Origin of the sequence: Mycobacterium sp., assembly GCF_046330795.1 — a bacterium.
Taxonomy (GTDB): Bacteria; Actinomycetota; Actinomycetes; order Mycobacteriales; family Mycobacteriaceae; genus Mycobacterium.
Genome location: NZ_JAXLSA010000009.1, coordinates 1 through 57,671 on the forward strand (window position 1 = coordinate 1; position 57,671 = coordinate 57,671).

General features: G+C 67.8%; 46 protein-coding genes and 1 tRNA gene (1 of these 47 running past the window's edge). 23 read left to right on the forward strand and 24 right to left on the reverse strand.

The genetic code is table 11. The features are described from left to right. Nucleotides 1-455 precede the first annotated feature (455 nt). Genes U0R18_RS20320 through U0R18_RS20330 form a run of 3 tightly spaced genes read right to left on the reverse strand, consistent with a single transcriptional unit; the run spans nucleotide 456 to nucleotide 12,544 of the window. On the reverse strand, nucleotides 456-5,759 hold the full coding sequence (locus U0R18_RS20320) for a DEAD/DEAH box helicase (protein WP_526371848.1): 5,304 nt from the start codon (nucleotides 5,757-5,759) through the stop codon (nucleotides 456-458). Next, a complete protein-coding gene (locus tag U0R18_RS20325; protein ID WP_526371851.1) occupies nucleotides 5,760-9,686 on the reverse strand; it encodes an Eco57I restriction-modification methylase domain-containing protein in 3,927 nt (1,308 codons plus the stop codon). It abuts the gene before it with no gap. Next, a complete protein-coding gene (locus U0R18_RS20330) occupies nucleotides 9,683-12,544 on the reverse strand; it encodes an SNF2-related protein (RefSeq protein WP_526371853.1) in 2,862 nt (953 codons plus the stop codon). The genes U0R18_RS20325 and U0R18_RS20330 overlap by 4 nt, the downstream gene beginning before the upstream one ends. A gap of 707 nt (nucleotides 12,545-13,251) precedes the next feature. Between U0R18_RS20330 and U0R18_RS20335 the strand changes: the two genes are divergently transcribed. Next, a complete protein-coding gene (locus U0R18_RS20335) occupies nucleotides 13,252-13,671 on the forward strand; it encodes a hypothetical protein (protein ID WP_526371855.1) in 420 nt (139 codons plus the stop codon). Between the two features lie 24 nt (nucleotides 13,672-13,695). Here the strand turns inward: U0R18_RS20335 and U0R18_RS20340 are convergent, their stop codons facing one another. After that, nucleotides 13,696-14,019, reverse strand: coding sequence for a helix-turn-helix domain-containing protein (locus U0R18_RS20340; RefSeq protein WP_526371857.1), 324 nt, complete (start codon nucleotides 14,017-14,019; stop codon nucleotides 13,696-13,698). A 405-nt stretch (nucleotides 14,020-14,424) separates the two neighbouring features. Between U0R18_RS20340 and U0R18_RS20345 the strand changes: the two genes are divergently transcribed. The 6 genes from U0R18_RS20345 to U0R18_RS20370 all read left to right on the forward strand — a co-directional run bounded on the left by U0R18_RS20345 (nucleotide 14,425) and on the right by U0R18_RS20370 (nucleotide 18,967). Continuing rightward, nucleotides 14,425-14,607: a helix-turn-helix transcriptional regulator gene (locus U0R18_RS20345; RefSeq protein WP_526371859.1), complete on the forward strand. Its 183-nt coding sequence runs from the start codon at nucleotides 14,425-14,427 to the stop codon at nucleotides 14,605-14,607. Beyond that, complete coding sequence (locus U0R18_RS20350; RefSeq protein ID WP_526371861.1) at nucleotides 14,604-15,938, forward strand: site-specific integrase; 1,335 nt, start codon at nucleotides 14,604-14,606, stop codon at nucleotides 15,936-15,938. Before U0R18_RS20345 ends, U0R18_RS20350 begins: the two co-directional genes overlap by 4 nt. 54 nt (nucleotides 15,939-15,992) lie before the next feature. Then, nucleotides 15,993-16,316: a type II toxin-antitoxin system RelB family anti-toxin gene (relB, locus tag U0R18_RS20355; RefSeq protein WP_526371863.1), complete on the forward strand. Its 324-nt coding sequence runs from the start codon at nucleotides 15,993-15,995 to the stop codon at nucleotides 16,314-16,316. A 38-nt stretch (nucleotides 16,317-16,354) separates the two neighbouring features. Continuing rightward, nucleotides 16,355-17,032, forward strand: coding sequence for a helix-turn-helix domain-containing protein (locus U0R18_RS20360; protein ID WP_526371865.1), 678 nt, complete (start codon nucleotides 16,355-16,357; stop codon nucleotides 17,030-17,032). Nucleotides 17,033-17,114: 82 nt separating this feature from the next. Further along, nucleotides 17,115-18,131 carry a hypothetical protein gene (locus U0R18_RS20365; protein WP_526371867.1) on the forward strand — a complete coding sequence of 339 codons (1,017 nt, stop codon included), beginning with the start codon at nucleotides 17,115-17,117 and terminating at the stop codon, nucleotides 18,129-18,131. Next, complete coding sequence (locus U0R18_RS20370) at nucleotides 18,128-18,967, forward strand: nucleotidyl transferase AbiEii/AbiGii toxin family protein (RefSeq protein ID WP_526371869.1); 840 nt, start codon at nucleotides 18,128-18,130, stop codon at nucleotides 18,965-18,967. The genes U0R18_RS20365 and U0R18_RS20370 overlap by 4 nt, the downstream gene beginning before the upstream one ends. Before the next feature lie 62 nt (nucleotides 18,968-19,029). Here the strand turns inward: U0R18_RS20370 and U0R18_RS20375 are convergent, their stop codons facing one another. Then, nucleotides 19,030-19,563, reverse strand: a complete 534-nt coding sequence (locus U0R18_RS20375; protein ID WP_526371871.1) for a hypothetical protein — start codon at nucleotides 19,561-19,563, stop codon at nucleotides 19,030-19,032. 681 nt (nucleotides 19,564-20,244) lie between these two features. Between U0R18_RS20375 and U0R18_RS20380 the strand changes: the two genes are divergently transcribed. Together U0R18_RS20380 and U0R18_RS20385 are read left to right on the forward strand one after the other, a co-directional pair. Then, on the forward strand, nucleotides 20,245-21,570 hold the full coding sequence (locus U0R18_RS20380; RefSeq protein WP_526371873.1) for a hypothetical protein: 1,326 nt from the start codon (nucleotides 20,245-20,247) through the stop codon (nucleotides 21,568-21,570). Between the two features lie 205 nt (nucleotides 21,571-21,775). Beyond that, nucleotides 21,776-22,594, forward strand: coding sequence for a hypothetical protein (locus U0R18_RS20385; protein ID WP_526371875.1), 819 nt, complete (start codon nucleotides 21,776-21,778; stop codon nucleotides 22,592-22,594). Nucleotides 22,595-22,670: 76 nt separating this feature from the next. On the opposite strand, the gene U0R18_RS20390 is transcribed toward U0R18_RS20385, so the two are convergent. From U0R18_RS20390 to U0R18_RS20400, 3 genes are all read right to left on the reverse strand, one after another. Beyond that, nucleotides 22,671-22,747: transfer RNA gene (locus U0R18_RS20390), tRNA-Met, on the reverse strand. A gap of 147 nt (nucleotides 22,748-22,894) precedes the next feature. Then, the gene (locus U0R18_RS20395) at nucleotides 22,895-25,870 is read right to left on the reverse strand and encodes a UPF0182 family membrane protein (RefSeq protein WP_526371877.1); all 2,976 of its coding nucleotides are present in this window, start codon (nucleotides 25,868-25,870) and stop codon (nucleotides 22,895-22,897) included. Between the two features lie 56 nt (nucleotides 25,871-25,926). Further along, on the reverse strand, nucleotides 25,927-26,949 hold the full coding sequence (locus U0R18_RS20400) for a YlbL family protein (RefSeq protein WP_526371879.1): 1,023 nt from the start codon (nucleotides 26,947-26,949) through the stop codon (nucleotides 25,927-25,929). A gap of 84 nt (nucleotides 26,950-27,033) precedes the next feature. Here U0R18_RS20400 and U0R18_RS20405 point away from each other — a divergent pair, with 84 nt between their 5' ends. From U0R18_RS20405 to U0R18_RS20415, 3 genes are read left to right on the forward strand one after another with little or no spacing between them, the layout of a single operon-like run. Continuing rightward, complete coding sequence (locus U0R18_RS20405) at nucleotides 27,034-28,410, forward strand: zinc-dependent metalloprotease (protein ID WP_526371881.1); 1,377 nt, start codon at nucleotides 27,034-27,036, stop codon at nucleotides 28,408-28,410. A 37-nt stretch (nucleotides 28,411-28,447) separates the two neighbouring features. After that, entirely contained in the window at nucleotides 28,448-29,287 is an 840-nt protein-coding gene (locus U0R18_RS20410) for a cyclodehydratase (protein WP_526371883.1), read from the forward strand. Nucleotides 29,288-29,330: 43 nt separating this feature from the next. Beyond that, complete coding sequence (locus tag U0R18_RS20415; RefSeq protein WP_526371885.1) at nucleotides 29,331-30,662, forward strand: macrolide-binding ATPase MABP-1; 1,332 nt, start codon at nucleotides 29,331-29,333, stop codon at nucleotides 30,660-30,662. Nucleotides 30,663-30,760: 98 nt separating this feature from the next. Here the strand turns inward: U0R18_RS20415 and U0R18_RS20420 are convergent, their stop codons facing one another. The 3 genes from U0R18_RS20420 to U0R18_RS20430 form a co-directional block, all read right to left on the reverse strand. Then, the gene (locus tag U0R18_RS20420; protein WP_526371887.1) at nucleotides 30,761-31,015 is read right to left on the reverse strand and encodes a WhiB family transcriptional regulator; all 255 of its coding nucleotides are present in this window, start codon (nucleotides 31,013-31,015) and stop codon (nucleotides 30,761-30,763) included. 146 nt (nucleotides 31,016-31,161) lie between these two features. Then, nucleotides 31,162-31,311, reverse strand: a complete 150-nt coding sequence (locus tag U0R18_RS20425; protein ID WP_526371889.1) for a hypothetical protein — start codon at nucleotides 31,309-31,311, stop codon at nucleotides 31,162-31,164. 94 nt (nucleotides 31,312-31,405) lie between these two features. Beyond that, nucleotides 31,406-33,499: a UvrD-helicase domain-containing protein gene (locus tag U0R18_RS20430; RefSeq protein ID WP_526371891.1), complete on the reverse strand. Its 2,094-nt coding sequence runs from the start codon at nucleotides 33,497-33,499 to the stop codon at nucleotides 31,406-31,408. A 39-nt stretch (nucleotides 33,500-33,538) separates the two neighbouring features. On the opposite strand from U0R18_RS20430, the gene U0R18_RS20435 reads away from it, so the two are divergent. Then, nucleotides 33,539-33,781 (forward strand): mycoredoxin, encoded by a 243-nt coding sequence (locus U0R18_RS20435; RefSeq protein WP_526371893.1) that lies wholly within the window; start codon nucleotides 33,539-33,541, stop codon nucleotides 33,779-33,781. 75 nt (nucleotides 33,782-33,856) lie between these two features. Here the strand turns inward: U0R18_RS20435 and nudC are convergent, their stop codons facing one another. After that, the gene (nudC, locus tag U0R18_RS20440; RefSeq protein WP_526371895.1) at nucleotides 33,857-34,807 is read right to left on the reverse strand and encodes an NAD(+) diphosphatase; all 951 of its coding nucleotides are present in this window, start codon (nucleotides 34,805-34,807) and stop codon (nucleotides 33,857-33,859) included. After that, complete coding sequence (locus U0R18_RS20445) at nucleotides 34,807-35,892, reverse strand: potassium channel family protein (RefSeq protein ID WP_526371897.1); 1,086 nt, start codon at nucleotides 35,890-35,892, stop codon at nucleotides 34,807-34,809. The genes nudC and U0R18_RS20445 overlap by 1 nt, the downstream gene beginning before the upstream one ends. An 83-nt stretch (nucleotides 35,893-35,975) precedes the next feature. Here U0R18_RS20445 and U0R18_RS20450 point away from each other — a divergent pair, with 83 nt between their 5' ends. Next, a complete protein-coding gene (locus U0R18_RS20450) occupies nucleotides 35,976-36,359 on the forward strand; it encodes a DoxX-related protein (RefSeq protein ID WP_526371899.1) in 384 nt (127 codons plus the stop codon). 4 nt (nucleotides 36,360-36,363) lie between these two features. Here the strand turns inward: U0R18_RS20450 and U0R18_RS20455 are convergent, their stop codons facing one another. Beyond that, on the reverse strand, nucleotides 36,364-39,606 hold the full coding sequence (locus tag U0R18_RS20455; protein WP_526371901.1) for an ATP-dependent helicase: 3,243 nt from the start codon (nucleotides 39,604-39,606) through the stop codon (nucleotides 36,364-36,366). Continuing rightward, a complete protein-coding gene (locus U0R18_RS20460; protein ID WP_526371903.1) occupies nucleotides 39,603-42,710 on the reverse strand; it encodes an ATP-dependent helicase in 3,108 nt (1,035 codons plus the stop codon). The genes U0R18_RS20455 and U0R18_RS20460 overlap by 4 nt, the downstream gene beginning before the upstream one ends. A 7-nt stretch (nucleotides 42,711-42,717) precedes the next feature. Between U0R18_RS20460 and U0R18_RS20465 the strand changes: the two genes are divergently transcribed. Together U0R18_RS20465 and U0R18_RS20470 are read left to right on the forward strand one after the other, a co-directional pair. Further along, nucleotides 42,718-43,506, forward strand: a complete 789-nt coding sequence (locus tag U0R18_RS20465) for an alpha/beta fold hydrolase (protein ID WP_526371905.1) — start codon at nucleotides 42,718-42,720, stop codon at nucleotides 43,504-43,506. 1 nt (nucleotide 43,507) lies between these two features. Beyond that, a complete protein-coding gene (locus U0R18_RS20470) occupies nucleotides 43,508-43,804 on the forward strand; it encodes an MGMT family protein (RefSeq protein WP_526371907.1) in 297 nt (98 codons plus the stop codon). On the opposite strand, the gene U0R18_RS20475 is transcribed toward U0R18_RS20470, so the two are convergent. The 3 genes from U0R18_RS20475 to U0R18_RS20485 all read right to left on the reverse strand — a co-directional run bounded on the left by U0R18_RS20475 (nucleotide 43,799) and on the right by U0R18_RS20485 (nucleotide 47,017). After that, a complete protein-coding gene (locus tag U0R18_RS20475; protein ID WP_526371909.1) occupies nucleotides 43,799-44,653 on the reverse strand; it encodes a TIGR02569 family protein in 855 nt (284 codons plus the stop codon). The two genes, U0R18_RS20470 and U0R18_RS20475, sit on opposite strands and share 6 nt — an antisense overlap. A gap of 59 nt (nucleotides 44,654-44,712) precedes the next feature. Next, nucleotides 44,713-45,882, reverse strand: coding sequence for an adenylyltransferase/sulfurtransferase MoeZ (moeZ, locus tag U0R18_RS20480; RefSeq protein ID WP_526371911.1), 1,170 nt, complete (start codon nucleotides 45,880-45,882; stop codon nucleotides 44,713-44,715). An 85-nt stretch (nucleotides 45,883-45,967) separates the two neighbouring features. After that, the gene (locus U0R18_RS20485) at nucleotides 45,968-47,017 is read right to left on the reverse strand and encodes a DUF3152 domain-containing protein (protein ID WP_526371913.1); all 1,050 of its coding nucleotides are present in this window, start codon (nucleotides 47,015-47,017) and stop codon (nucleotides 45,968-45,970) included. A gap of 169 nt (nucleotides 47,018-47,186) precedes the next feature. On the opposite strand from U0R18_RS20485, the gene fasR reads away from it, so the two are divergent. Beyond that, a complete protein-coding gene (fasR, locus tag U0R18_RS20490) occupies nucleotides 47,187-47,864 on the forward strand; it encodes an HTH-type transcriptional activator FasR (RefSeq protein WP_526371915.1) in 678 nt (225 codons plus the stop codon). Between the two features lie 24 nt (nucleotides 47,865-47,888). Here the strand turns inward: fasR and U0R18_RS20495 are convergent, their stop codons facing one another. Further along, complete coding sequence (locus U0R18_RS20495; protein WP_526371917.1) at nucleotides 47,889-48,149, reverse strand: DUF3107 family protein; 261 nt, start codon at nucleotides 48,147-48,149, stop codon at nucleotides 47,889-47,891. A gap of 265 nt (nucleotides 48,150-48,414) precedes the next feature. On the opposite strand from U0R18_RS20495, the gene U0R18_RS20500 reads away from it, so the two are divergent. Beyond that, nucleotides 48,415-49,197: an MmpS family transport accessory protein gene (locus U0R18_RS20500; RefSeq protein WP_526371919.1), complete on the forward strand. Its 783-nt coding sequence runs from the start codon at nucleotides 48,415-48,417 to the stop codon at nucleotides 49,195-49,197. A gap of 18 nt (nucleotides 49,198-49,215) precedes the next feature. Here U0R18_RS20500 and U0R18_RS20505 read toward each other — a convergent pair whose 3' ends face one another. Then, on the reverse strand, nucleotides 49,216-49,914 hold the full coding sequence (locus U0R18_RS20505; protein ID WP_526371921.1) for a ferritin-like fold-containing protein: 699 nt from the start codon (nucleotides 49,912-49,914) through the stop codon (nucleotides 49,216-49,218). Between the two features lie 280 nt (nucleotides 49,915-50,194). Between U0R18_RS20505 and U0R18_RS20510 the strand changes: the two genes are divergently transcribed. Both U0R18_RS20510 and U0R18_RS20515 read left to right on the forward strand, forming a co-directional pair. Then, a complete protein-coding gene (locus U0R18_RS20510; RefSeq protein ID WP_526371923.1) occupies nucleotides 50,195-51,697 on the forward strand; it encodes a DEAD/DEAH box helicase in 1,503 nt (500 codons plus the stop codon). Nucleotides 51,698-51,699: 2 nt separating this feature from the next. Further along, complete coding sequence (locus U0R18_RS20515) at nucleotides 51,700-52,923, forward strand: Rv3212 family protein (protein WP_526371925.1); 1,224 nt, start codon at nucleotides 51,700-51,702, stop codon at nucleotides 52,921-52,923. A 78-nt stretch (nucleotides 52,924-53,001) separates the two neighbouring features. Here the strand turns inward: U0R18_RS20515 and U0R18_RS20520 are convergent, their stop codons facing one another. Beyond that, nucleotides 53,002-53,799, reverse strand: a complete 798-nt coding sequence (locus U0R18_RS20520) for a ParA family protein (RefSeq protein ID WP_526371927.1) — start codon at nucleotides 53,797-53,799, stop codon at nucleotides 53,002-53,004. A 67-nt stretch (nucleotides 53,800-53,866) separates the two neighbouring features. Between U0R18_RS20520 and U0R18_RS20525 the strand changes: the two genes are divergently transcribed. From U0R18_RS20525 to U0R18_RS20535, 3 genes are read left to right on the forward strand one after another with little or no spacing between them, the layout of a single operon-like run. Next, a complete protein-coding gene (locus tag U0R18_RS20525) occupies nucleotides 53,867-54,475 on the forward strand; it encodes an acid phosphatase (RefSeq protein WP_526371929.1) in 609 nt (202 codons plus the stop codon). Further along, nucleotides 54,472-55,566, forward strand: a complete 1,095-nt coding sequence (locus U0R18_RS20530; RefSeq protein ID WP_526371931.1) for an isochorismate synthase — start codon at nucleotides 54,472-54,474, stop codon at nucleotides 55,564-55,566. The genes U0R18_RS20525 and U0R18_RS20530 overlap by 4 nt, the downstream gene beginning before the upstream one ends. Beyond that, nucleotides 55,563-56,042 carry a GNAT family N-acetyltransferase gene (locus U0R18_RS20535; protein ID WP_526371933.1) on the forward strand — a complete coding sequence of 160 codons (480 nt, stop codon included), beginning with the start codon at nucleotides 55,563-55,565 and terminating at the stop codon, nucleotides 56,040-56,042. Before U0R18_RS20530 ends, U0R18_RS20535 begins: the two co-directional genes overlap by 4 nt. Before the next feature lie 77 nt (nucleotides 56,043-56,119). Here U0R18_RS20535 and U0R18_RS20540 read toward each other — a convergent pair whose 3' ends face one another. The 3 genes in view from U0R18_RS20540 to U0R18_RS20550 are tightly spaced (each overlapping or abutting the next) and all read right to left on the reverse strand, a layout consistent with a single transcriptional unit that may run on beyond the window. Beyond that, nucleotides 56,120-56,521: a hypothetical protein gene (locus tag U0R18_RS20540; protein ID WP_526371935.1), complete on the reverse strand. Its 402-nt coding sequence runs from the start codon at nucleotides 56,519-56,521 to the stop codon at nucleotides 56,120-56,122. After that, nucleotides 56,518-56,958 carry a type II 3-dehydroquinate dehydratase gene (gene aroQ / locus U0R18_RS20545; RefSeq protein WP_526371937.1) on the reverse strand — a complete coding sequence of 147 codons (441 nt, stop codon included), beginning with the start codon at nucleotides 56,956-56,958 and terminating at the stop codon, nucleotides 56,518-56,520. The genes U0R18_RS20540 and aroQ overlap by 4 nt, the downstream gene beginning before the upstream one ends. Further along, nucleotides 56,955-57,671, reverse strand: the final stretch of a protein-coding gene (locus tag U0R18_RS20550) for a sugar phosphate isomerase/epimerase and 4-hydroxyphenylpyruvate domain-containing protein (protein WP_526371939.1). Its footprint extends 1,113 nt past the window's final position; only the last 717 of its 1,830 coding nucleotides appear in the window; its start codon lies off the right edge, out of view; its stop codon occupies nucleotides 56,955-56,957. The genes aroQ and U0R18_RS20550 overlap by 4 nt, the downstream gene beginning before the upstream one ends.

A 57,671-nucleotide genomic window follows, 5' to 3' on the forward strand; every position in this document is an offset into this window, starting at 1 on the left:
TTCGGTTCCCGTGCACCGCACGCCACGAATCGAGCACCTTGGTGTGGGTGTCCCAACACACCACCCCCAGCTCGAACAACGCGCGGGCCGAAACTGCGCTTGGTTGAAGGCTTCCCTGGACCAAGGCAGCCAATGCCGCGGCGGCGAGCTCCGCGGCCTGAACCACCGTTCAGCGCGATGCGCCACGAGGGCAGAGAGAAACGCTAGACGTGTGACGTCGCGACGGTCCGGAGCGGTGTAGATGACGAACTCCGGAAGCCGATGCCGCTTCAGCTCGTCGACCAGTTGCGAGATAAGGCTGTCGATCAGGTGGAGTCGGAGCCCTGACTTTTCCACGCCATGGGTGTCCCGCAGTATTGGCTCGAGCAGGGCCGACCACGCGCGCCCGTCAGCGCGGTCGAGGGTCCCATAGCTCGGAAGCGCAGTCACGTCCATTCAACCGTGGCCCTCGTTACTTAGGCGTCGAGTCGTGATCTGAGGGCTGTGACCCCCGCGTCCAGATCATCGTGGCGAATCACTACGACGGAGTAACCGCAGTCCTTGAGCTTCTCGCGGCGAGCGACGTCGATCTTCTGCTGAAATGCCTTGTCGTGGACCCCGCCGTCGAGGAACACCGCGATGTGCATCCCCTCACCCACATAGTAGAGATCAGCAGAAGCGACGGGTTTCTCCGGCGGAAGTCCCTGATGGGCACTGGTCGGTGCGGGCAGCCCCGCAGCACGCAGTGCCGCCACCATGGCTTCCTCGGTGGCGGAGTCGAACGATGTAACGACCGCATCCCAGGACTCGGGCGCATGGTCGATCGCGATGGCCAACCCGGCGAGAAGGTCGACAAAGAAGTCGACGACCAACGTCCGGTCCAGGGTGTCGTGGTGCCATTGGTTGTAGAAACTGCGTAGACACTCGTAGCAAGAGGCTTGGCACGCATCGCCCTGGTCGTTGCCCTGCGGGTCGACGTGGAGGATATCTAGAGCCCTTGCGGCAACGGCCTCCCACGCTGCTTGGTCGGTCATTCGGTCAAGCACACCGATTCCGCCTTCATCCATTTCGTAGATCAGGATGCGACGTTCCTGCGGGCCTCCGCGACCGGGATAGACCTGTCCGGCGAGCTCGTCCTCGTTGATGCCAAAGTGCGTTCCCATGGCGGCCTGCAGCGCGTACATAAGTGTGTAGGCGTACATGTCGGCGTCGCTGTAGTCAGGTGCAGTGACATCGAGGACCATCATGTCGTGCCGCCCGTCGTTGAACAGCACGATGTTCTCGATCAGGTTCTCGCTCTGCGGGAGGCAGTCGCTGCCCTGGCTGTAGTGATCGGCATCGGGGTTCCACTGCCGGCATCGTGCGCACAGGCTGAAGTTGCTGTCGGAGCGGACGAGGCCGGTATTGGCCTGCACGATGTACCCGAGGTGCGCGGTGGTCAAACCGATTGTCGTTCCCGAAGCTGTTGTGAGAGAGCTATTTCGGGTGGAAACGTTCGGCAGTCGGTAGGCGGCTTCGACCCTATAGCCTTGGCGCAGTCGTTCTTCGAGGTCAGCGCCGACCGTGTCGCGTTGAATGGCGTACTGATCCATGACGGGCATGGCGTTGCGGAAAACCGTCTGGGTGTCGAGCGGCCGATCGCAGGACGGGCACTTGCTCGTCGTGTCGACGGCGTCACCCCCCAAGTAGTACCCGCATTCGCACAGCGCGAGTTTGGACGTGATGTCCTCGGCGTTGCGTCCCGACGACGCCCGGGTGACCTGATAACGCTTGCCCAAGTGGTAAATCGAGTTGCCGGGCGCAAATTCGCGAAGCGCGATAGACCGCGATCTGACCCGTGCGCGTTCGCGGTCGCTGAACCGCAGCAGTGCCGCAGCTCGGGGGAAAGCGTAGCTGGGTAAGAAGCCCCGTTGAGCCAGCCAGGACAGCGGATGGTAGTCGCCGCGGCCGTTGTAGATATGGCCACGGATCGCTTCAACGGAGGACCGGCGGCGATCACCGCTGCGATCCAGTTTTCCCTTGTCTCCCTTGGCATTGAGTTCGTCGAGCTCGGCTTTGAGTTCTGCGGCGTAGTCGACGAGCGCCGCCATGGCCGAATCCAAGTCCTGGACGAAGCTGTCGACGATCTCTGCGACGTCCGCAGCCTTGACGGTCACTGCTGAGTTGATGACATCGGCGAAAGTGGTTGTCACAGCGGTGGTCAAGGTGCTGCGGTGGGTCGCGATGAAGGAACTTAGCTCCGTCTGGAAGTCGGCGGCCAGCCCACCCAGCCCGTCGTCGAGGCGGGTCCAGGTGCCCAGTTCGGAGGGCAGGTCGCCGTGAATGTTCACGTACTCACCGAGGACGATGGCGTGGGTGTGTGCTGCCAGCAGTGCCTTGTTGTCCAGCAGGAACCGTGGTGTGGTGATCTTGCCGGCGATGATCCGTTCGGGACGTTTGAAGAAGTACTGGTCGTGGGATGCCGCCCGCCCTTGCGCTGAGCAGAAAGTCACGACGGTGGAGGGTTGCGCGGCGCGACCGGCGCGGCCCTGCCGTTGGGCGTAGTTGGCCGGTGACGGTGGAACGTTTCGCATGTAGACGGCTGAGAGAGTGCCGATGTCTACGCCCAGTTCCATGGTGGGGGTGCAGACCAACACGTTGAGGGAGTCGTCCTGGGCACGGAAGCGGCTCTCGATGAGCTTTCGCTCGTCACCGTCGAGGCTGCCGGTGTGTTCGGCGGCTTCGACTTTGACGTGTTCGTCTAGGGGTGCGGTGTAGGAGGCGCGGAAGTAGTCGTCGCGGTCCTCGCGGTCAGGTTTGACTGCGGCTTTGACGCAGCGAGGACAGGATCGTTCCTTGGTTAGCAGCCAGCGCGCTGCGCAACGCATGCACCGAAACCCTTGGGGCTCTGCGGCAAACCAATACAGCACATTTTCTTCGTTGACGACCCACCCGCCTTTCTCGTCAATCAGGTAGCCGTACTTCACCAGGCAGTGCGCTGCTTCCCGAATGATCTGCTTGGCGGCTTGGGTTCCGTGGGCATCGGGGTCCAGGCCGGCTTCCTTCTTCACCCAGCGGGTCAGCGCGGTAGTTTGAGGCGAGTCGGTGCCATCGGGGAGTATCTTGCCGGCCAGCCGCCGATAGCTAGTGCGGCCCTTGGACTCCCTCTTTTCGTCGTAGAGGGTTCGGCGCATGGGAAGTTCTGGGCCGGCGTGGAAGAACGCTGGATCAGCCAGCTGCTCGAGGACATCGCTGGCAAATCGGTCGTGGTCGGTGAATGCCGCCGCCGGACCGTCGTCGTTAGCGCTGACGATCGCGTGCTGGCGGCGCATGAGATCGAGGATCACCCGCAGCAGATCTTCGGTGAACCCGGGATCGGTTGCAGCGTAGGCCCGGATCATCTTGCCCAGCCCATCGTCTCCGGCGACCGCGGTGGCGACCTTGCCGGGGGTGAACGCCCGGTAGTCGACGACGATCAGGCCGGTGTCCTCCAGGTTGGGTTGGGTCTTGCGTGGACCACCGCTCGTTTCCAGGAGTACCCCGGTTTTCAGGTAGCGCAGATACCGGCCTTTGGTCTTGCTGGAGCTGTCGCCGGGATCGAAGCCACCCTTATCCTGGCCCGCCCGGGCGAATTTGGGCAGCGTCTTGGTGGCCTCCATTTGTTCGAATGCCGCATCGGCGAGGTCGGCGGTGTCGAGCGCCTCCTCACGGCTCAGGGCACCGCGGTTGTGCAGGCCGGTGACAAAGGCGCGACGAACGTGAAAGCGCCGCGACATCGCCCGCAGATGCGCGGCCTGGAACGACGAATCCTGTTGATTGTCAGTGAATGCCATGACCTGGGGTTTGGCCGTGGCCAGCCCGGTGTCCTGTCCGTTGAGCATCCCTTCAACAAGCACGTCTGTGGCCGTCGCCCGGCCCACGGTCCCTACTTGGAAGAATTTGTTGTATTCCGAGTGGTTTCCGTCGTACCGGACACCGCACGACGGGCACAGCAACAGCGGGGCTGAGACGCTGACGACATCGCGTCTGTGCTGATGCCCGCAGTTCGATGCCATGTCCCCGCATTGTCCGCAGACCGTCATCGGCACAGGGACCGCCCCGGCGCGGCCTTTCTTAGGTGTGCCATTCTTGTACACATCGCTGTCCAGGACCGGGGCGACGTCGCGGTCCCATTCGTCGGTCATGACGTAGACGGCGACACCGTCCTCGGCGGCGGCCAGGAAATCCCGGGAACCCAATCGCGTGGTGAGGTCTTCGGCGACATAGAAGTCCTGGCCGCAGGATTGGCAGAACACGACTGGAAACGCCGGCACGTCCTCCAGGCCGCCCTGTGCGCAAGTGCTGCAGGTGGATTCGCCTTGTTCGGATAGGTGCGGTGGGTCTTCAGAGACCAGGCATCGAGTAACGGGCAGTCCCTGGGAGAAGAAGGCGTGGGCCTTGGGCGTGAGCAGGCCGACGTCGGTGCCCTTCGGGCCGGGTGTTTTTACCGCTGCGCCCAGCATGACGGCAGCCTGAATCTCGGCGGCGGCCTGTTCGCGGGTGGCGCCGGGCCGGACATCGTTGAGGTAGCGGGTCTCGAGCTCGGTCATCGACACCGCCCCGGCCCATAGGGCGTGCTCCAACCAGGCGACCGGCAGCGCATGCCGCACGACATCGGGGGTGGCGGGTTGGTCGAGCATCACCTCGCCCAGGATTTCGGCCACCGCAGCATCGGATTCCGCGGCGGTCGCGGCCGCCACAGTCGCAGGTTCGACTGGCTCCGCCGAAAGGTGTAGGTCTGAGCTCGTAGGATCGGCAGTCTCTTTCGGCCCGTAGGTTTCTCCGACCACGCAGTCTGGATCGAACTCTTCCCCGAAGAGCTTGGTGGCGAACGCGGCGATAAGTTGGCGGGCTTCAGCGGGGTCACCCGAGTCGACGGTGGCAGAGGTGCCGATGCAGCGCAGGCCGCCAGCGGTGGCGGTGCGTCCCTTGAATCGGCGAACCAGCAGCGCCATATCGGCGCCCTGGTGCCCGGAATAGGTATGCATCTCGTCGAGCACTAGGTACTGCAGTCGCCCACCTTTGGCCAGGGTTTCGAACAAGGCGGCGTCACTGCGACGCACCAGCGCATATTCGAGCATCTTAAAGTTGGTCAACAAGATGTCGCAGCCGCTACTGTGTAGGGCGTCCCGGTCGATCACTTCACTGTCGAAAGGTTGGTCTCGGCCGGTCAGCTCCTTGAAGTCTTTCATCGCACCCTCATGGGTGGACTTCAGCGTTCCGGTGTAGTTGCACACGGTCAGACCACTACCCGACAACCTGGCGGCGATGTCCTCGTACTGGCTGTTGGCCAGGGCGTTCATCGGGTAGATGATGACCGCGATGGGAGACCGAAATGCTTTGGGTTCACGGGATTTCATGAGGGTCAATGCAGTCGACACTATCGGTATGTAGAAGGTGAACGATTTGCCCGACCCGGTGCCGGTCGTCACGGCGGTGTTGTGGCCCTCCATGACTTGGCGGATGGCTTGCTCTTGGTGGACGAACGGTGAGACCGGGCCACTGCTGGCGTCACCGGGGATACGCGAAAAGACCGACAGCACACCGGGATCAACCACACCCTCGCCGACGAGCGTCTCAAGTGAGACACCCGATGCGAAGGGTTTGGCCAATGTCAGAAACGGCTCCCGGTACAGCAGGCGTCCTTCGCGCCGTTTCTGCTGCACCCAGTCGCGGATGGCCGGGTTCTTGTAGAACTGAAACGAATCCACGTAGCGGGTGTAAGTTTCGCGGAGTCCCGAAATCATTGCCAGCGGATGCATTTAGGGGTTCCCTCCGATTTCTTCGAACGCCTCTAGGCGCAGACGCTTGCTGTAGTACTCACCCCGGGGCGATCGGGTCTCGATCTTCTCCAGCAGTTTGAAGTGATCCAGCACGATCTCGTAATCCGCGGTCGACAGCCCGTAGGCCTGCGCGATCAGCGCATCACACTGAGCGTCCAGGGTGTCCCGTTGCTCTGGCTCCCAGGGATGCAACGGCAGCCCGACAGTTTCGGCCAGCCGCGTCGAGGTCAGACTTAGCTGCGCAGCAAGATCAGCTGCCCGGTTAGGGATTTCAGAGGGCGCCGGTGCCGCGCACTGCGTCAGAACGGGGGTGGTCACGTGTCCTCCTGGCATGTGTACCCGGACAAGAAAGTCGAGAGTCATGGAATTCAGTAGCGCTGCAGCAGCGGTCACCCTGCCCGTGGGGACGACCAATACTGGCAGTGTGTGCGTTGCAGGCAGCGGCTCCATGATTGCGACCCGAAGGGTCCGCCTGTTCGTCCAGACAGCACCAATATCGCGCAGGCCCATCGCCACATGGTCGTCACCAATAAGCGCGGCGCATCGGTCGGTGGCAACCGCTTCGTGCATCCAATAGCGCGGCTCGACCTCGAACCGTGGGTCGCAGTGCTGTTCTTCTGTGACCCAAGGGATATGGGGTTTGCGGCCGTATCGGTCCTTGCCGTTAAAGCCCGCATAGGTCCGGGCGCGGTGATCCCAGCGGTTGGCCATCTGGCCCTCATAGACGGGAACGGCGACCCGACCGTCGGAGTGCTTGTATCGCTTATCTCCGTCGAGGTGGAAACCTTGCTCTTCGAGCTTCGGTCCGCGGACTAGCTCGCCCGACTCCTTTGCATTTGACGAGTTGAACAGGGTCACATACTTCAAGCCCCAAGGGTTAGCACCATCTGGGTCAGCGAAGTCGAGCGTGCGAAAGCGGTCCTGCAACATGAGCGCGAGGTCGATTTCACGCTTATCCCCCGATGACAGCAGGTTGTTCGTGCGCGGCGACGCTGCACGCAGATTGTCGCGGCTCCAACCGCGCAACTCCCCGACAGCGGCTTCTTGGACGCCGAAGTTCAGCATGGATGCTTGGACTGGTACCACCGCGGGCAGGCCGAGATGCAGTATGCAGAAGCGTTCGACGGGGGCGACTGCCGGGAAAACACGCTTTCCAGACGGGTCCTGGTTGACCATGTCCAGGACTTCGCGGACGCGGCCGTCATCGAGGAGTCTCTTCCACACCGGCGATTGCGAGGCGTCAATCGCGATGCCCGACTTCACGATGAGTCCAACGTGACTGCTGGAGTTGGCGGCAAGTTCGGTGAAGAGCACGTATGTGTTCACCTTGCCGGAGGTTCTGGTGAAGCGACCGCAGGACTTGGCGTAGTGCGCCATCCGGCCCTGTAGGGATCGGTATTGGCTCCACCGCGCATAAGTGTCGGGGGCGTCCGATTCAAGTGCGGCGATCGCCTGTTTGCGGGTTTCGCTGGTCATCGCCGCGATTGCCGGCTTGTGCTGTTTGAAGAACGCTTGTTCTCCACTTTCGAACTGTTCCCAGGGCGGATTGCCGAGGACCAGAGCGAAGCCGCCAGCTGCGTGCGCCTCCGGGAAGGCAAGTGGCCAGTGCAGCGGGTTGATGTCAGCGAGCAGATCGGCCGCGGCCGCCGCTAACTGCGGGTTGGGGTTGCCGTCCAGAGCCGCGGCGTATTCCACGCTGGTCGGTGGAGCGACTTCGTGGCCGGTGTCACCGGTCCAGAAGAAGGCCGCGGTCCACAGGTCGGCGGTCTGCTTCCACCGGGCGTAGTCGGGACTGGCAATCCAGTCGCGGTATGCGGCCGCTTTGCGGCGTACTTGTTCGGGACTGTGTTCTTGTTCTTGCAGTTCTGAGGGGAGAGTGAGGGTGAAATCGACGGGGCCCTGTTGGAACAGATCACCACCTGCGATATTGAATGCCTCGTTGCGCTGGGCCGCTTTGTTGAGCACCGATCGGTCCGCACCCTTGGCCGACGACACCTTGTATGCGGCGTCAGGGATCTGTTTGGGGACGTTGAGCAGCGGCCATCCCACCAGACTGTCGCCGCACACGATGTGGTGGTCCAAGAATGTCAGCGGCTGGTCTGGCACCACGCAGTGAATCCAGAGGGCGACTTTGGCGAGTTCAGTGGCAAACGGGTCCTTTTCGGCACCGAAGATGCACCGCTGCAACACATCTCGCCGCGCATGGGCGAGGTCGGCATCCTTCGGCTCATGCGGGTCGCTACGGGCGCGGGCCAGCGCATAGGCCAGGCGGTCAAGTGCGCCGATCAATATCGCCGCTGAGCCGCAGGCCGGATCTATAATCTTCAGATCGAGGATCGCCGCAGCCCGGGCGGCGGACTCGTCACCGGCGGCGGCGAGGGTTTGTTCGATCAGCGGGTCCAGCGTGCGGGTCAGCAGCAGATCGGTCAGTTCGACAGGTGTGTAGTAGGAGGCCAGGTCGGCGCGTTCGATGCTCAATGGCGCCAGGTAGGCCTCCCCGGCACGCACTACACGGCCGTCAACGGATTGAGCCGTGGCGGCAATGGTCAGCGTGTAATCCAGCAGCGACTCATAGACAGCGCCGAGCTCCTCGACGCCGAGGTTGCGGTAGTCGATGTGCAGGCTGATCTTGCCGGTCTGCACGGTAGTCAGCGCTTCGATGGCGGCCGTGAGGTTCCAGTTGGCCATCCGCGCGTTGGTCATCATCGGCGTACGACCGCCATCGAACAGGAACCCGTTGTACGGGTAGACGCCGAGAACAGCGGCATCGGCTTCGTTGCTGAACAACCGGAAGGTGGTTTTGAGGCCTTCCCATAGGTCCATGCGCCGGGGTTCTGCGTGGCCGTCGACGGCGATGCTGCGCAGCCGGGTCAGGCTGTAGCTCTCGCGGTACAGCGCGTCGGCACCTTTGAGCATTCCGCGTTGTTCGGCGAAGAGCAGGAACAGGATTCGGTACAAGACGGTGAGCAGTTCGCGGTAGAGCTCTCGGCCGAGATCGGGGTTGGATTCCAACTGGCCACGCAGTTCAGGGTTAGCGTCGATGACTCCGTTCGCCAGACTGCCAATGGCCGATCGGACCTGCGGTTGCAGGCGGCGCCCGGCAGCCACACCGGCGGAAACCGCTCTGCTGTAAAGCGATTCCAGCAGCGTCGTCGACGCCGTGTCGTCAGTGGCGGCGGTATCACCATCGTCAGCGTCGTCGTCCTCAGACGCAGCAGCGCTAGTGTCGGGCGAATCCACGGCGGCGGTGTCGGCACTGGCGAGGAACCGTGAGACGTGGCAGAGCCGCCACAGCGCCAAGAAGTCCGGCCAGCTGGCGGCTTCGAAGATCGCAACGAGGTCGAACTCGACGTAGCCGCGGGTACGGGTGTGGTGGTAGTCACGTAGCAGGCGGAGTACCCGGCCGTTGGTCAAGATTCCCCAGCGCGCGTTGGCGGCGTTGAGATAGCCCTGCAGTTCTTCATGTGGGCTTCGCTTGCGTTCACCGCGTTGGTCGAGATCCCCGGCGGCTACCGTATGGATCGGAGGGGCATCCTCGCCCCGCCATCCCAGGTGACTGATGTCCCAGCTTTGTCCACCGGCGGAAAGCTTCGCCCGTTGATAGACGGGTAAGAAGCCCAGTAGGTCAAACAGTTTGATGACCAAACGTTCCCGGATCCGGGATATGTCCATGCCGCTTTTGAGTTCGTCGCCGTAGGTCGACCACAGTGCTACCCCGGTGCGGAAGGCGGCTTCCTGATCGCTGAGAAGTTGAGTCTTGGTTGGAACAGAACCGTTGAGGTCGGTGAATGTGCCTGCAGCAGTAAGGAATTTCGCGTCACCATCCACATCGGGGGCGCGCAGGCTGTCGGTGATGACGTCGCCGATGAGGCCGCCGCTGGTATGGATGAGGCTGACATCGGTCATGGTTTCACCTGCGGGTAGAGCAGGGTCACTGCTACGAGGTCGGTTGAGGTGGGTTCGACCTGGGTTAGTCCGTTGGCCCACGTCGCGACCAGGCTGCTATGCCGTTGGGCTAGGGTCGTTGCGCGTTGCGCCGCGACTGCGTGTAATCGGTCGCGCAGCTGGGGGTCCTCAAGGACGTGCGCGGTGTCTTCGAGGACGTCGTCACGGTGCTTGCTGCCTGCGCCGGCTGCGGCGGCCAACAACGGCGCGGCGTCCAGGGTGTCGCCAGTGCTCAGTTGGTAGCCGATCGGAACTAGTTCTTCGAGCAGGACCGGCGGTTCTGCATGGGCGACGTAGCGGATCAGGGCGTGCAAGAGTACTGCGCGGCCGGTGGTGGTATCGATGATGCGGGCGGCGACGCGGCCGCGGCACTCAGGCATGCGGGCTTCCTCAAGCGTCATGTCGATGAGCCGTCGAAGCAGGGGGTGGGCGAGGTCGATCACGTCGATGTCCGGGTCGTCGATACCGATGGTTTGGTCGAAGGTGAACCGGTAACCGGATGGGATCAGGTCCGTGAGGTTCGCGGGAGCGCTGGCGGCGATGAATATCGCGGCGTCCTCGCTGACGGTGGCGTGGCGATCGCGCAGGCTGCGTAACGTGAACTCCCGCACCTGTTCTGGGGTGCCGGCAAGATCACGCGACGTGGACAGGGCTTCCTCGATGGCCTGTAGTGCGATCCCGGTCTGCCCGTAGAAGGATTCGTCGCGCACCCGTTCCAGCGTGTCGGTTTCGTCGACGCTTTGAGCGGTCAGTTCGGCAAGTTCACTGTCGAGGCTGCTCATATCCTCTTCGGCGTCCTGGGCGAACAGGTCGGCCAACGACAGCTGCGAGGCGCTGGAGCGGGCGGTCACCCGGCCGCGAAAGGCTGCCTGTGGGTCTGAGAGGTGCAACAGGATGTCGGTGTTGGCCAGAAACGGCGGCACGAATCCGTAGTCGGCGCGCATCTGTTCGGCCTTGCGGACGATCAGATAGAGCAGGCTGGCATCCAAGGGATCGTCGAGCACCAGTGTGCGGATTCCGACGAACGGTTCGCGCTGCAGGAACCGATCGATGCGTCCGTTGCGTTGCTCGATCCGGTTGGGGTTCCACGGCAGCTCGTAATGCACGAGCTCGGCGCAGGCCCGTTGGAGGTTCACGCCTTCACTGATGCAGTCGGTGGCGATCAGAACGGCAGGGCTGGCTTTTTCGAACCTCGTGAAGACCTCGTTGCGTTGGGCGAGGTTCATCCCGCCGTGGATAGCTAGAACCTCGGTGTCCGCCGGCAGGCCGGCTTTCGGCTTGCCCACCGCCTTTTCCAGGTGAGCGACCAGATAGTCGAGGGTGTCCTTGTATTTGGTGAACACCAGCACTCGGGGTGCATTGGGATGCTGGGCCATCCGTTCGGGCAGCAGTGTAAGCAGGGCCTGCAGTTTCGGGTCTTTGGCTGCGGTGACCTGCTTGGCGAGGTCCCGGATCTCGCCCAGGCGGCGCAGCTCGGTCGCCGCGTCCAGTCCGCTGGTCGCGGTCACGTGCGCAGCGTCTTGTTCGTCGTCTTCATCGAACATCGCATCGGTTGTGGTTTCGGCGGCACGTTCGAGCGCGGTGGCGTTGGTTTCCAGGCTTGTTCCGCGGGTCACTGCCGCGATCCGCTTGTCGATGCTTGAGCGCAGCGCCGCCGGACTGGACAGCAGCCGCTTTTGCAGATGCGCGGCTAGCCAGCGGTCGACGGTGCGGGTGCCGCCGGTGTACAGGTCGCCGGCGTACTCGTTGAGTGCGGCGAGCAGGGCTTGCATCTCCCGCTTGCGGGTGAGGCTTACGAGTTGCTCATCAGCGCGGCGCGCCGGAAAGGGCGATTTGGCACCGCGCAGTCGATACCACTCTTCGATGTCGGCGCGGCGTCGTTGCACGACGTGATGGTCGCGTGCACGTCTGCGATCCAGCCCGGCAAAATCGGTGACCAGGGTGGGATCGAGCATCTGGAACAGCGAATGGAACGAGTCTGTGTACCCGTTGTGGGGGGTGGCGGTGACCAGCAGCAGGTGCCGGCAGCGAGCCGCGGCAGTGGACGCGAAGAGAAAGCGCTCCATGTCCGGGGTCGATCGGCCGGCCTGGGTGTGTGGTTTGGCCGCGATGTGAGCTTCGTCGATGATCAGGCAGTCCCAGCCGTAGGACAGGACCTCCTCGGTGCGGGTCTTGAGATAGTCGATGCTGGCGATCACGATGTCGTGGGCGGCCCACACACTCTGGCCTGGTAGTAGTCGGCGTTCCAAGGCCGGCAGCAGGTGCCCGGCCACGGTGGTGGCGTCGATGTGGAACATCCGGTCCAATGCGTCGCGCCACTGATCTCGCAGGTTGGCGGGCACTGCGATCAGGATTCGGCGGGCACGGCCGCGGGCTAGCAGTTCGGACAGGATTAGTCCCGCTTCCACGGTTTTTCCGGTGCCGACATCATCGGCGATGAGCAGGCGCACGGGATCGCTGTTGAGGGCCATCAACAGCGGCACGAGCTGGTAGTCGGTGGGAATGGCTCGGGAGCGCTGCAAGCCGAGGATCGGCGCGGTGCCGTGCAGCAGGGAGAATTTGTAGGCGTCCAGGAGCAGGCGTTGCTGGCGATCGTCGGCAAGCGCACCGGGTTGGGGGAACGGGAGTTCGCCGGCCTCGACGGTTTCCAGTGCGGTGTGGAACCTCGAGGGTCGGGTGTCGCGGCCGTCGAGTGCTGTCACACCGAAGGTCGTGCCGTCGCAGTAGTCGACCCGCCAAAGCCGTTCACGCAGACGGACCACCTTGCCCGGCGTCAGGAGGTCACCTTCCGTCGGCGTGGCCCCTACCGTGGTCGTCACTGGCGATCCCTTTCGGCTGCGTTGTGGCGTCTTCCCGCGGCGCGGTGTGCTGTTTTCGGCGCTGGACTGCTGTGATACTGATCGCGTCCTTGACGGCTTTTCGGTCTGTCGGGGTTCAAGTGCTGCTGGGCGTTCCACTTCTCCGGCCGCAACGAGTTCCTGCAGGACGATGCGTCGCAAGTTCGCTGAGTTCCTCAGGTTGCGAAGGTAGTCCATCTGATCGTCGCGGCGCGTTAGCGGCTCAGGTTCGTGCCGGATCTGCCTCAGCGTTTCCACCACCCAGTCACGGGACTCTTTGGACACGCGGAGCCAAGATTCACGCAAGATCGGCCACGCGGTCCGAACGAAGTCCTCCCGGGGTCGTGCCCCGTAGTTGCGGGCGAGCGCATCCGCGGGGTTGCTTTGCAGATCCCCGAGAAGGTCGCGGCAGAGGACCTTGAGTAACGCTGGTGAGAGGTTGGCCCACTTGAACCTGTACCGCGGCACTCCACCCCCACTCTCGTTTTCTCCGACTCCAGCACCCGACAGGTCAACCGCTTCTGCGCCTCGTCGCCCTTGCCTCCGACCGTCGTTTGCCTTAGTCCCGCCCGCCCTCGCTAGCTTTACTAACTAAGTTGCATTCTTGCCCCCCGAAACCCATCACACCTAGTGCATTTAGGTCTCGGAACGGTAACGCAATTTCGTCCGTATGAAACTAGGCTGAGTTCATGGAAGCCGGAAAGTGCCCTCGATGTGGCTCAGATATGCCGCCGGTTCCGCCGTCGCCGAGGCCCGGGCGGCCGCCGCGCTGGTGCTCGCAGCAATGCCGGCGCGCCGCCTACGAGGAGCGCCGGGCGGCCGCCAATGGAGCGATCGCCGTGCGCGTGGAGACCGTCGAGAAGCCCGTCGAGCGGATCGTCAACCGAGTCCGCTACGAGACCACGCAGGTTCCTGCGACCCCGGCGGAAGCGGCGAGGATGGTCCTTACATCGCCGCGTGCGTGCCGCCACGTCCTTGAAGGATTGGCTGCCAAGGCTGAGGCTGGAGAGCTCGACCGCGGCGCGCACTCATCGACGCTGCGGGCCGCGGAGAAGCTGTACGCGGCACTGTCCCGTAAGCGCCTTCTTCGAGATCGCTGGCTGTGGTGATCGGATGCCGCCAACGTCGTCATGTCATGGGAAGAGGAGGAACTGATCGTCCTTCATGGCTGGCGGACGGGACTTTCGCAGGTCCGGTTTCCGGTCTCGCTCAGGCCGATGGTTGGCTTCCCGGGCGTCTGATGATCCGTGTGGCAATCGTTGCTGCGGGCCGACTTTGAAGATGTCCAGGCAGGCGTCGATGTCGCCGGCCGTCATCCGCCATTTCCGTCCGACCTTGCGCCCAGGGATCTTGCCGTCGCGCAGTTGAGCCGCGAGCCACCGTTCCGAGACTCCCCCGATTCGTTCGGCGGCCTCCGCCAGGTCGTACGTCAACGGCGGACAGGCGTGTTCGGTCATGAATCAACGGTAGGCACGCATCGGGGCCGATAGCCACCTCCCAAGCCGACTGAGTGCGTTTCAGTACATTTCGATGCCGTTCGCGCACGCTCGACGTCGCGTATTCAGTCTCGTTGTTGCTCAGTTCATTTGGACTCACCTCACGTCGCGGCAGTGCTCACCCTGCCGATTCGATACAACTCGGTTCACGTCGGTACCGCCGACGACAGTTCGGACGCTGCCGTTGTCCACAAGTGCGGCGCCGTCCACAGCTCGCCAACTCCGTTACGACGAAATTTCCATGAGTGTTGTTGTGTCGCAGCGTCTATCGCATACTCGGCTTATCCACACATGCCGCAAGTAGTCGAGCGTGATTCCTGACCTTCCCATTGATCGCACAGGACGCTCGAGAGGAGGTGATTGAACGTGAAGGATGAGTTCTTCGAGAACCTGCCGCTGCTGCTGGCGGTCCCACACGCGGCCCGGATTCTGGGCATCAGCCGCGCGGCGGCCTACCGGCTGGTGAACAGCGGCGAGTTGCCGAACCGCCGGCTCGGCGGCCGGGTGTACGTCGTGACGGCGTCGCTTCGAGAGATCGGTGCAGCGTGAAAGGGTCGGTCTACCAACGGGGCTCGTCGTGGTACTACAAGTTTCGAATCTCGGAACGAGACCCCGGAACGGGGAAGTATCCGTGGGTCACCAAGGGCGGGTTCCGAACCGAGAAGGAAGCCTGGAAGGCCTGTCGTGAGGCGATGCGGGAGGCGGACGAGGGACGCGTCGTGCGCCCCGCCTCCCGCACGGTCGCGCAGTTCTTCGACGAATGGTTCCCCGCCATCGAGCCGACTATCGAGCCAACGACGTGGCAGGGCTGGAAGGACTACGCCGTGTACTACGTCGTTCCGCGCATCGGCGAACAGCGCCTGCAACGACTCGACGAACCGCAACTGCTCCGGCTCTACAGCGCGTTGCTGAGCGATGGACGGATCAAGAAGGACTCCAACGGCGCCATGTACGCATACTGGTCCGAGGCGGTCGAGCGTGGCGAAAATCCCACTGCCCGCGAGGTTTCCGCGAAGTGCGGAACGACCCTCAACTCCGCGCGAGCGGCGATCACCCGGTACAAGTCTGGGCGAATCCCGAAGCCTCACTCCCCCGCGCTGGCGCCGAAGACGATCCGCAACATCCACGCGATGATCCACCGCGCACTCGCCGATGCCGTCGCGTGGAAGTACCTCAGCCACAACCCGGCATCGAATGTGCGGCCGCCCAAGAGGGTCCGGTCACGCCGGCCGGTCTGGGAACCGGAGCAGATCCAGGCGTTCCTGCGGTCGGTGCAAAAGGATCGCTTCGCGGCCCTGTTCCTGGTGGAGCTGATGACCGGGGTCCGGCGCGGCCAGCTCTGCGGGCTCAAGTGGGCCGACGTCGACCTCGACGCCAGGTTGCTCACCTTCCACGACAACCGCGTCGTGGTCGACGGACACGCACGAGAGAAGGCCGGCGGCAAGACGGTCAACGCCGACCAGACGATCTCGATTGACCGGGTGACCGTTTCGGCGCTGCGTCAGTGGCGGAAGCTGCAGGATGGGGAGCGCAAGTTCTTCGGCCGTGACTATAAGCCGGGCGACTACGTGTTTACGTTCGAGGACGGCCGACCTCCGCATCCCGACACCATTCGGCAGCGGTTCGACCGGCTCGCGGCGGCCGCGGGATTGGAGCGGATAACGTTCCACGATCTGCGGCACTCGTATGCGACGGGGGCGCTGAAGGCCGGTGTGAGCGCGAATGTGATTGCCGAGCGGATCGGGCACGCCGACGTCGGGTTCTTCCTGCAGACGTATGCGCATGTGCTGCGCAACGACGATCGAGAAGCAGCCGACCAGGCGGCGGAGTTCCTGCTTGGCGATGACTGGGAATTCGACGATTCCGACGACGAGGCCTGATCTCGATATAATGCTCAAGTTATATCCAGGAAGCGTCCAGGGAGGCCGCAAGCGATGGCACGCAATTGGCGCGACATCCGTGCCGAGGCGATTGCCCAGGGCCGCCTCGACCCCGAGCGCGTCCAGGCGGCGAACAGGAAGATGCGCAACGCAACTCTGGCCGAACGCCTCGCGGACGTCCGCCGGGCGCGTGGCCACGCACGTCAAGCGGACCTCGCCGCGATCATGGGTGTATCGCAAGCACGCGTGTCCAAGCTGGAGAGCGGCGACCTTTCGCACACCGAGCTGGGGACGTTGCAGTCGTACGTCGCCGCGCTGGGCGGGGAACTGCGCATCGTTGCCGAGTTCTCCGATGGCGTCGTCGAGCTGCGGCCGTAGCCGATACACAATTATTCCGTTAGCGGTATGATTGTGCCGTGGAGAACGTCTTGAGTGGCCCCGAGGCCGCCAGGCAACTCGGCGTCAGTGAACGCCGTGTTCGCGCGATGATCGCCGAAGGCAGTCTCCCCGCACAGCGGATGATGGGCCGCTGGTTGATCCCCGCTGATGCTGTCGCCTCTTTCCGCGCCAAATCTGCCGGCCGGCCGATGTCCGAGCAGTCCGCATGGTCGGTGTTGCGCCGCTTGGCGGGAGAGCCCGACCCGATGCCGGCCCGCCTGCGTCACCGCCTCGACGGTCTCGCCGACGACGCCGCACCCGGACAGCGGCTGCGATCCTGGATGGGCAACCGCGGCAAGCCCGTTCACCTCTGGGCGTTCAAACCCGCACTCGACGGAGTGCAAGATGACGATCGCGTCGTCCTCAGCGGTGACCGCGTCATCGACGATCTGGAGCCGTCTGGACAACTCCGCGTCTACGCAAACGCCGCCGACATCGAGGACCTCATCGCCGATCATGGGCTCCGGCGAGTGAACGGCGATCGCGTGCCCAACGCGGTCATCTGGGCCGTGTCGGCCACCGACGCGATCCCCCGAAATCCTGCCGACAACCATGCTGCTGCCGAGGTGGTTGCCGCGATCGACCTGTTTGACGAGGGTGATCCACGAGCTGTCGGCATCGCCGGCAGGATCATTGAGCGCGCTTTGACTCCGTGAGGTCCAGACATCTATACCTCAACAAATTTCATTCCTCACTGATATGTTGAGGTATAGATATCGGTTGATATATATTCGGAGTATGGCCTACCAGGAGCGGATCGTGAGTGCACTGGAAACCGTGCTGCGCACTGCGCTGACTGGGCGTTCTGCGGATGGGCCGAATCGCGACGTAATCGTCACGTTAGGCCGGAAGAAAGCGCTGGTGCGGTGGCTGCCTGTGGGGTGGCCCAAACAGGTCGAAGAGGCGTTGCGTGCGGCCCCACGGCCCGATGTCGTCGTCGCGCCGCGCATGTCACCAGGGGCGCGCGAAGCTGCCAAGAAGGCGCGAGTCGGCTGGGTGGACGAATCCGGTGCGGCCGAGATCTTCATCGCAGACGATGCCAACACGCTGATCGCCGTCGACACCGCCGGCCGGCCGCCAGCCCCCCTTGACGCCCGTGTTGGTTGGCGGCCGTCCACACTCGCCGTCTGTGAAGCACTCCTGGCCCACCGCGCGACACCCAGCGCCAACGCCGTCATCGATGCCACCGGGATATCGATGGGCAGCGCGGTGACCGCGCTGAAATTCCTTGAGGAAGAAGGGTTCCTGAGCAGTTCCGCCGCCCGAGGCCCGGCTGCGGCGCGGCGCATCGAGGATCGTGACGGGTTCCTCGACGCGTACGCGACGGCTGCCGAGCGACTGCGCTCCCCCATCACGATTCGGGTCGGCGTGCTGTGGCGCGACCCGACCGCCGGTGTCGTCGACACCGGTCGACGCTTGACGGCTGCCGGTATCGATTGGGCAGTCACGAGCGCACTTTCGGCGAGCGTGCTCGCACCGGTGCAGACCGAGGTTGCCCCGTTGGAGATGTATGTGGCCGGCAAGACATGGAGCGACGTGCGTCGAGCAGCGATGGCCGCTGATCTGCAAGAGATGGACGGTGGTCGCCTGGTCCTGCGACCGTTCCCCACCCCGGCGGGTCCGCGACTCAGCGAGACGATCGCTGACGGCTTCCGTTCAGTGTTGTGGCCGCGCGCGTACGCCGATCTCCGAATCAGCGGTGTGCGTGGCGAAGACGCGGCCGAACACCTCCACCAGGAGATGGTGACGCGGTGAGCGACGACGTAGAACCGGTGCGCACCGTGGCGGCACGGCGTGCGGCCGAACTCGCGCTCGTGCGGGTCGTGCATCACTACGGCGGCCGGCCGGAATTCGTCTTGCTGGGCGGATTGGTGCCCGCACTGCTGTGCTCGAATTCGCCGAAGCGGCATGCCGGAACCACCGACGTCGACGTCCAGGTCAACCTGGAGATCGCCGGCGGATCGGTCCAAGCAACCCGGCTGGAAGAAGCATTGCTCAACGCCGGCTTCGAGCCTGACGACGAGCGCGTCTGGCGGTGGGAGCTGCGAGACCCCGACGGTGTCCGCGCGACGGTCAAGTTCGAACTGCTGGCCGACCTCGACAACGAACGCAACAACACCACGGTGACGTTCACCGGCTGCAAGATGCTCGGCGCGGCGAACCTACGGGGAACCGGGTACGCCGCACGAGACACCGTGATTCAGAAGATCGCCGCCAATGACCAGGGTGTCCGCCGAGAAGCAGAAATCTACGTCGCCGGACTTGCCGGCTTCCTACTCGCGAAAGTGGCTGCGGCACATGGGCGTCGCAAGGAGAAAGACTGGTACGACCTGGCATTCGTCTTGCTGCACAACGACTACGGTGACGCCATCGCCGCCGCCGAGCGCGTGCTGGAAGTTTTCGGCACTCCCACCGGCGAGATGCTCACCCAGCTTCTCGATCTGCAGGCGAACTTCGCCGAGCCGTCGGCGCAGGGCGCCGCGGCGTACGTACGGCAGTTCACCGAGAACCATCCGGAAGACGACGCGGTGACCGTCGCAGCGGACGGCCAGCTGGCGGTGAGGGCATTCACCACTCGACTTCTGCGGTAGCAGTCAAACAGGTCTGCTGCACGGACGGAGTCAACTGTCACCTGACTGTGCAGCACAACCGTCTACGACTTCTTCGGCACGGCGTCGCCTACAGCGCGGTAAATGCTACGGACACGGTCGACGGTGAAACCCTTGCCGGAACTAGCAAAAAGCCTGCGATCAACCTCAAGCAGCCCGGCTTCTTGTAGCTCTGCCGTCCCGCGCGCCCGGGTAGCAGACGACAGACCGTATTGAGCAGGAAACATCTCGGTTGACCACCAGACCTCCTCCCCAGGCTTCTTCCAGGAGAGAACCGCCATGAGCATGGCCAGCCCAGCTGCAGAGAGCCTTTGCAACGTTCCAGTTGTCCACATTTCCGCGGGTATCAGGAAGTAGTAGTCCTGTTTCTCTTGGCCGCGCGGCACCGTATACGGCTGGTCACTGCCGTCATCGCGAAGCAGTGTGACCTTGGAGGGCTCCCCACGACGGTGTTCGACGGATATGAGTTTTTGTTCAGCGAGGGTCCTCAGCGCGTCCTTGACCCGGCGGGCGCCGTTTTTCGCGGGATCCGGGAGCGCCAGCAGCTCCGCCCACTTGCGCGCCGAGTAGAGCGTCACATACGGCGCCTTCGAGCTTCTCCAAATCAGCGCCATGTATAGCTTGAGCGGCAACTCTCCACCGCGGCCCCCTAACCCAACGAGCCTTCTCATTGGGGCGCCCGCCCCACCGTCGAGATCCCGCACGAAAGCCGAACGGACGGGCACGCCCCTCCGATTCCCAGAACCTTGGTCAATCTCCTTCGCAAGCCTGCAAGCCAGATCAAAGTCCCTGTTCAGTGGCATGATTTCAACCTTTGTAGATAAGATGGGCCGTGACTATCGTCGATGGTCTGAGTATGACATTCATAGTTCGATAGCCAAGAGTACTAGTGACTTATCTATAAGAGTACTACCCACTTCTCTGAGACCGTGTCAGCAACATCTCTAGTCGGATTTAACCTGCTGATCAGAGTGGTTTTTCAGTCTCGTCCTGTGTAATGTCGTGTTGGCAACCACCGCCGACTCTGGGAACGTACCAGGTGGTGGGGGCGCTATCGGTCAGAACGGTGCACGTTTCAGCGAAAACTGCGCTCTATGCCGAGACTTGCTCACGGGGACATAGATCCGTGGGCAAAATCAGGGAAGCCGCGTCAACGACTTCCCTGATGCGAATCGCCACCGTCCTTGGACAGCCACGAACCCACACGTCGAGGCTACTGCGGACGGCGGCACTCCTACAAGTAACAAGGAGGCACGCAAGTGTCCGCACCAAAGCATCAGGACGCCATCGAGAGCGTCTATTTGTCCACGGACGAGAGGGCGTTGATGACGTCCCTCATCCATGAGGATCCTGAAGTGGTCGCGTTCGCGAAGGCAGGCGGGCTCGGCGAGGACGCGGCAGGAGCCGTCGACGCCGCCAAGCGAATCTTCAAGATCGGCATTCTGAGCGTCGCCACGGGATCCGCGCAGGCCACTATCAGTGACCTGCACCGAGCCGTCGCGCAAATGGATGCTCTAACGGAGATTCCCCAGCAAGTAGCTAGCCAGTTGAGCGAGACAATCGGCAAGGAACTTGACCGCGTGATCGGGGACAACGAGCGCCCTGGCGCTCTGTCGGCGGCTATGGATTCCGTGACGGCCGAAGCCGCAAAAACTTTGGCGAAGTCGATCAAGCCGATTCAGGATGCCTTGTTGGGTAGTGGTCCCACGGCCCTCCCGCAGGTGCTCGAGGTACGCCTGCAGGAGACCTTGAACCGTGGAACCCGAGCGGCCCTGGAACGGCTGTTCGACATCGAAGGCGGTAGCCCGCTGATGACCCATCTCGCCAACGGCGAGAGCGCGATCGCCGCTTTGCGCGTGGAGACCTCCGCGATCGAGGAGCGCCTACGTGGGCAGATCTCGACACTGTCGGAGAAGATCGTCGCCCAGGACGCGAATATTCCGACACCGGTTCAGGCGGGCAACGACTGGGAATCCGAAGCGCTCAACGACATCGCTCGGATCACCGCGATTCTCGGCGACACCGTCGAACCTGTCGGCAACTCCGCAGGGCATGGACGCAGCAGGGCCGGCGACCACATCTTGCACGTGTGTGACGACGACGTCGACGGTGTCCGAGTCGCGGTCGAGTGCCGGACCGGATCCTCACGTCCCCTCACGGTCCCGCAGTTGCGGCAGATGGTGGATAACCGGGAGGCCCACGCCGGGCTCCTCCTCGCGCAAACGCCCGAGGCACTTCCCCGCGATGCCCAGGCGGCCGGCTTCCGGGTCTACCTCACGGAGCGCGTAGTGGTACTGCACCACGACCACTCCCCGGTAACCGAACAGTTGTTGGTGACAGCCGTGCAGGTTGCCCGACTGCTCGCCCGAATGACCGCCACGTCCAGCGGTTCGCTGGACGAGCGGGAGCAGATCCGCGACGGCATCGGGCGAGTCGAGAGCGCACTGGGCCACCTGCGGCCGCTGCGCTCTGCGGTGACCGGCATCGAAAAGGAAACCGGAGTGGTGCGCAAGCACGCCGGCGAACTCGAAGCCGAGATCCGCCGTGCGCTCATCGACCTCGCGACCGCGCTGACGGCGGCCTAGGAACACCTAGCCCGAAACAGCGGGGCGGGCGGGAGAACTCCCACCCGCCCCGCTCTCTTCAACATGCCTACACGACCTCGATGGGCGCGTGGGAAATTCTAAATCCATTGAGCGAGAGGACAATTCCTATGATCGATCCGCGTGTACAACCAGTGATCAGTTTATACGGCCGACTCACCCGCCGTCTGGTTCGGAAGTGATGCAGATGTCCGACAAACACACGCCTACGGACTTGCACCACGTTGTCCTGCTCGGTGACCACCAGACCACAGATCACGTCGAGATGCTCGAGGGGGTGGCCGCCCAACATGGGACGGCCATCTCTGTCGTGTTCTCCTTCGAACCGGGGGAGGCCGCCGGCTGTCAGGAACTAGCCGACGTCGGAGGACTCGTTGCGGCACTTAGCCACGCGATCGCCACCAAGCTGCCTATATGGGTGCCCTACCCGCGAGAAGACCTCGGCCGCGAGCAGCACTTCCGCCGCATCGGACTTGTGCTCCAACGCCACGGCTTGAACCTATTCACCGGTCCACATTTGATCCCGTGCCCGACCACGGGCGGGAGCTCGGAGATCGACTTCGCGCTGCGCACCGAGGTGCAGGCCGTCGACAACCTCGATCAAGCGGCTCTTGCTAACGGCGGAGTCGAAACCCTCGGGCGGCAGATCGAAGAAGCCATGGTCGAGTCAGCCAAGGCGTCGAGAGGCAAACCCTCCCAATTCCCGGAACCGGCCGACCATGACGTGCTGTCGGCGATGTCGTCCAACGTTGGTTCCGACATCATGGTCAGCCTGCCCGCCGGTCTCCCTTCACCGAACGCGCCTTGGGCGCAACGGGAGCCGGCGTTGAGACGCCATGCAGTTTGGTTGACTCGATGCTGTGGGTGCACGCAAATCGCCGCAGCACAATGCCTCAACGCCATAGGGCAGCGCACTCCACAGGGGTGCCCCTGGAAGCAGTCGACCGTGTCCGCGCTAATCCGAGGCCGATACGAACGACCTAACTCCTCGGCATCGATTTCCTAGCTCCACTAATGTTCCCAAAAGTGTTCCCACCCCCACGAAAACGGCCCCCGGACCGAAGTCCGAGGGCCGTTTCACCTGGTAGCGGGGACAGGATTCGAACCTGCGACCTCTGGGTTATGAGCCCAGCGAGCTACCGAGCTGCTCCACCCCGCGATGGTGAACGCTAGGTTACCGGGCACGCCACGGGGCCTCCAAATCGCGTGGTCAGAGGCCCTCCAGCGCTGCCGAACGTGCACGGAAGTACACATTTCACGGCGCGTCCGCGGACCAACACGCACACTCGCCGAGAGAGGGCACCCGCTACCCGGCGTTGTCGTATTTGGTCATGGCGTCGTTGAGCCGTTGCAGGGCAGCGCCGTAGTCCGAGAAGTTCCCGCTCTGCTGGGCCTGCTTGACGGCATCCATGGCGGTCTTGATCTCCTGCAGCGCAGCCGCTTTGGCGTTCGAGATGGTCACACTGCCCGGCGGCACCGCAGCCACCGGCGTGGGCACCTCCGGCACCGCGGCCTGCGCCGGTGGAACCTTCGCCGGCGGCGGGGCGCTCTGCCCCGGGGCGGGCGCCGGACCGGTGGCGGTGGCTCCCGCGCCGGCCCCGAAGATGCCGTCCAGCGCGTCGCGCACCGTGGGTCCGTAGCCGACCTTGTCGCCGTACATCATCGCCACCCGGATCAACCGGGGGTACGACGAGGCGGCGTCGCTGCTGCCCGGCGAGGCGTACACCGGAGCGACGTAGAGCAGTCCGCCCTCCCCCACCGGCAGCGTCAGCAGGTTGCCCCACCGGATGCGGTTCTGGTTGTCCCGGCCGATCACACCGAGGTCCTGGCTGACCGCCGTGTCGGTGCTGATCGCGTTGAACGCCAGCTTGGGCCCGTTGACCTGACCCGGAATGGTCAGCACGGTGATCTTGCCGTACGTCGCCGGATCGGAACTGGCGGTGATATAGGCCGCCAGGAAGTCGCGGCGGAACCGATTCATCGCACTGGTCAACTGGAACGAGGCCGAAGAGTCATTGGCCGCAAGGTCTTTGGCCACGATGTAGTACGGCGGCTGGTAGCTCGACGCGGTCGGGTTGGGATCCAGCGGCACATCCCAGAAGTCCGATGTCGAGAAGAACGTCACCGGATCGTCGACGTGGTACTTGGCCAGCAGCGCGCGCTGCACCTTGAACAGATCCTCCGGATACCGCAGGTGCGCAGCCAGTTCCGGGCTGATGTCGCTGCGCGGCTTGACGGTGCCGGGGAAAACCTTCTCCCAGGCCTGCAGCACCGGGTCGGTCTCGTCCTGGGCGTACAGCGTCACGGTACCGTCGTAGGCGTCGACGGTGGCCTTGACGGAGTTGCGGATGTAGGACACCTGCTTGTCGGGCATCAGCCGGTTCATCGCGACCTCGGTCGAGTCGGCGGTGGCCGACGACAGCGAGGTCAACTCCGAGTACGGGTAGTTGTCCAGGGTGGTGTAGCCGTCGACGATCCACACCATCCGCTTGTTGACGATCGCCGGATACACGCTCGAGTCGGTGGTCAGCCACGGGGCCACCGCCTTCACCCGGTCGGCCGGATCGCGGTTGAACAGGATCTTGCTGTTGGGCCCGATCACGTTGGAGAACAAGAAGTTCCGCTCACCGAACTTGGCCATGAAGACGCTGCGCGCCACCCAGTTGCCCAGCTTCACGCCACCGGAGCCGGTGTAGGTGTAGTTCTTGGTCTCGGTGTTGGTCTCGTAGTCGTACTCGCGGTCGGCGCCGTTGCTGCCGACAATCGCGTAGTCGTTGGCCGCCGCGGCGATGATCGGGCCGAAGTAGACCCGCGGCTGATCCAGCGGCGCCGGGCCCGGCGACACCACGGTGCCGTTGGCGCCGACCACCGACGACAGGAACTCCGGATATCCGCCATTCTGGTTGGGGTCGTTGGCAATTCCGCGCACGGTGTTGGCCGGCGAGGCGATGAAGCCGTTGCCGTGGGTGTAGACGGTGTGCCGGTTGATCCAGTCGCGCTGGTTGTCGATCAACCGGTCCGGGTTGAGTTCGCGTGCCGCGACGACGAAGTCGCGCAGATTGTCATCGGGCCCGTTGTAGCGGTCGATCGACAGCTGGTCGGGGAAGCTGTAGAAGTTCTTGCCCTGCTGGAACTGGGTGAACGCCGGGCCGACGATGGTCGGGTCGAGCAGCCGGATGTTGGAGATGGTGGCGCGGTCGTTGGCCACCTCCTGCGCGGACGTCGGCGTGTTGCCACCCCAGTCCCGGTAGGACACCGACTGGTCGGTCAGCCCGTAGGCCTGCCGGGTGGCCAGGATGCTGCGTTTGATGTACTCCGATTCCTTCTGCGCCGCATTGGGTTTGACGCTGAACTGCTCGACGATCATCGGCCACGCCGCACCGACGATCAGCGAGCTGAGCACCAGCAGCACCAGGCCGATCACCGGGATGCGCAGATCGCGCAACACCAGCGCCGAGAACACCGCCACCGCGCAGATCAGGGCGATGGCCATCAGGATCAGCTTGGCCGGCAGCACGGCATTGATGTCGGTGTAACCGGCACCGGTGAACGGCTTGCCGGCCCGGGTGTGCGAGAGCAGTTCGTAGCGGTCCAGCCAGTAGGCGAACACCTTCATCAGAACCAGCACCCCGATGAGCACCACCAGCTGGATGCGGGCCGGCTTGCTCAGCGCGCCCTGCCGCCCGGTCAGCCGGATGCCGCCGAAGACGTAGTGCGCCACCACGTTTGCCAGGAACGCCAGGAACACCGAGACGAACAGGATGGTCACCACGAGCCGGAAGAACGGCAGCTCGAACGCATAGAACCCGAGGTCCTTGCCGAACTGCGGATCGGTGACGCCGAAGGAGCCGCCGTGCAGGAACAGCTGCACCCGCACCCAGTAGCTCTGGGCCACCAGACCGGCCAGCGCGCCGATGACCAGCGGCACGCCCCAGGAGATCAGCCGCAGCCGCGCCAGCACCGCGGTGCGGTACCGGGCGACGGGATCATTGGGCCCGGTGGTGGGGACGAACACCGGCCTGGCGCGGTAGGCGAAGGCGAGCCCGGCGAACACGATGGCGGCGACCACCAGCGCGACGACCAGGAAGATGATCAGCCGGGTGAGCACGACGGTGGTGAACACCGAGCGGAATCCCAACTCGCCGAACCACAACCAGTTGACGTAGGTGTCGATCAGCTTGGGCCCGAACAGCAGCACCGCCACGACGGCCACCGCGGTGGTGATGAGGACCCGGCTGCGCCGGGTCAGCTTGGGCATCCGGGCGGCAGGGCGCATCCCCACGGGTTAACTCCTGATCATCACTGGTCGACGGTCACTCAACTGTACGCACGCGTCGCTCAGCAGTGCGGCGCGTCGCCTCCGCTGGACAGGGCGTGCAGGGCGTCGACGGCGGTGGTCAGGGTGTCGACCTTCACCAGCCGCATGCCGTCCTGATCGCCGGTGCGGGCCTCGTCGCAGTTGTCGGCGGGCACCAGGAAGACCGTCGCGCCGGCGTCGCGGGCGGCGCTCATCTTGTGCGTGATCCCGCCGATGGGGCCCACCGCACCGTCCGGCGAGATGGTTCCGGTGCCGGCCACGAACTTGCCGTCGTTCAGGTCGCCGGTGGTCAGTTTGTCCACCACGGCCAGGCTGAACATCAGTCCGGCCGACGGGCCGCCGATGTTGGCCAGGTTGAAGTCGACGCTGAACGGCGCCCACGGCGCGTTGAGCACCGCGACGCCCAGGTAGCCGTAGTCCCGGTCGGGGTTCGAGCCCAGCGTCACGGTGACCGTGCCGGCCGGCGCGTTCTTGCGGCGATAATCCAGCACCACCTGCTGACCGGGTTTGGTGGCCTTCAGCAGCGCGGTGAACTCGTCCAGGGTGGCGGTCGGCTTGCCGTCGACGGCGTCGATGGCGTCGCCGACCTGCAGCTTGCCCTTCGCCGGGCCGTTGTCGTTGACCTGGGCGACCGTCACCGCCGGCGCGTACTTCAGGTAGCCCAGCGCGGCGTAGGCGGCGCTGTCCTCGGAGTCCTTGAACTCCGCGTCGTTGGCCTTGTCGACGTCCTCGCGGCTCTTGTCCGGCGGGTACACCAGATCGCGGGGCACCAGCTGCTCATCCCCCGACGCCCACATGGCCAGGGCCTGTCCCAGGGTCAGCTGGTCCCGCTGGGACACCGTGGTCATGTTGAGGTTGCCCGACGTGGGCTTGACCTCGGTGCCCTTGATGTCGACCACCTGTTTGCCGTCGTACTCCGCCAGCGTGTTGAACGTGGGCCCGGGGCCCAGCGAGACGAACGGCACCGTGACCGCGGCCAGCAGGAACCCGAACACCACGATCGGCACCAGGGCCACCGCCACCGTCGCACTGCGCCTGTTCACGCCCGCAACATTAGCCGGGCGACTTCACTGAGAGCGTGACGCGGGATGGCACACGCTGCCGCGGCGGTCGGTACCGTTGAGGTCATGCCTGACCTGCCTTTCGGCTTCTCCTCCGGGGAAGACCCCGACCGTGACAAACGGGAGGGCGCCGAGACCGGCGGCCCATCAGCCTCTGATCCGTTCGGCTTCGGCTCCGGCGACATGGCCGACCTCGGCCAGATCTTCACCCGGCTGGGCCAGATGTTCTCCGGCGCCGGCAGCGCGATGGCCCACGGCGGCGCATCCGCCGGGCCGGTGAACTACGACCTGGCGCGCCAGCTGGCCTCCAGCGCGATCGGGTTCACCGCGCCCATCCCGGAGGCCACCGTCACCGCCATCGCCGACGCGGTGCACCTGGCCGAACTCTGGCTGGACCCCGCCACCACCCTGCCGGCCGGCACCGCCAAGGCCGTCGCGTGGACCCCCAACGACTGGATCGACAACACGCTGGACACCTGGAAGCGGCTGTGCGACCCAGTGGCACAACAGATTTCGACGGTCTGGGCCTCCGCACTGCCCGAGGAGGCCAAGGGCATGGCCGGGCCGCTGCTGTCGATGATCACCCAGATGGGCGGCATGGCGTTCGGCTCACAGCTCGGGCAGGCCCTGGGCAAGCTGTCACGCGAGGTGCTGACCTCCACCGAGGTCGGCCTGCCGCTGGGACCCAAGGGCGTCGCCGCGCTGCTGCCCACCGCCATCGAGGAGTTCTCGGCCGGGCTCGAGCAGCCCCGCAGCGAGATCATGACCTTCCTGGCCGCCCGCGAGGCCGCCCATCACCGGCTGTTCAGCGGCGTGCCGTGGCTCTCGTCGCAGCTGATGGGCGCCGTCGAGGCCTACGCCCGCGGCATCTCGATCGACATGAGCGGCATCGAGGAACTGGCCCAGGGCTTCAACCCGGCGGCCATGGCCGACCCGAGCGCCATGGAGAACCTGCTCAACCAGGGCATCTTCGAGCCGAAGGCCTCCCCCGAACAGGAAGCCGCCCTCGAGCGGCTCGAGACGCTGCTGGCGCTCATCGAGGGCTGGGTCGAGACCGTGGTGACCGCGGCACTCGGCGATCGGCTGCCCGGTGCCACCGCGCTGGCCGAGACGCTGCGGCGGCGTCGCGCAACCGGCGGCCCCGCGGAGAAGACGTTCGGCACGCTCGTCGGCCTGGAACTGCGGCCGCGCAAGCTGCGCGAGGCCGCTCAGTTGTGGCAGCGCCTGACCGACGCCGCCGGCGTCGAGGGCCGCGACGCCGTCTGGGCCCACCCCGATCTGTTGCCGGGCGCCGCCGATCTCGATGAGCCCGCGGCGTTCATCGACCGGGTGATCGGCGGGGGAACGGCGGCCTCCGACGCCGAAATGGAACGAGCGATCGCGGATCTGGAGCGCTCGCTGCGTGAGGACCCCCAGGACCCCGAAGCCCCTGTGGATAGCTGAGCCCGCACTCGGCGGCGTTCTGCCACAGTCCCGTCCCATGACGGGCCGCTACACCCTTGATCCGGCGATGCCGGTGCTGCTGCGCCCGGACGGCGCCGTGCAGGTCGGCTGGGATCCGCGCCGGGCCGTGCTGGTGCAGCCGCCATCCGGGCTGACCGCGCCCGCGCTGGCTACCGTCCTGCGCACGATGCATGCCGGCGCCGCCGTCGACGATCTACTCAGCGAGGCCGGCCGGCATGGCCTCACCCGTCGGGAAGAGCTGACCGACCTGGTCGACGCGCTGGTGTCGGCGGGCGTGGCCCGCGCCGCGCCCGTGGCCTCCCGCAGCCGCGCCGCCGCCATCCGGGTCCACGGCCGCGGCCCGTTGGCCGAGGCGCTGACCGAGTCGCTGCAGCGGTCCGGCGCCCGCGTCGCCCACACCAGCCAGTCGCACGTCGTCATCAAGGCCGCGAACACCGACCTGATGGTGCTGACCGACCAGCTGGTCGCCGACCCGCGGGTGCTGCGCGAACTGCACGAGGCGAAGGTGGCGCACCTGCCGGTCCGGATCCGCGACGGCGTCGGCTTGGTGGGACCGATGGTGCTTCCCGGCGCGACGGCCTGCCTGACCTGCGTCGACCTGCACCGCAGCGATCACGACGAGGCCTGGCCGGCCGTCGCGGCCCAGCTGCGCGACACCGTCGGGACCGCCGACCGGGCCACCGTGCTGGCCACCGCCGCGCTGGCGCTGGGCCAGATCGAGGAGGTCATCCGGGCCATCCGCGGCCAGCCGGACCGGCCCGCCCCGGCAACGCTGTCCTCGACGCTGGAGTTCGACGTGGTGGCCGGGTCGATCACCAGCCGGCACTGGCCCCGGCATCCCCGCTGCCGGTGTTGACAACGTACGTTGCCACTCCGGTGGTTCCATTCACACCTCCGTCATGGATGATGGTCTGGTGTCAGAGATCAAACGCGGTGGCGTGGCGCGAAACGCGAAGCTGGCAGGACTGGCCGGCGGGATGGCCGGACGTGCGGCGCTGGGCTTCGGTAAGCGCCTGACCGGCGCCTCCAAGGACGAGGTCAACGCCGAACTCGTGGAGAAGGCCGCCAACCAGTTGTTCACCGTCCTCGGGGAACTCAAGGGCGGCGCCATGAAGGTCGGCCAGGCGCTGTCGGTGATGGAAGCCGCGGTGCCCGAGCAGTTCGGCAAGCCCTACCGCGAGGCCCTCACCAAGCTGCAGAAGGACGCCCCGCCGCTGCCGGCGGACAAGGTGCACCGCGTGCTGGACGGCCAGCTGGGCACCAAGTGGCGCGAGCGCTTCCAGTCCTTCGACGACAAGCCCGTCGCTTCGGCCAGCATCGGCCAGGTGCACCGCGCGGTGTGGTCCGACGGCCGCGACGTCGCCGTCAAGATCCAGTACCCCGGGGCCGACGAGGCCCTGCGCGCCGACCTGAAGACCATGAAGCGTCTCGTCGGCATCTTCAAGCAGCTCTCCCCGGGTGCCGACATCCAGGGCGTGGTCGACGAACTGATCGACCGCACCGAGATGGAGCTGGACTACCGGCTCGAGGCCGAGAACCAGCGGGCGTTCGCCAAGGCCTACGACGGCAACCCGGATTTCGTCGTGCCGCACGTGGTGGCCAGCGCGCCGAAAGTCGTTGTGGCCGAATGGATCGAAGGCATCCCGCTGTCGCACATCATCAAGAACGGCACCCAGGACCAGCGTGACCTGATGGGCTACCGGCTCTTCCAGCTCACCGACGACGCCCCCCGCCGCCTGGAGATGATGCACGGCGACGCGCATCCCGGGAACTTCATGCTGATCGGCGACAAGATGGGCGTCATCGACTTCGGCGCGGTGGCGCCGCTGCCCGGCGGTATGCCCCGCGAACTGGGCCGGATCCTGCGCTACGCGGTGGACAAGAACTACGACAAGCTGCTGCCGACCATGGAGCAGATCGGTTTCATCCAGAAGGGCGAGCGGGTGTCCACCGACGACGTGGACGACATGCTCAAGCAATACGTCGAGCCGCTGTCGGTCCCGGTGTTCCACTACAACCGCAAGTGGCTGCAGCGGATGGCCACCATCGACATGGACAAGGCCGCCGGCCAGATCAAGGCGGCCCGGCAGATGAACATCCCGCCGAAGCTGGCCATCCCGATGCGGGTGATCGCCTCGGTGGTGGCCATCTCGTGTCAGCTGGACGCCCATGTGCCGGTCCGCCAGATCGCCGACGACCTGGTCCCCGGCTTCAGCGACCCGGACGCATAACCCCTCCAGACCCGTAGCCCCCATCTGTTCAGCCTCCACTGCGAGATCCACTCGCAATTCGTCGCAGGGAGCGCTGAACAGATGCAAAAGGAGGGGCCTCAGGCGGCGATCGCGTCCTTGCGCGGGCGGCCGCGCGGCCGCTTGCGCGCGACCACCGAGCCGCGCTCGACGATCTCGCCGCCCCACACACCCCACGGCTCGGCGCGGTCGAGCGCCGCGGTCAGGCACTGGGCCCGGATCGGACAGTCGGCGCACAGCACCTTGGCCCGCTCCAGATCACCGGGGTCGTCGGCGAACCACAAGTCGGGATCTCCGACATGGCACGGCAGCACCGGCCGTTTCAGGGCGGACATGTCCAACACCTGCTTCCTGGTCTCGTGGCGGTCTGTTTCCTCGAGATCCGGGCCGGCTGCGGTGTTTCGGCGCTGAAACACTGAGGCCACGGATCCGGTTGACTCGGGTCCGTGGCCTTGGCTTTTCGTGCCGGGCTGTGTTCGGGCTAGGTGATGAAGCCCCGATCCACGGACGGGTCATTGGCGGCGGTCCGACGCTTACGCGGAGCGGGAACCGCCTTGGCGGCATGGGCATGGGCGGCCGGGATGAACCCAGCGTTGTCTGCCGGTACCCACTGCATGGGCATGTTGTTCATCGCGGTCCTCCCTCCGGGCTCGTCACGTGGATGTGCTTCCCGCACGTTACTCGGAGCACGCGGAGCCCCACAACTTATTTTTGACCTGCGGTTTTCACTTACGGGCGCGGACCAGGTCCAGAACGTCGGGGCCGAATTGCTCGAGCTTGCGCGACCCGATCCCCGGAATGGCCACCAGCGCGGCGTCATCGGTGGGCAGCGACTCGGCGATGGCGATCAGCGTGTTGTCACTGAACACCACATACGCCGGGACCTTGAGTTCCTTGCACGTCCGCGAGCGCCAGTCCTTGAGCTGGGCCAGCAGTTCGTCGTCGACGTCGGCGGCGCACGTCTCACAGCGGCGCAGCATCACCGCCGTCGGCGTGGTCAGCCGTTGGTTGCAGATCCGGCACCGCGCGTTGCCCGGCTTGGGCCGGCGGCTGCGCGAGCCGCTCTCGACGGCCGGCGCGTGCGGGTTCAGCCCGGACAGGAACCTCGACGGCTTGCGGCCCTGCCGGCCACCCGGCGCCCGCGCCAGCGCCCAGCTGAGCGCCAAATGCACTCTGGCCCTGGTGATTCCGACATAGAGCAGCCGGCGCTCCTCCTCGACGGCCTCGCTGTCGGGACCGTGCGCCAGCGCGTGACTGATGGGCAGGGTGCCGTCGGTCAGGCCGACGAGGAACACCGCGTCCCACTCCAGACCCTTGGCCGCGTGCAGCGACGCCAGCGTGACGCCCTGCACCACCGGCGGATGTCGGGCGTCGGCGCGCAGCCGCAGTTCGGCGACCAGGCCGGCCAGGTCGAGCTCCGGACGCAGGGCCACTTCTTCGTCGACCAGATCGGCCAGCGCGTCGAGGGCCTCCCAGCGTTCCCGGGCCCGGGTGCCCGTCGGCGGCTGCGCGGTCAGGCCCAACGGTTCGAGCAGCTCACGCACGGCGGCGGGCAGCTCCGCGCCGAGGACCGGCTCGGGTGCGCGCTGCAACGCCAGCAGCGCCTGCCGGATCTCCTGGCGGCTGAAGAACCCCTCGCCGCCGCGGACCTGGAACGCGACCCCGGCCTCGGTGAGCGCCTCCTCGTAGACCTCGGACTGCGCGTTGATCCGGTACAGCACGGCGATCTCGGCAGCCGGCGTCCCGGAGTCGACGAGCTTGCGGATCGAGCGGGCCACCGCGGCGGCCTCGGCCACCTCGTCGGTGTGCTCGCTGAACACCGGCTCCGGGCCGGGATCCCGCTGGCCGACCAGATGCAGCCGGCTGCCGGCGACCCGACCGCGGGCATTCGCGATGACCCGGTTGGCCAACGACACCACCTCCGGGGTGGACCGGTAGTCGCGTTCCAGCCGCACGACGGTGGCATCCGGGAAGCGCCGGGAGAAGTCCAGCAGGAACTGCGGGGTGGCGCCGGTGAACGAATAGATGGTCTGGTTGGCGTCGCCGACGACGGTCAGGTCGTCCCGGGGACCCAGCCAGGCCTGCAGCACCCGCTGCTGCAGCGGGGTGACGTCCTGGTACTCGTCGACGACGAAGCAGCGGTACCGGTCGCGGAACTCCTCGGCCACCGCGGCGTCGTTCTCGATGGCCGCGGCCGTGTGCAACAGCAGGTCATCAAAATCAAGGAGATGGGTTTCGTTGCGCGCCTTCAGGTTTTCGTATCCGGCGTACACGGTGGCCACCTTCTCGGCGTCCATCGGAACGTCACGCGTCGATTTCGCGACGGCCTGCGCGTACTGCTCCGGGGTGATCAGCGACGCCTTGGCCCACTCGATCTCGCCGGCCAGATCGCGCACGTCGTCGGTGGACGTCTGGATCCGGGCCCGGGCCGCGGCCTGCGCAACGACCGCGAACTTGCTGTCGAGCAGTTCCCAACTGCCGCCGATCACCCGCGGCCAGAAGTACCGCAACTGGCGGCGGGCGGCGGCGTGGAACGTCAGCGCCTGGACCGCGCCCACCCCGGTGCCCGTCTGCGCCTCGGCGTCCAGGGTGCGCAGCCGGCCCCGCAACTCCCCGGCGGCGCGCTGGGTGAACGTGACGGCCAGCACCTGACCCGCTGCGACGTGCCCGAGGCCGACCAGGTGCGCGATGCGGTGGGTGATGGTGCGGGTCTTGCCCGTCCCCGCGCCGGCCAGGACGCACACCGGGCCCCGGGCGGCCAGCACGGCGGCGCGCTGCTCCTCGTCAAGACCCGTCAGGAGCGCCTGTTCGCCTGCCATGGGGAACATCATGGCAGGGCCGGGTGACATGATGACGCCATGACGGTGACCATGTACAGCACGACCTGGTGCGGCTATTGCCGCCGCCTCGAGACCGCGTTCAAGGCCCAGGGTGTCGAATACACCACGGTCGACATCGAGGAGGATCCGGCGGCCGCGAAATTCGTCGCCTCGGTCAACGGCGGCAACCAGACCGTGCCGACGCTGAAGTTCGCCGACGGGTCGACGCTGACCAACCCGAACGTCAAAGAGGTGCAGGCCAAGCTGGCTTCGTTGGGCTGATTTGCCCGCCGAGCGTCCGCATTTGTACAGCCGCACCGGCGTGTCGGTGTACAGACACGGCCGCTCGCGGAGGGGTTATTCGGGGTCCGGGTCGACCCAGGATTCGATGATCTCCCGGGCAATGGACACCGAACCCGGAAGCAGCAGTTCGGAATCGGACGTCTCCGCGTTGGTCCAATCCCCCGCCGCCAGCGCGGCGCGCACCTGGTCGCGGGTGAACCAGCGTGCCTCCACGATCTCGCCGTCGTTGAACGAGAACTCCTGATCCGGGTCGGCCAGCGCGTGGAAGCCGACCATCAGCGAACGCGGGAACGGCCACGGCTGGCTGCCCAGGTAGCGCACGTCGCGCACGGAAAGCCCGATCTCCTCGGCGATCTCGCGTGCGACGCAGGTCTCGAAGGACTCGCCGGCCTCCACGAAACCGGCCAGTAGCGAGAACATCCGCGGCGGCCAGACCGCCTGGCGGGCCAGCGCCACCCGGTCGGCGCCGTCGTGCACCAGGCAGATGACGGCCGGGTCGATGCGGGGGAACTCCTCGTGCCCGCTGACCGGGTCGACGCGCGACCAGCCGGCCTTGACCGCCTTGGTGGGCGCGCCGTTGACCGCGCTGAACCGCGCGTTGTCGTGCCAGTTCAGCAGGGCCGTTGCGGTGGCCACCAGGGTGGCGCTCAGATCGTCGAAATCCGTTCCGCCCCGGCGCAGGTCGAGCACCTGGGAGTCGGTCGCGTCCGGTGAGAGCAGCGGCGCGCGGACGGCCCAGACGTGCCGGCCGCCGGCGACGGTACCCAGGAACACGGCGTTGGCCGGTGGCCGCTCACCGAGGTCGGCGGTGGTGTTGAAGACCACCTGGCCGTCGGCGATCAGCACCTGCCCGCGCGGGTCGACGCGCAGCACCGCGGCGTCGGCCCAGCCGGCGATCGCCGCGTCGATGTCGGTGCGCAGGTGATCGGACCGGTCGGCGCCGACCCGGGACAGCAACGGGACGTTGCGCAGCTGGAAGCCGGAGCCCGCGGACGACTCCGCCATCACTCGTCCTCGTCGTCGGCGCTGCGGATGTAGAGCAGCCGGTCCCCGGGCTCCATGGCGTCGACCTTCGGGTCGTCGATGCGCAGCAGGTCCCCGTCGCGGATGACGCCGAGCACCGTCATCGGCAGGTGCCGCGGCGAACCGCCGACCTGTTTGAGGTCGACCTCCTTCTCGGCGATCGCCAGCCCCGCGTCGGGGGTCAGCATGTCCTCCATCAGCTCCACGACCGCGGGCGCCTTCTTGGCGATGCCGAGCAGCCGGCCCGCCGTCTCCGAGGACACCACCACCGAATCGGCACCGGACTGCTGCAACAGATGCGCGTTCTCGGCCTCGCGCACCGAGGCGATGATCTTGGCGTCCGGGGCCAGTTCGCGCGCGGACAGCGTCACCATGACCGCGGTGGGGTCACTGTTGGTGGCCACGATGATGGTCTCGGCGCGCTGCGCGCCGGCCAGCCGCAGCACATCCGACCGGTTGGCGTCGCCGCGAACGGTCACCAGGCCGGCGGCGCTGGCCGTGTCCAGGGACGCCTGGTCGGTGTCGACGACGACGATCTCGCCCGGCGGCACCCCGTCACCGACCATGGCGGCGACGGCCGTCTTGCCCTTGGTGCCGTAGCCGATGACGACGGTGTGGTTGCGCACGGAGTTCCTCCATCGCTGAATCTTGAGGGCCTGGCGCGAGGCGGCGGTGAGCGTCTCGACGGTGGTGCCGATGAGGACGATCAGGAAGGCCACCCGCAGCGGCGTGATCACCAGGACGTTGACCAGGCGCGCCGACGGGCTGAGCGGGGTGATGTCGCCGTAGCCGGTGGTCGACAGCGACACCGTGGCGTAGTACAGGCAGTCCAGGAACGACATCTGGTTTTCCTGCACATCGCGGTAGCCGTCGCGGTCGAGGTAGACGATCAACACGGCGGCGAACAGGGCCAGCAGGGCGTAGAGGACGCGGCGGAGGATCCGGTTGGTCGGGCTGACGAACTTCTCGGGGATCCGCAGGTAGTCGACCAGCGCGGCATCGGGCTTGGCCGTCAGCTCCTGGTCGAGGACCCGCATTCGGTTCCGCAGCAGCCGGGACTCAGCCACCCCGGACCTCCGAACGGCGTTCCTCGCTCACGTCTGACCGGCGCACGCCATCATGTAACCATGAAGCCGAGACGAGCACGCCCATGAGCCACCCTTCACCCGCCGACGCGCAAAAGCTGGCCCTGGGCATGGCCGGAATGCTCACCACGGTGGGCATCCTGCACTTCGCCGCTCCGAAACCGTTCGACACCATCGTCCCGGCCGAACTACCCGGTAGCGCACGGTTCTACACGCATGCCTCGGGCGTGGCCGAACTCGGCACCGCGGCGCTGCTGGCCGTGCCACAGACCCGGCGCCTGGGCGCCACCGTCGCCATGGCCCTGTTCCTGGCGGTGTTCCCGGCCAACGTGAACATGGTGCGGTTGTGGTGGGGCAAGCCGTGGCCGATGCGGCTGGCCGCGATCGCCCGTCTGCCGCTGCAGATCCCGATGATCGTGCTGGCCAACCGGGTGCGCCGCGCGTCCTGACCGCTCACGCCGCGGACTCGGCGAGCAGGGCGGTCAGCTGTTCGGCGCTCGAGAGCTCGTCGGGCGCCACCGTCCTGCCCGAGCGCACGTAGTGGAATGCCGTGCGCACCTGCTCGACCCCGCAGCCCTGCAGTGCCGCCCATGCCAGCCGGTAGACGCCCAGTTGGACCGCTGCCTGTCGCCGTGACTCGGCATCGGCGGGCTCGGCGCCGGTCTTCCAGTCCACCACCGTGAATCCGCCGTCCGGGTCGGCGAACACCGCGTCGATGCGGCCTCGGACGACATGCCCACCGAGCGTCATCTCGAACGGCACCTCGACGTCGACGGGGGTGCGCGCCGCCCACGGCGACACCGCGAACGCATCCTGCAGTTCGGCCAGCCGCTCGGTCTGCGTCCGGCGCAGCTCACCGTCCACCGCGCCGGGCAGATCGTCGAGGTCGAACAGCCGCTCGGAGCCGTAGAACCGCTGCACCCAGTCGTGAAAGGCCGTGCCCAGCAACGCTTCCACATCGGGCCGGGCCGGTAGCCGCCGGTGCATCCGGCGCACCGCCGCAGCGCGGTCGCGGCCCAGGTCCACCAGGCCGCTGACCGACAGCTGAACGGGCAATGCGGCCGCGGGCGGCACCGCGGCGGCGGCCCGCTCGGCCAGCAGCGCGTCGACGTCGGCGGCCCAGCCGTGCCGATCGCCGCCCGGCGTGGGGTCGAGCCCACCGGCCAGCGCGGCCCGGGCCGCGGCCACCATCGCCGCGCCGCTTGCCTGCGCCGTGCTGGCCGGGCGTTGCGGCCATTGCGCTTCGATGATGTTGTTCCGCAACGGGTTCAGCTCACCATTGGCCGGATCGGGTGCCCACTGGTCGATCTCGCCCGCGGCCTCGGCACCGTCGATGATGTCGCGGACCTCGAGCAGGAATTCCGACGGCCCGCGCGGCGTGAGGCCGGTGGCACCCCAGTGGTGCCCGGACAGCAACAGCGTGTCCTCGGCCCGGGTGACGGCGACGTACAGCAGGCGGCGTTCCTCATCGAGGCGCCGCCGGGCCAGCTGATCACGATGCCCGGTGATGCTGTCCGACAACTGCTTTCGGTCGGTGACGGCCGACAGGTCGAGCACCGGCACGCCGTGCCGGCCGCCGCCCTGATCGCCGGCCCGGTCGCCGCGCAGCAGCGGAGGCAGCTCGCCGGCGTCGGACAGCCAGGTGCGCGCCGTCGCGGTGGACGGGAACACCCGGCCCGACAGATGAGGCACCGCCACGATCTGCCATTCCAGTCCCTTGGCGGCGTGCACGGTGAGCACCTGCACGCGGTGGTCGGCGGCACCGACGTCGGCAGTCACATCGGCAGGGGGCAGCCCGTCCTCCACCGACTCGGCGGCCTCCAGGTAGCCCAGCAGCGCGGTGACGTCCCGGCTCCTCGGCGCCCCGGCAGCCCACGCGTCGACGATGTCGGCGAACGCGTCGAGCTGCTCGGTGCCGCGCCCGGCGGCCCGCACCTCCAGGTCCACCCCCATCGACCGGCGGACCTCGGCGACCACGTCGGCCACCGGATGGTCCAGATGGCCGCGCAGCGCGGTCAGCTCGTCGGCCAGGGCCCGGATGCGGGCCAGCCCGGTCGCCGAATAGGCCTGCGCCGGACCGGGATCGCATACCGCGTCGGCCAAGCAGGGGTGATCGGCATCGGGCGCGGCGGCCGCCACCACCTCCGCAACGGTGCCCGCCGCCGCGGCCGAACCGTCGGCCAGGGTGCGGGCGCGGCGCCACAGCGCGGCGAGGTCGCGCGCGCCCAGCCGCCAGCGTGCTCCGGTGAGCACCCGCACGGCGGCGGGGCCCGCGGTGGGTTCGGCCACCATCCGCAGCATTGCCACCACGTCGGCGACCTCGTCGACACCCAGCAGGCCCGCCAGGCCGACGACCTCGACCGGCAGGCCGTGCGCGCGCAGCGCCTCCGCCATGGGTGCGGCATCGGCGTTGCGCCGCACCAGCACCGCCGCCGTCGGCGGGCCGCCCTGCTCGCCGGCCAGCGCGCGGTACCGCCCGGCCAGTTGGCCGGCGACCCAATCACGTTCGGCCACAACGTCGGACAGCAGCGCGCAGCGGACGGTTCCGGGATCGGCGCCGGGCCGTGGACGCAGGGACCCGACGGCCACCGACCGGCGCCGGGCACCGGCGGACAGCTCGTTGGCCACGTGCAGCGTGCTCGGCGGATTGCGCCAGCTGGTCCGCAATTCCAGCGTGGGAGCCGGGCTGCCGTCGGCGAGCGGGAAGTCGGTCTGGAACCGCGGCAGGTTGGTGGCCGAGGCACCCCGCCAGCCGTAGATGGATTGGATCGGATCGCCCACCGCGGTCAGTGCCAACCCGTCGTCGGCTCCCCCGCCGAACAACGCCGACAACGCGATGCGCTGCGCGTGGCCGGTGTCCTGGTACTCGTCGAGCAGGACCACCCGGTAGCGCTCCCGCAGCGCGGCACCGACCTGTGGAAAGCGTTGGGCCAGTTGGGCTGCCGTGGACATCTGCATCCCGAAGTCCATCGCCTTCTCGGCCTGCAGCCGGGCGTGCAGCGCGTCGACCAACGGGACCAGTTCGGCTCGCTCGGTCTGGATCGCCAGCAGCTTCAGCAGATACTGGTTCGGGCCGCGGTCGCGCTGATTGGCTCCCGGTGGCAGCGTGTGCACCAGACGCTCGAGTTCACCGTGGGTGTCGCGCAGCTGCGTGGTGGTGACCAGGTGCTCGGCGAGCTGCCCCGACAGCCGCAGCACCAGATCGGTGACCGCCGCTGGGGACCGGCTCGTCTCCAGCTCGCCCGGATACCCGCAGACCACCTCGAATGCCAACTGCCACAACTCGGTTGGGCTCAGCAGCCGGGTGTCCGGCTCGACGGGCAGCAGCAGGCCGTGCTCGCGCAGCAGAGTGCCCGCGAACGCGTGATACGTGCTGACGGTCGGCGTTTCGTCGACGGCGCCCCCGGCTGCGAGCAGGCCGGTGCCGGCCAGCCGGGCCAGCCGGGACCGCACCCGGCGCAGCAGCTGCCCAGCGGCCTTGCGGGTGAACGTCAACCCCAGTACCTGCCCGGGGTGGGCGTGGCCGTTGGCCACCAGCCACACCACCCGCGCGGCCATGGTCTCGGTCTTGCCGGCGCCCGCGCCGGCGATGACGACCAGCGGGCCGGGCGGTGCGGCGATGACCGCCGCCTGCTCGTCGGTGGGCCGGTGCACACCGAGCGCATCGGCCAGTTCGATCGGGCTGTATCGCGTCATGAGGTCTCCGTGGTCGGGTGCTGGGCGGGGCAGGATCGCCGAACCGGGCAGTGCGAGCAGCCGTCGTTGACCCGGGCGGTGAAATCCGGTCCGGCGGTGGCGGCCGCGGCCCGGCGGACCTGATCGAGGCGTTCCTCGGCCGTGTCGACGGTCAGCGGGTCCTGTTCGCGTTCGGTGGCCCCGCTCTTCGCCAGCGCCGGCTTCCCCAGGTAGACCAGGCGCCCGCCGCCGGGCACCGCTTCTTCGCCGGTCAGGTCGTGGGCGATGGCCAGCTGATACAGGCCCAGCTGGGCGTGCCGTTGCGCGTCGTCCTTGGTGACCGGGCTCTTGCCGGTCTTGACGTCGACGACCACCAGCCGGCCCTCGGCGTCACGCTCGAGCCGGTCGATGCGGCCCGTCACCCGCACCGCCGGTCCCCCGGCCCCGTCGGCGGGCAGGATCCCCTCGACGGCGACCTCGGTGCCGGCCTCGGTCAGCGCACCGCGGGTGTCCTCCCGCCAGGTCAGGAAGGTGGCCAGCATGGCGCGGTGGCGGTCCAACTCGTTGCGGGCGAACCATTCCGCGCCGAACGGCAGCTGCGGCCAGACGGCGTCGAGCTGTGCGACCAGCTGCTCGTAGCCGGCACCGCGCTGGGCGATCAGGGCATGGATGAGCGACCCCGCCGTCGAGCGTTCGTCGCCGGCGGTGCGCCCGCCGTGGCGTTCGAGCAGCCAGCGCAGCGGGCAGTCCTGCAGGTTCTGCAGGGTCGACGGTGAGATGGCGACGGTGTGGTCGGGCCCGCTCCACAGCGGTTCGGCGGTGCTGATCGCGGTGGCCGATTGCCACTCCGACGGGTCGGCCCCACGCACCCCGGCATCGGCCAGCCGAGCCAATTGCAGTGCGGCACAGGACCGGTCCTCATCGCTGACACTGCCCTGCGGTGCGCAGACCACGGCACGCAACCGGCCGACGACGGCCGGTACGGACAGCACGGTCGGCGCGGCGACCGGCACCGGCGCCGGGGTGGCCGCACCGGTGGTATGCGCGGCGATGTCGTGGAAGAACGGCGACGGCAGGATGAGGTCGGCCGCATCCCCATCCCCGGCGTCGACCGCGGTGACCACCAGCCGGCGGCGGGCCCGGCCCATCGCGGCGATCAGCAGCCGGCGTTCGTCGGCCAGCACCGGGGCCCGGACGCTGGCGTCGTCGGGAACGTCGTCGAGGACATCGAGCAATCGCGCCGTGCCCAGAACGCCGCCCCGTGGAATCGCGTTGGGCCACAATCCTTCCTGCAGTCCGGCGATCACGACGGTGTCCCATTCGCGCCCGATGGCCTGGTGCGGGCTCAGCAGCGGCACGGCATCGGGGGTGTGCACCGGTTCGGCCGCGCGCACCGGCAGGCGCAACCCGGCGATGTGATCGAGCAGCGCGGCGATCCCCGCGCCGGGGTTGGCGGTGATGAATTGTTCGGCGGCGTCGAACAGCGCGGTGACGGCGTCGAGGGTCTGGGCGGCCCGCAGGCCGGACTGCCCCCCATGCTCCGAGGAAGTGACCAGGCGCTGCGGCAGACCGCTGCGCCGCCACGCCTCCCACAGGGCAAGCCGCGGGTCGTCGGCCGCCCGCTGCGCGGCGCGCAGCACCGCGCGGACCCGCCGTAGTGGTTTGCGGTGCGCGGGGGCCAGGGATTCGGGCACCCCGCGGCGCAGCACCGCCAGCAGCGACTCACCGAAGTTCCGGTCCGGCTCGAGCCGGCGCAGCGCTCGGCGCAGCTGACGCAGGGTGACCGGATCAACCCGCCCGAGGGGACCGGTCAGCAGTTCCTCGGCGCATTGGGCGGTGGGACCGTCCGCAGTGGCCGCCAGCACCTGCAGCAGGGCCCGGACGACGGCGTTGTCGGGCAGCGGTGCGGCCATTGCCGGCGGCGCGACCGGAACCCCGGCGGCCGCCAGCGCCCGCGGCAGGCCCGCCCCGGCCCGCGGCACCGAGCGCACGATGACGGCCATCTGCGACCACGGCACCCCGTCGACGAGATGCGCCCGCCGCAGGGTGTCGGCGACGACGGCCGCCTCGGCGTGCTCGGAGGCCACCAGCACCGCGTGCACGTCGCCGCCGTCCCCCTCACAGCCGGTGATCGACCGAACTGGGGAGTGCCCGGGCAGCAGCGCGGCCATCCCGGTCACCGCCCGCGCCACCGCCGGGGCGCACCGGTGGCTGACGTCCAGGTGCACGGCCGGCCCGTGGCCGCCGAGCAGCGCGCCGGCATCGGCGCCGCGGAACCCGAACACCGCCTGGTTCGGATCGCCGGCCAGGACCGTGGCCCCGGCGCCGCGGGCGAGCACCTGGACCAGCAGCGCGGCCTGCGGGTCCAGGTTCTGGACGTCGTCGACGAGCAGCAGCCCGATCCGGGCGTGTTCGGCCGCCAGCAGCCCGCGGTCGACGGCCAGGGCGTCCAGCGCGGCCCCGACCAGATCGGCGGCGCCCAGTGCCGGCACGGTGGCCTGCGGTGCGGCCATCCCGACCGCCGCCCGCAGCAGCATCACCTGCTCGTACTGCTGGGCGAACCGGCCGGCCGCGACCCATTCCGGCCGGCCGTGCAACCGGCCGATGCGCTGCAGCTGCACGGGGTCGATCCCGCGCTCGGCGCACCGCGACATCAGGTCCCGCAGTTCGTTGGCGAATCCGTCGGTGCTCAGCGCCGCCCGCAGCGCGGCCGGCCAGCCGCGGGCACCGTCCTCGAGGTCGCCGGCGAGCAGTTCGCGGATGACGTTGTCCTGCTCGGCGCCGGTGATCAGGCGCGGCGGCGGATCCCCGGCGCGTTGTGCGGCCAGCCGCAGCACCGCGAACGCGTAGGCGTGCACGGACCGCACCAGCGGGCCCCGGATCGCCCGGTGCCCGGCCAGCAGCGTGGCCGTCAGCGCGCCCCGGGCCTGCGCGCCGAGCCGGCCCGAGCCCGTCAGCAGCAGGACCGATTCCGGGTCGGCCCCGGCCCCGATCCGGGCCGCCGCAGCGTCCAGCAGCAGCTGGGTCTTGCCGGTCCCCGGCCCGCCGAGCAGCCGCACGGTGCCGCGCAGCCCGGGGTCGAGCACGCACCCGGTCTGCGCGCTGGAGGTGTCGGAGGGGACCATGTGGAGCATGACAGCACAGGCCACCGACAAGTCGGACCGAGCGCTGCACGTGCACCGGTACGGCCCGGCGGGCGCGCCGCGGGTGCTGGCCCTGCACGGGCTGACCGGGCACGGCCAGCGCTGGCAGCAGCTGGCCGAGCAGCATCTGCCCGGGGTCGCGGTGGCCGCACCGGATCTGATCGGGCATGGCCGATCGACCTGGTCGGCGCCATGGTCCATCGACGCCAACGCCGTCGCCCTGGCCGGCCTGCTCACCGAACCGGTTGTGCTGGTGGCGCATTCGTTCGGCTGCGCGGTGGCCCTGCGGCTGGCCGCCGAGCGGCCCGATCTGGTGTCCGCACTGGTGCTGCTGGATCCGGCGGTGGGATTGCCCGGCGGCTGGATGGCCGAGATCGCCGACGCCATGTTCGCCTCCCCGGACTACACCGACGCCGCCGAGGCCCGCTCCGAGAAGACGTCGGGCTCCTGGGCCGACGTCGACGATGCGCAGCTGGACACCGAGTTCGCCGAGCACCTGGTGACGCTGCCCGGCGGCCGGGTCGGCTGGCGAATCAGCATCCCGGCCATGATGGCCTACTGGAGCGAGCTGGCCCGCGATATCACGTTGCCGCCCAAGGATATTCCCGTCACCGTCGTGCGCGCAGCCAAGACGTCGCCGCCGTACGTCACCCCCCGATTGGTCGAGGCGTTGCAGGACCGGCCGGATTTCCGGCTGATCGAGATGGACTGCCATCACATGGTGCCACTGGCCCGCCCCGCCGAGACCGCGCAGCTGATCCGCGAGCGACTTTCCTGAAATGGCACCGGTCACCGACGACCAGGTGGAGCGGGTGCGGGAGCTGGTGGCGTCGATCCCGGCGGGCCGGGTCGCCACCTACGGCGACATCGCCTCGGCGGCAGAGCTTTCCAGCCCCCGCATCGTCGGCTGGATCATGCGGACGGACTCGTCGGACCTGCCGTGGCATCGCGTGGTCCCGGCATCCGGACGCCCGGCGCCGCACCTGGCCACCCGGCAACTGGAACGATTGCGTGCCGAAGGAGTGCTGGCCGATGACGGCCGGATCCCGTTGCGGCAGTGCCGCTTTCCGCTATAGCGCCAGGCGCACCAGCGCGGCCGTGCGGGCCAGCCCGGGGAACGCCGACGCGGTGGCCCGCGGATGCAGGGCATGGACCGCGAGACGGAACATCAAGGCGCGCAACAACATCTGCGGCCATTCCGGCAGCGCGTCCCACCGGTCGATCAGCCCGTCGTCGGCCTCACCCCAGGACAGGGCGTCGACGACGACCACACCGGCCGCCCACGACGCCGGCCGCCAGTAGGGGGCCATGTCGGTGATCCCCGGCGCGGCCGAGCCGGCGAACAACACCGTGCCGTACAGGTCGCCGTGCACCAGCTGACTGGCGCTCTTGATCGGTTTACGCAGTGTCGCAAGCTGTTCGAGCAGATCCACCGAGCGTTCCCCGTCGGCCGAGGCCGGCGACCACGGCGCTCCGGGCGGCAGTGAATGCAGCGGCCGGTCCTCCCACGCGGCGCGGTCCGCGGCGGTGAAGACGTCGACCTCGGTCCATGGCGGCACGGGCGCCTGGGTCAGGAACCGGGGCCGCTCGAGCGCGGAGGTGGCCTCGTGCAGCCGGACCGCCACCGACACGACCTCGTCGTGGCGCGGTTCCGGGGTGCCCGCGACGAACGTGTCGGCCCGCCAGCCCGCCACCACGAACCGTCCGTCGGTGGACCGCACGGGCCGTGCCAGCCGGATGCCGTCGATGAACAACGTCTCGCGCACCTTGGCCGACCAGGCGGCCCGGGCATGGTCGGCCACCATCGACAACACCACTTCGCCGCAGCGCCAGCCGCCCTCCCAGCCCGCGCCGAGCGGAGTCGGTTGTGTCCCACGGAGTCCGAACGCGACGAGCACCAGATCGGGCGGGGATTCGAGCGTCACCCCGTCACCCTAACGCCGCGACGTTCCAGTTCCGGGCCGCTGACCAGCTGTGTCGCGGGTCAGTACATGACCATGTCGGGTGCGAACGCCTCGGCCCACGCGCTGATACCGCCGCGCAGATGCCGCGCTTCGGGGTGGCCGGCCCTGTGCACGACGGGCAGGATCTCCGCCGAGCGCACGCCGGTCTTGCAGTAGAGCACCGGGATCCGGTCGGCCGGCAGCCGCGCGAGCCCGTCACCGGAGTCGATGCTGGACCGGGGAATCAGCACGGCGCCGTCGATGTGGTTGATGTCCCACTCGACGGGCTCGCGGACGTCGACCAGGACGACGCGCGGGTCGGAGTCCAGCAGCTCGCGCAGCTCTTCCGGGCTCACCGCGGCGCCGTCATCGAGGTCATCGGCGGCGGCCAGTCCGCAGAACGCCTGATAGTCCGTCAGCGCGGTGACCTTCGGCGCCGCGGGATCCTTGCGGATCCGCACGGTCCGGAAGGTCATCGCCAACGCGTCGTAGATGAGGAGCCGGCCCAGCAGCGGCTCGCCGATCCCGCCGATCAGCTTGATCGCCTCGGTCCCCATCACCGAGGCGACGGTCCCGCACAGGATTCCCAGCACGCCGCCCTCGGCGCACGACGGCACCAGCCCGGGCGGCGGAGGGTCGGGATACAGGTCGCGATAGTTGATCCCCCGGCCCTCGGGGGCGTCCTCCCAGAACACCGACACCTGGCCGGCGAACCGGTAGATCGATCCCCACACGTACGGCTTGCCGGCCAGCGCGGCGGCATCATTGACGAGGTAGCGGGTGGCGAAGTTGTCGGTGCCGTCGAGGATCAGGTCATAGTCGGCGAACAGGGCGACGGCGTTGTCGGGCTCGAGCCGGAACTCGTGCAGCCGGACGTCGATCAGCGGGTTCACCTCGAGCATCGCCTCGCGCGCGCTGTGCGCCTTGGACCGCCCGACGTCGGACTGGCCGTGGATGATCTGGCGCTGCAGGTTGGACTCGTCGACCACGTCGAACTCGACGATGCCGATGGTCCCGACGCCCGCGGCGGCCAGGTACAGCAGGGCCGGTGAGCCGAGTCCGCCGGCGCCGATCACCAGCACCCGGGCGTTCTTCAGGCGACGCTGCCCGAGCATGCCGAGTTGGGGCAGCGTCAGATGCCGGCTGTAGCGGGCTACCTCGGTGGGGGTCAGCTCGGCGGCCGGGGCAACCAGCGGCGGCAAGGACGACATCCCACCATTTTGCCGCCCACTTCTGCATGAGGGTCGTTGCCCACCACGATCGACGACCCTCACGCAGAAATCGGCAACCGGCGAATCACGCGATCGGATATGGCCAGGGGTTGAACCGGCACACCTTGCCGTCGGGCTTGACCCAGTCGGGATCGAACTTCGCGGCGTCATTGTTGGCCGTCGAGAAGGTCTGCTGCATCATGATCGGCGCCAGCGCGCCGTTCTGGTCGCACGGTTCGTGGTGCTGGTAGCCGATCGCGTGGCCGACCTCGTGGTTGATCAGATACTGCCGGTAGGAGCCGATGTCCCCCTGGAACGGCACCGCGCCACGCACCCAGCGCGCCTCGTTGAGGAACACCCGCTGCTCGGGCTCATTGCTGGACGCGTTGAAGTACGCCGGGTTGTAGCAGGACGCCTCGAGTTCGATCTCGTACCCGCAGCCCTCCCGCACGGTCATCGGCGAGGTCAGCGACACCCGGAAATCGGGCGGGGTCTCGGAGCTGTCGTCGACCCGGACGAACGCGAACTGCGGGTTGTGCGTCCAGCTCTTGGGATTGCTCAACGTCTGGGTGACCATCCGCGCGAAGCCGTCGTCGCCGCCGTAGCCGGCGGTGTCCACCCCGTCCTCGATCTCGACGGTGTAGTGGAACACCTTCGCCGTGCCCTGGCCGACCTGCGGATCGGTGCCCGGGACGGTGCGCCACGCCTTGTTACCGGCTTCGGTGAAGGGACCGCCCTCGGGGAGGATTCCGGTGGGCAGGTTGACGTCGAACTTGGTGAGCCCGCGCGGCGGCGCACCGATGATCTCGGTGCCCTGCGATCCGATGGTGGGTGGTGCCTGCACGGTGTCGATCGGGTCTGCGGTGGTCTCCACGCGGGTGCCGGTGACCGTTTGATAGAGGACCAGCCCGGTCACGACGGCCAGGACGGGCAGGGCGTAGGCGCGCCAGCCGTAGGTGGCCACGAACCGGCCCAGCCAGCTCTGTCTCGGCAGGTGCCGGTGCTCGTCGCGGTTGGCCCGGACCCGGCCGGCGTCCTCGGCGAGCGGGTCCCGCTGAGCGCGCAGCGGCTCGTTCCACTCGCTGCGCAGCACCGGCGCGCGAGTGCTCCCGCGACGGCCGGGGTCGTAGGTCACCGCCCAAGGATGGCACAACGGCTGGCCTGCACCCTGTTGGCACGCCCGACCGGGAAAGTCCTGCTCTGTGCCTGCAAGGGGTGGACGATGGATGGTAGTAGTGTCATGCCGACCGATTCGCGGCGAACTTTTCGACAGAATCGGCGGTAATTGTGAACAGAAGGTTTTGATGAGCGAATTGGCCCACGGCTCCGCGCGACGCACCGGCAAGCCGGTCACCGGCGACCGGGCGACTTCCGGCCCCAGCAAACGCGGCAACCGGCTGCCTCGGGACGAGCGGCGCGGCCAGCTCCTGGGCTCGGCCAGCCAGGTGTTCGTCGACCGCGGTTATCACGCGGCCAGCATGGATGAGATCGCCGATCGGGCCGGCGTCAGTAAACCTGTTCTGTACCAACACTTTTCGAGCAAATTGGAGCTGTACCTGGCGGTGCTGGCGCAGCACGTCGACAATCTGGTGTCCGGCGTGCGGCAGGCCCTGCGGACCACCACCGACAACCGGCAGCGGGTCCGCGCGGCGGTGGCCGCGTTCTTCGACTTCATCGAGCACGACGGTCAGGGCTACCGGCTGATCTTCGAGAACGACTACGTCACCGAGCCGTCGGTGTCCGCCCAGGTCAAGGTGGCCACCGAGGCGTGCACCGACGCGGTGTTCGACCTGATCAGCCACGATTCCGCGCTGGATCCGCATCGCGCGCGGATGATCGCCGTCGGCCTGGTCAGCATCAGCGTGGACTCGGCCCGCTACTGGCTGGACAATGACCGCCCACTCGGCAAGGACGAGGCCGTCGAGGGCACCGTCCAGTTCATCTGGGGCGGGTTGTCACACGTTCCGAAGATCCGCGGCTGACCCAACCAGGTCCGACCCCTCGGGTCAGTCCTCGGTGATGGGCGGCGTGACGGGGCCTTCGCCGATCCCGAAGCCCACGCGGCGGCTGTCGGCCGGGCCGAGCTCGATATAGGCGACGCGGGAGGCCTGCACCAGGAAGCGGCGGCCCTTCTCGTCGGTCAGGGCCAGCAGCTCGGATCCCTTGCCCAGCGCGGCGGTCACCAGCTTCTCCAGCTCATCGGGTGTCTGCGCGCTGTTGAACACGAGTTCACGCGGGCTGTCCGTGACACCGATCTTGACCTCCACGCTGCAACCCTTTCGCCTGTCGACCGCCCCGATGCGCCGGGAGCGTGTTCTAGATGCAGGTTAGTGGACCCGGGCGCCGGTGCACTCGCGAGGCCGTTCGCGGTCAGCGAAGGGGCCCCGACCAGCGCCGGCACCAGCCGCAACGATCCGGTTGCGGTGTGCCGACACACCCCGCACGGCGCGGCACGATCCCGGACGCGTCGATACCATTGCGTGAAAGAAGTTACGCAAGTGACGAATGTGACTGAGCGACGGTGATAACCCCATGAACAAGCCGTACTGGAGCGGCCCCGGCCGCGGCGGCGCGAGCCGCTTCGCCGACGACCCGCCGGCCTACCCGCACGACCCGTTCGAGCCGACGACCGAGAACTTCGGCCGCGTTCACGACTACCCCGGCCATGACTACGGGGACGACTACGGGGACGAGGACTACGACGAATACGACGACTACGGCGCCTATCGGGACACCCGGTGGCGCTGGATCGCCGGCATCGCCGGGATCGTGCTGGCGGTCGCCCTGGTGGCCATCGCCGCCGCCTCCCACAGCGGCGACACCGCGACCCGATCCGTCACCCCCGCGCCGTCCACCGCCCCGGAACAGGACGCCGTGTCCACCACGCCGCGGACCGTGATCGCCACCGTCCCGCCCAGTGCGCCGACGCCGACGGCCGCACTACCGCCCGAAACGGTCGTCACCGTCACCACCACGCCGTCGGCCCAGCAAGCCCCGCCCGCGGCCGCTCCGGCCGAACCGGAACCGCCGTCGGCCATCCCGCCCACGCAGACCATCACCTACACGGTCACCGGCACACGTCAGCTGTTCGACCTGGTCAGCATTATCTACACCGATGAGCAGGGCTTTCCCCGCACCGACGTCAACGTGGCACTGCCGTGGAGCCGGACCATCGTGCTCAACCCGGGCGTGGTCACCAAGTCGGTCACGGCCACCAGCCTGACCGGCCAGCTGAACTGCTCGGTCACCGACGCGACGGGCGCCACCCTGGCGGCTCGGACGAACAACGCGGCCATCACCAGCTGCACCCCGTAGCGCAGTAGTTCGCCGGAATCAGGCCAGGCCGAGTTCGACCATCCGCTCGCCGTGCGTGCGCTGCAACCGGTCGAAGAACTCCGCCATGCGGCCCAGACCGTCGTTGCCGGCCACCACCAGGTCGACGAGTTCGTCGCGCTGGGCCAGCACGTACTGCGCCTGCGTGATGGCCTCGCCCAACAGCCGGCGCGACCACAACGCCAGCCGGCTGCGCTCGACCGCACTGGCACTGACCGCCGCGCGCACCTCGCCGACGACGAACTGCGAGTGACCCGTCTCCGACAGCACGGCGCGCACCACGTCGGCCGCGTCCTGCGGCAGCGCATCGGCGATCTCGCGGTAGAAATCGGCCGCCAGCGCGTCGCCGATGTACGTCTTGACCATGGCCTCGAGCCAGGTGCTCGGCATCGTCAGCCGGTGGTAGTTCTCCAGCGCCGCGACGTACTGCCCCATCGCCGGCACCACGTCGACGCCGCGGGCGGCCAGCGCGTCGCGCAGCACCTCGTAGTGCGCCATCTCCGCGGCGGCCATGCTGGCCATGTTGATCCAGCCGTTGAGGTCCGGTGCCATCCGCGCCTCGTCGGTCAGCCGGTAGAAGGCCGCGACCTCGCCGTAGGCCAGCAGCGCGAACAGCTCCGTGATGCCGGGGTGATCCGAGGGGATGCGCGGGGGTTCCGGTTGCGCCTGACTCGTGGGCGTATCCGTCGGCAGAGTCATGGATCCCACTGTAGAGCGCGCCGACGATAGCGGTCCTGCAGGCCCGAACCGTTATCATGGTCGGAGGTGGCGATTCGGCCACCTAGAAATGTGCGTGCACGACATGGGCCCGCCACCTCGGCCACTACGCCGGGAGGAGCCGGGCCACAGAGTTTCGACCGCAGGTCAGAGACTGTTTCCCCGAACTCGTGCGCGCGTGGACGAACGCGATACGAGACCGGGAGAGCCGGCAACGGCACCGGGAACATCTCGCACTGACCGAAAGGCTGTACGCGCAGCAATGACACATCTGGATTCCCATCCCAAACACACCTTCGCCGAGCTCGGCGTCCGCGACGAGATCGTCCGGGCACTGGCCGACCGCGGCATCGAACACGCCTTCGCGATCCAGGAACTGACCCTGCCGCTGGCGATGGCCGGCGACGATCTGATCGGCCAGGCCCGCACCGGCATGGGCAAGACCTTCGCCTTCGGCGTTCCCCTGCTCAACCGCATCACCGTCGACACCGAGCGGCCGCTGACCGGCGCGCCGCGCGCCCTGATCGTGGTGCCCACCCGGGAGCTGTGCATCCAGGTCTTCGAGGATCTGACCGGTGCCGCCAAGAACCTCTCGGCCGACGGTCGCCCGCTGTCGGTCGTCTCCATCTACGGCGGCCGGCCCTACGAGCCGCAGATCGAGGCCCTGCGCGCCGGCGCCGACGTCGTCGTCGGCACCCCGGGCCGCCTGCTCGACCTGGCCCAGCAGGGTCATCTGCAGCTCGGCGGCCTGAGCGTGCTGGTGCTCGACGAGGCCGACGAGATGCTGGACCTGGGCTTCCTGCCCGACATCGAGCGGATCCTGCGCCTGACCCCGGACACCCGCCAGTCGATGCTGTTCTCGGCGACCATGCCGGACCCGATCATCACGCTGGCCCGCACCTTCATGAACCAGCCGACCCACATCCGGGCGGAGTCGGCGCAGTCCTCGCAGACCCACGACACCACCGAGCAGTTCGTCTACCGCGCGCACGCGCTGGACAAGGTGGAGATGGTCAGCCGGATCCTGCAGGCCGACGGCCGCGGCGCCACCATGATCTTCACCCGCACCAAGCGCACCGCCCAGAAGGTGGCCGACGAGCTGGCCGAGCGCGGCTTCAAGGTCGGCGCGGTGCACGGCGACCTGGGCCAGGTGGCCCGCGAGAAGGCGCTCAAGGCGTTCCGCAACGGTGACGTCGACGTGCTGGTGGCCACCGACGTGGCCGCCCGCGGCATCGACATCGACGACATCACGCACGTCATCAACTACCAGATCCCCGACGACGAGCAGGCCTACGTGCACCGCATCGGCCGCACCGGCCGCGCCGGCAAGACCGGTATCGCGGTCACCCTGGTCGACTGGGACGAACTGAGCCGCTGGACGATGATCGACAAGGCCCTGGGTCTCGAGTGCCCCGATCCGGCCGAGACGTACTCCAGCTCGCCGCACCTCTTCGAAGAGCTCGGAATCCCCACGGACGCAAAGGGTTCCATCGGTTCGGCCACCAGGGCGAAGAAGTCGTCGCCGGCCAAGCGGGAACCCCGCGCACCGCGCGAGGACCGGCCGCGTAGCAACCGCTCGCGCCAGCGCACCCGGGGCGGCAAGGCCGGGACCGGTCACGTCGAGGGTGGCACCGACACCACGGCTCCCGAATCCGGTTCTCCGGCAAACGAATCCGGTTCAGCTGGTCATTCCGGCCGACGCCGGCGCCGCCGTCCGCGCAAGGCCACTCCGGACGCAACGGGCACGCCGACCACCGCCGGCTGAGGGTGATCCGACCCGAACGCCGCACTCGGGGCGACGTCCTCGCCGCGGGTGCCATCGCGCTGGTGGTCGCGATCACCGCCGCCGTCATCTGGTGGACCAGCGACGCCCGCGCCACGGAGAGTCGCCCGGCAGCCGTCCCGGCCAAGGCGTTGACGGCCGCCAAGTCGGTCCCGGCTGCCCTGCGGCAGCTGTGGACGGCGCCGAGCCCGTACACCACGGTGCCCGTGGTCGCGGGCGGCTCGGTGGTGACCGGCGCGGGGCGCACCGTCACGGGCCACAATCCGGTCAGCGGCGAGGCCATCTGGACCTTCGCCCGTGATCGCGAATTATGCGGTGTCACTTGGATATACAGCCACGCCGTCGCGGTGTACCCGGACGGGCGGGGCTGCGGCCAGGTCAGCACCATCGACGCCAACACCGGTCGCCGCGGCTACACCCGCAGCGGCTACGCCGACAACCACGTCACCCTGAGCTCCAACGGCACCGAGGTGCTGGCCGCCGGTGACACCCGCCTCGAGACGTGGCGCTCCGACATGGTCCGGGTGATCGGCTTCGGCGAGGTCGACGCCCGCGTGAAGCCGCCGCAGAAGGGCATCGGCCAGGGGTGCGCGCTGCGCTCGGCGGCGGCCAGCCCGGCCACCGTCGCGGTGATGCAGTCCTGCCGCGATCAGGCCGACCTGAAGCTGACCCTGTTGAAGCCGTCCGATCAGGACGACGAACCCGAGGTCCGTGACATCCCGCTGCCCGGCACCGCAGCCGATTCCGGGGCCCGGGTGCTGGCGGTGTCGGACACCTCGGCCGCGATCTACCTGCCCGGCCCCCGGCCGCGCGTGGTGATCTACGACGAGACCGGCAACGAGGTGTCCAGCACCGAGCTGCCCGCACCGCCCGACCTGGCGGCCCTGCAGAACGCGGCCGTCTCCCCCGCCGGCGGCCTGATCACCTGGTGGACGGGCCACGACCTGGTGGTGTTCAACGCCACGGAACTGGCGTTCCGCTACATCATTCCGGGCGGGCAGCTCACCCTGCTGGGCCCGGCGACCATGATGGCCAACCAGCTGCTGCTCCCCGTGGTCGGGGGGCTGGCCGTGTACGAGGCCTCGGCCGGCACCTTCGAGCGGATGATCGCCGTGGACCGGCCGGTCACCCCGGGACCGGTGGTCCCCGCGGTGGCGGGCAAGACGGTGCTCGAACAGCGCGGCGACACCGTCGTCGCGCTGGGCTGATCGCCTCGCTCCTCCGGCCCTGCTCGTCCCTCGCAGCACCTGCGTCGACTCAGCGGGGCTGATCCGGCCGAGCGGCGCTCAGAGCTCCGGGGTGTACGTCGGCAGCGACTTGCCCGACTTCCAGTGCTTCAGCAGCCCCTCGGCCAGCTCGCGGTAGGCCATCGCGCCCTTGTTCTTGCGGCCGGTCAGCACCGACGAGCCCGATGCGGTGGCCTCGGCGAAGCGCACGGTCCGCGGGATCGGCGGGGCCAGCACCGGCAACTGGTAGCGGTCCACCACGTCGAACAGCACGTCGCGGCTGTGGGTGGTGCGCGCGTCGTACAGCGTGGGCAGCGCGCCGAGCAGGGTCAGGTCGGGGTTGGTGATCTGCTGCACGTCGGTGACGGTCCGCAGGAACTGCCCCACTCCGCGATGCGCCAGCGTCTCGCACTGCAGCGGCACGATGACCTCGGCGGCGGCGGTCAGGCCGTTGAGCGTCAGGACACCCAGCGACGGCGGGCAGTCGATGATGACCACATCGAAATCGTCGGCAACCTTGGCCAGTGCGCGCTTGAGCGCGTACTCGCGCCCCGCCCGCATGAGCAACATCGCCTCGGCGCCGGCCAGGTCGATATTGGCGGGCAGCAGCGTCATGCCCTCGGTCGTCTCGACCAGCGCGGCATTCGGTTCGACGTCGCCGAGCAGCACCTCGTGCACCGAGACCGGCAACTTGTCCGGATCCTGCCCCAGCGAAAACGTCAGGCAGCCTTGCGCATCGAGATCCACCAGCAGAACCCGCTTGCCGAGTTCGGTCATGGCCGCGCCCAGCGAAGCCACCGTGGTCGTCTTGGCGACCCCACCCTTTTGATTCGCCACTGCAAGTACGTGTGTCCCCACGTCACCATCCTGACACGGCCGGGACCGCGCGGCTCGGCCCACGTCGGGTGCGGCAGAATTGGGCGGCGTGAGTGTCGGTGAGCATCGGTTGGTGTTGCTTCGCCACGGCGAGACCGAATGGTCGCGGTCCGGGCAGCACACCAGCACCACCGATCTCGATCTGACCGACGCCGGCGAGGAGCAGGCCCGCCTGGCCGCGTTGACCCTGCGACATCTGGGTCTGGCCGATCCGATCGTGTTCAGCAGCCCACGTCGCCGCGCCCTGCGCACCGCCGAGCTGGCCGGTCTGACGGTCACCGAGATCACGCCACTGCTGGCCGAATGGAACTACGGCGACTACGAGGGCCTGACCACCCACCAGATCCGGACCGAGCGCCCGGGCTGGCTGCTGTGGACCAACGGCTGTCCGGGCGGTGAGTCGGTGGACCAGGTCAGCGCACGCGCCGATCAGGCCATCGATCTGGCGCTGGATCAGATGGTCAACCGTGACGTCGTGTTCGTGGGGCACGGGCACTTCTCCCGGTCGATGGTCACCCGCTGGGTCGAACAGCCGCTGCACGAGGGCGCCCGCTACGGGTTCGGGCCGGCGTCGGTGTCGGTCTGCGGCTTCGAATACGGCCTGCGGCAGCTGAGGTCGCTCGGACTGACCGCGCACCGCGAACCGGTGACGGGGTGAGTGCCGAACCGTCGTTCGTGCTGGGTGGTCCGACCGGTGCGGTGTTCGGCGACGGGATTGTCGCCGGGTACCGCGACGTTGCCGCCGCGGCGGCCGCGCTGCGCACCGGTTCGGCACGGATTATCTTGGGCGCCTTGCCTTTTGACCTGTCGCATCCGGCCGCCCTGCATGCACCCCGGTCCGCGCGCCGGGTAGCGGACCTGCCGGACTGGGCCGGCGAGGTACCTCATGCCCGGATCGGGCGGATGCTGCCGGAGGCCGGTGTGCACCGCGAGCGGGTGGCCGCGGCGATCGCCCGGTTGCGTGACCCCGACACCGGCCTGCAGAAGGTGGTGTTGGCCCGCGCGCTGGAGTTGACGGCCGAAACCCCTTGGAGCCCAACGTCGGTGCTGCACCGACTGGCCACCGCCGATCCGTCGGCGTATGTGTACCTGGCCGACCTGAGCCCGGCCGGCCCGGAGTACGCCGGCGCTGTCCTGCTGGGCGCCAGCCCGGAACTGCTGGTCGACCGCGACGGCGATCGCGTCCGGTGTGCGCCGTTCGCCGGTTCGGCGCCCCGCTCGGCCGACCCCGACGTCGACGCCGCCAACGGCGCCGCGCTGGTCGCCTCCGGGAAGAACCGCCATGAGCACCAGTTGGTGATCGCCACGATGCGCGACGCGCTGGAACCGCTGTGTACCGACCTGCAGATCGCCCCCGAACCGCAACTGCACCGCACCGACGCGCTGTGGCACCTGGGCACCCCGATCACCGGCCGACTGCGCGAAAGCTCCATCACCGCACTCGATCTCGCGCTGGCGTTGCATCCCACGCCCGCGGTGGGCGGTGTGCCGACGGCCGCCGCGACGGAACTGATCGCCGAGGTGGAGGGCGACCGCGGCTTCTACGCCGGAGCGGTCGGCTGGTGCGACGACCGCGGCGACGGACGCTGGGTGGTGTCGATCCGCGGTGCGCAGTTGTCCGCCGACCGCCGCAGCGCGCTGGCACATTGCGGCGGCGGGATCGTCGCCGAATCCGACCCCGCCGACGAACTGGACGAGACCACCACGAAGTTCCGGACCATCCTGTCCGGGTTGGGAGTTGACACATGAGCGAACTGATCCGCCGGGCCCAGCCGGGTGACGAGATCGCGATCGTCGAGATGATCCGCGAGCTGGCCGAATTCGAGGAAGCCGCCGACGAGTGCACCGTGACCGAAACCCAGATGCACGCCGCACTCTTCGGTCCCAATCCGACCGCGTACGCGCACATGGTCGAGGTCGACGGCGCGGCCGCCGCCACCGCGGTGTGGTTCCGAAACTTCTCCACGTGGGACGGCGTGGCGGGGATCTACCTGGAGGACCTCTATGTCCGCCCGGCGTTCCGGCGCCGCGGTCTGGCCCGAAAGCTGTTGTCCACGTTGGCCGCCGAATGCGTCGAGCACGGCTACACCCGGCTGAGCTGGGCGGTGCTGAACTGGAACGTCAACGCCATCGCGCTCTATGACTCCGTCGGCGGTAAGCCGCAGACGGAGTGGACCACCTACCGGGTGTCGGGACCGGAACTGGAGAACCTCGCGCGCGAATAGCCGGCGAGCGTGCACCCATATGCAGATTCGGGCCAGGCAGATGCATATGGCTGCACCCTCGCGCGAACAACGGGGAGTCAGTCGCGCGACCGGATCACCCACTGCACGGCGGCGGGGCTGAACAGCAGCCCGAGCACCACCAGCGCGGCGACGACCACCAGGGCGGCATACAGCGGCTGGCCTGCGCCGTGGATGTACCAGGCCACCCCGAGCAGCAGCAGGTTGGCGAACACCGCGACACCGCGCCCCCAGCGCCGCCCCGTGATCAGGGCCCAGCCGGCGGCCAGGATCGCGCCGCCGATGAGGGCGAACCACGCCGCGGTGCCATAGCCGAACCCGCCCAGCGACTGGCCCCGCACGACCTCCTGGTTGGTGCCTGCCAGCGCGTGGATCAGGTAGACCGCTGCCACCGCCACGCCCGCCAGACCCTCGGCCACGACCAGGTAGCCGGCGTAGCGGACCACCGCGGGCGGACTCATCCCAGCGCGCCCAACAGATACCGGACCGCGAACTCGTAGCCCTGCGCGCCGGCACCGGCGATCACCACCGCGGCCACCTCCGAGACATAGGAGTGCCGCCGGAACTGTTCGCGTGCATGGATATTGCTCAGGTGCACCTCGGCCACGGGCAGCGCCACCGAGCGCAGCGCATCGGCGATCGCCACCGAGGTGTGGCTGTAGGCGGCCGGGTTGATGACGATGCCGGCGCAGTCGTCCCGGGCGGCGTGGATGGCGTCGATCAGCTCACCCTCGTGGTTGCTCTGCACGGCGCGTACCTGGTAGCCCGCTTCGGCGGCCGTCGCGGCAACCAGCGCCTCGATCTGTACCAGGGTGGTGGTCCCGTAGACCTCGGGCTGACGGGTGCCCAGCAGGTTGAGATTGGGCCCGTTGACGAGGAGCAGGCGGCGTTCGGTCACGTTCGTACGGTACCGACGCGGCCGCGCTGGGCGGCCAGGCGCACCGGGGCATTGTCGACGCCGTAGCCGTCGTAGCCACCGAACCGCTGCACGAACTCGAAGAACACCGACCCCACGGTGCGGGTGTAGAAGTGCACGAAATGCCCGTCCGGACCCCGGTCGTAGAGCAGGTCCAGCGCGCGCAGTTCCGCGACGTAGCCGTCGTCGAGGCCGAAGCGGCCGGACAGGTAGTCGTAGTAGTTGTCCGGCACGGGCAGGAACTCCAGGCCGGCCGCCCGGGCGGCGCGGGCCAGCGCGACGACGTCGTCGCAGCCGAACGCGACGTGCTGGGTTGGATCGGCGTCGTCGAGGACGTGCGGGGCCACGTTGAACGGGATCCGCACCTCGCCGGCGCCGGGTTCGGCGAGCGGTGTCGTTCCGCGAGCACGAGGCCCGGCGCAAACCCGACTGCGCAGCACCTGGCTGCGGATCAGGCCGGTCGGGCCCGGGACCTCGGTGGGCTCCTCGGCGTGCAGGCCGAAGACACTGGTCAGCAGCAGCGCCGCGTCCTGCGCGGTCTGCCAGGGCAGGCTGAGGTTGACGTGGTCGATGACGCGCACCGGCGAGGGCGTCTGCGGCATACCGTCGTGGAACTCCCCCACCCAGGCCGGCTCGCTGGTCCAGAACACCTCGACTCCCCCGGGGACGGTCGTCGCGCCGAACGGCTGCTCGGA

Bases quoted from the DNA above. Each gene is read 5' to 3' on its own strand.
- U0R18_RS20415 (WP_526371885.1), top strand. From the start codon at position 29,331: ATGGATGATGGTCTGGTGTCAGAGATCAAACGCGGTGGCGTGGCGCGA.
- U0R18_RS20410 (WP_526371883.1), top strand. From the start codon at position 28,448: ATGACGGGCCGCTACACCCTTGATCCGGCGATGCCGGTGCTGCTGCGC.
- U0R18_RS20340 (WP_526371857.1), bottom strand. From the start codon at position 14,019: ATGACCGAACACGCCTGTCCGCCGTTGACGTACGACCTGGCGGAGGCC.
- U0R18_RS20535 (WP_526371933.1), top strand. From the start codon at position 55,563: ATGAGCGAACTGATCCGCCGGGCCCAGCCGGGTGACGAGATCGCGATC.
- U0R18_RS20510 (WP_526371923.1), top strand. From the start codon at position 50,195: ATGACACATCTGGATTCCCATCCCAAACACACCTTCGCCGAGCTCGGC.
- U0R18_RS20425 (WP_526371889.1), bottom strand. From the start codon at position 31,311: ATGAACAACATGCCCATGCAGTGGGTACCGGCAGACAACGCTGGGTTC.
- U0R18_RS20335 (WP_526371855.1), top strand. From the start codon at position 13,252: ATGGAAGCCGGAAAGTGCCCTCGATGTGGCTCAGATATGCCGCCGGTT.
- U0R18_RS20540 (WP_526371935.1), bottom strand. From the start codon at position 56,521: ATGAGTCCGCCCGCGGTGGTCCGCTACGCCGGCTACCTGGTCGTGGCC.
- U0R18_RS20500 (WP_526371919.1), top strand. From the start codon at position 48,415: ATGAACAAGCCGTACTGGAGCGGCCCCGGCCGCGGCGGCGCGAGCCGC.
- U0R18_RS20420 (WP_526371887.1), bottom strand. From the start codon at position 31,015: ATGTCCGCCCTGAAACGGCCGGTGCTGCCGTGCCATGTCGGAGATCCC.
- U0R18_RS20465 (WP_526371905.1), top strand. From the start codon at position 42,718: ATGACAGCACAGGCCACCGACAAGTCGGACCGAGCGCTGCACGTGCAC.
- U0R18_RS20365 (WP_526371867.1), top strand. From the start codon at position 17,115: ATGGCCTACCAGGAGCGGATCGTGAGTGCACTGGAAACCGTGCTGCGC.
- nudC (WP_526371895.1), bottom strand. From the start codon at position 34,807: ATGGCGGAGTCGTCCGCGGGCTCCGGCTTCCAGCTGCGCAACGTCCCG.
- U0R18_RS20455 (WP_526371901.1), bottom strand. From the start codon at position 39,606: ATGACGCGATACAGCCCGATCGAACTGGCCGATGCGCTCGGTGTGCAC.
- moeZ (WP_526371911.1), bottom strand. From the start codon at position 45,882: ATGTCGTCCTTGCCGCCGCTGGTTGCCCCGGCCGCCGAGCTGACCCCC.
- fasR (WP_526371915.1), top strand. From the start codon at position 47,187: ATGAGCGAATTGGCCCACGGCTCCGCGCGACGCACCGGCAAGCCGGTC.
- U0R18_RS20435 (WP_526371893.1), top strand. From the start codon at position 33,539: ATGACGGTGACCATGTACAGCACGACCTGGTGCGGCTATTGCCGCCGC.
- U0R18_RS20320 (WP_526371848.1), bottom strand. From the start codon at position 5,759: ATGCATCCGCTGGCAATGATTTCGGGACTCCGCGAAACTTACACCCGC.
- relB (WP_526371863.1), top strand. From the start codon at position 15,993: ATGGCACGCAATTGGCGCGACATCCGTGCCGAGGCGATTGCCCAGGGC.
- U0R18_RS20325 (WP_526371851.1), bottom strand. From the start codon at position 9,686: ATGACCGATGTCAGCCTCATCCATACCAGCGGCGGCCTCATCGGCGAC.
- U0R18_RS20450 (WP_526371899.1), top strand. From the start codon at position 35,976: ATGAGCCACCCTTCACCCGCCGACGCGCAAAAGCTGGCCCTGGGCATG.
- U0R18_RS20385 (WP_526371875.1), top strand. From the start codon at position 21,776: ATGTCCGACAAACACACGCCTACGGACTTGCACCACGTTGTCCTGCTC.
- U0R18_RS20460 (WP_526371903.1), bottom strand. From the start codon at position 42,710: ATGGTCCCCTCCGACACCTCCAGCGCGCAGACCGGGTGCGTGCTCGAC.
- U0R18_RS20470 (WP_526371907.1), top strand. From the start codon at position 43,508: ATGGCACCGGTCACCGACGACCAGGTGGAGCGGGTGCGGGAGCTGGTG.
- U0R18_RS20505 (WP_526371921.1), bottom strand. From the start codon at position 49,914: ATGACTCTGCCGACGGATACGCCCACGAGTCAGGCGCAACCGGAACCC.
- U0R18_RS20430 (WP_526371891.1), bottom strand. From the start codon at position 33,499: ATGGCAGGCGAACAGGCGCTCCTGACGGGTCTTGACGAGGAGCAGCGC.
- U0R18_RS20405 (WP_526371881.1), top strand. From the start codon at position 27,034: ATGCCTGACCTGCCTTTCGGCTTCTCCTCCGGGGAAGACCCCGACCGT.